Annotated in this window: 53 protein-coding genes and 3 pseudogenes (2 of these 56 only partly in view); 36 read left to right on the top strand and 20 right to left on the bottom strand. The window is 51.9% G+C overall.

Features of this window, described 5'->3' with window-relative positions; translation table 11 throughout:
* Both gapA and HVZ37_RS09525 read left to right on the top strand, forming a co-directional pair.
* Nucleotides 1-837: the 3' portion of a glyceraldehyde-3-phosphate dehydrogenase gene (gene gapA / locus HVZ37_RS09530; RefSeq protein WP_043000921.1), read on the top strand. Its footprint begins 159 nt before the window's first position; only the last 837 of its 996 coding nucleotides appear in the window; its start codon lies off the left edge, out of view; it ends in the stop codon at nt 835-837.
* Nucleotides 838-922: 85 nt separating this feature from the next.
* On the top strand, nt 923-1,807 hold the full coding sequence (locus HVZ37_RS09525) for a D-hexose-6-phosphate mutarotase (protein ID WP_043000922.1): 885 nt from the start codon (nt 923-925) through the stop codon (nt 1,805-1,807).
* 106 nt (nt 1,808-1,913) lie between these two features.
* Here the strand turns inward: HVZ37_RS09525 and HVZ37_RS09520 are convergent, their stop codons facing one another.
* Entirely contained in the window at nt 1,914-2,768 is an 855-nt protein-coding gene (locus HVZ37_RS09520; protein ID WP_090049962.1) for an aldo/keto reductase, read from the bottom strand.
* A gap of 250 nt (nt 2,769-3,018) precedes the next feature.
* Here HVZ37_RS09520 and HVZ37_RS23105 point away from each other — a divergent pair.
* Both HVZ37_RS23105 and HVZ37_RS09515 read left to right on the top strand, forming a co-directional pair.
* Nucleotides 3,019-3,372 (top strand): annotated as a pseudogene (locus tag HVZ37_RS23105) (hypothetical protein).
* A complete protein-coding gene (locus HVZ37_RS09515; RefSeq protein ID WP_090049961.1) occupies nt 3,372-3,875 on the top strand; it encodes a YbjP/YqhG family protein in 504 nt (167 codons plus the stop codon). The pseudogene HVZ37_RS23105 and the gene HVZ37_RS09515 overlap by 1 nt, the downstream one beginning before the upstream one ends.
* A gap of 68 nt (nt 3,876-3,943) precedes the next feature.
* Here the strand turns inward: HVZ37_RS09515 and HVZ37_RS09510 are convergent, their stop codons facing one another.
* Nucleotides 3,944-4,690 carry a MipA/OmpV family protein gene (locus HVZ37_RS09510; protein ID WP_181628376.1) on the bottom strand — a complete coding sequence of 249 codons (747 nt, stop codon included), beginning with the start codon at nt 4,688-4,690 and terminating at the stop codon, nt 3,944-3,946.
* Nucleotides 4,691-5,134: 444 nt separating this feature from the next.
* Between HVZ37_RS09510 and yeaG the strand changes: the two genes are divergently transcribed.
* The 4 genes from yeaG to HVZ37_RS09490 all read left to right on the top strand — a co-directional run bounded on the left by yeaG (nt 5,135) and on the right by HVZ37_RS09490 (nt 10,729).
* On the top strand, nt 5,135-7,069 hold the full coding sequence (yeaG, locus tag HVZ37_RS09505; protein WP_043000926.1) for a protein kinase YeaG: 1,935 nt from the start codon (nt 5,135-5,137) through the stop codon (nt 7,067-7,069).
* Between the two features lie 204 nt (nt 7,070-7,273).
* Nucleotides 7,274-8,557, top strand: a complete 1,284-nt coding sequence (locus HVZ37_RS09500) for a YeaH/YhbH family protein (protein ID WP_043000927.1) — start codon at nt 7,274-7,276, stop codon at nt 8,555-8,557.
* Between the two features lie 137 nt (nt 8,558-8,694).
* On the top strand, nt 8,695-10,185 hold the full coding sequence (dgcJ, locus tag HVZ37_RS09495) for a diguanylate cyclase DgcJ (RefSeq protein ID WP_181628375.1): 1,491 nt from the start codon (nt 8,695-8,697) through the stop codon (nt 10,183-10,185).
* A 40-nt stretch (nt 10,186-10,225) separates the two neighbouring features.
* Entirely contained in the window at nt 10,226-10,729 is a 504-nt protein-coding gene (locus HVZ37_RS09490; protein WP_181628374.1) for a YbaK/prolyl-tRNA synthetase associated domain-containing protein, read from the top strand.
* A 4-nt stretch (nt 10,730-10,733) separates the two neighbouring features.
* On the opposite strand, the gene yoaI is transcribed toward HVZ37_RS09490, so the two are convergent.
* Entirely contained in the window at nt 10,734-10,838 is a 105-nt protein-coding gene (yoaI, locus tag HVZ37_RS09485; RefSeq protein ID WP_086512617.1) for a small membrane protein YoaI, read from the bottom strand.
* A gap of 204 nt (nt 10,839-11,042) precedes the next feature.
* Between yoaI and HVZ37_RS09480 the strand changes: the two genes are divergently transcribed.
* Nucleotides 11,043-11,489 carry a DUF441 domain-containing protein gene (locus HVZ37_RS09480; RefSeq protein ID WP_043000929.1) on the top strand — a complete coding sequence of 149 codons (447 nt, stop codon included), beginning with the start codon at nt 11,043-11,045 and terminating at the stop codon, nt 11,487-11,489.
* Here HVZ37_RS09480 and HVZ37_RS09475 read toward each other — a convergent pair.
* A complete protein-coding gene (locus HVZ37_RS09475) occupies nt 11,470-12,264 on the bottom strand; it encodes a helix-turn-helix transcriptional regulator (RefSeq protein WP_044254885.1) in 795 nt (264 codons plus the stop codon). The genes HVZ37_RS09480 and HVZ37_RS09475 overlap by 20 nt on opposite strands.
* Before the next feature lie 99 nt (nt 12,265-12,363).
* On the opposite strand from HVZ37_RS09475, the gene HVZ37_RS09470 reads away from it, so the two are divergent.
* Nucleotides 12,364-13,545, top strand: a complete 1,182-nt coding sequence (locus HVZ37_RS09470) for a CynX/NimT family MFS transporter (protein WP_054176617.1) — start codon at nt 12,364-12,366, stop codon at nt 13,543-13,545.
* 35 nt (nt 13,546-13,580) lie between these two features.
* Here HVZ37_RS09470 and HVZ37_RS09465 read toward each other — a convergent pair whose 3' ends face one another.
* Nucleotides 13,581-14,288, bottom strand: a complete 708-nt coding sequence (locus HVZ37_RS09465) for a CTP synthase (RefSeq protein WP_044254889.1) — start codon at nt 14,286-14,288, stop codon at nt 13,581-13,583.
* A gap of 154 nt (nt 14,289-14,442) precedes the next feature.
* Here HVZ37_RS09465 and HVZ37_RS09460 point away from each other — a divergent pair, with 154 nt between their 5' ends.
* On the top strand, nt 14,443-14,952 hold the full coding sequence (locus HVZ37_RS09460) for a DUF523 domain-containing protein (RefSeq protein WP_044254892.1): 510 nt from the start codon (nt 14,443-14,445) through the stop codon (nt 14,950-14,952).
* Nucleotides 14,936-15,283, top strand: a complete 348-nt coding sequence (locus HVZ37_RS09455) for a DUF488 domain-containing protein (protein ID WP_181628373.1) — start codon at nt 14,936-14,938, stop codon at nt 15,281-15,283. The genes HVZ37_RS09460 and HVZ37_RS09455 overlap by 17 nt, the downstream gene beginning before the upstream one ends.
* Here HVZ37_RS09455 and HVZ37_RS09450 read toward each other — a convergent pair.
* Nucleotides 15,269-15,580 carry a hypothetical protein gene (locus HVZ37_RS09450; RefSeq protein WP_044254899.1) on the bottom strand — a complete coding sequence of 104 codons (312 nt, stop codon included), beginning with the start codon at nt 15,578-15,580 and terminating at the stop codon, nt 15,269-15,271. The two genes, HVZ37_RS09455 and HVZ37_RS09450, sit on opposite strands and share 15 nt — an antisense overlap.
* A 188-nt stretch (nt 15,581-15,768) precedes the next feature.
* Between HVZ37_RS09450 and HVZ37_RS09445 the strand changes: the two genes are divergently transcribed.
* A complete protein-coding gene (locus HVZ37_RS09445; RefSeq protein ID WP_181628372.1) occupies nt 15,769-15,867 on the top strand; it encodes a YoaK family small membrane protein in 99 nt (32 codons plus the stop codon).
* 140 nt (nt 15,868-16,007) lie between these two features.
* On the opposite strand, the gene HVZ37_RS09435 is transcribed toward HVZ37_RS09445, so the two are convergent.
* Entirely contained in the window at nt 16,008-16,256 is a 249-nt protein-coding gene (locus HVZ37_RS09435) for a GlsB/YeaQ/YmgE family stress response membrane protein (RefSeq protein WP_043000937.1), read from the bottom strand.
* Nucleotides 16,257-16,718: 462 nt separating this feature from the next.
* Here HVZ37_RS09435 and fdhF point away from each other — a divergent pair, with 462 nt between their 5' ends.
* Nucleotides 16,719-18,866, top strand: a complete 2,148-nt coding sequence (gene fdhF, locus HVZ37_RS09430; RefSeq protein ID WP_181628371.1) for a formate dehydrogenase subunit alpha — start codon at nt 16,719-16,721, stop codon at nt 18,864-18,866.
* 113 nt (nt 18,867-18,979) lie between these two features.
* Nucleotides 18,980-19,186 (top strand): annotated as a pseudogene (locus tag HVZ37_RS09425) (integrase); the annotation flags it as partial.
* 458 nt (nt 19,187-19,644) lie between these two features.
* Here the strand turns inward: HVZ37_RS09425 and HVZ37_RS09420 are convergent.
* The 3 genes from HVZ37_RS09420 to ycgZ all read right to left on the bottom strand — a co-directional run bounded on the left by HVZ37_RS09420 (nt 19,645) and on the right by ycgZ (nt 20,568).
* A complete protein-coding gene (locus HVZ37_RS09420) occupies nt 19,645-19,911 on the bottom strand; it encodes a biofilm development regulator YmgB/AriR family protein (protein ID WP_043001947.1) in 267 nt (88 codons plus the stop codon).
* 41 nt (nt 19,912-19,952) lie between these two features.
* Nucleotides 19,953-20,258 (bottom strand): hypothetical protein, encoded by a 306-nt coding sequence (locus tag HVZ37_RS09415; protein WP_051642342.1) that lies wholly within the window; start codon nt 20,256-20,258, stop codon nt 19,953-19,955.
* A 70-nt stretch (nt 20,259-20,328) separates the two neighbouring features.
* Nucleotides 20,329-20,568, bottom strand: a complete 240-nt coding sequence (gene ycgZ, locus HVZ37_RS09410) for a regulatory protein YcgZ (protein WP_043000940.1) — start codon at nt 20,566-20,568, stop codon at nt 20,329-20,331.
* Between the two features lie 324 nt (nt 20,569-20,892).
* Between ycgZ and HVZ37_RS09405 the strand changes: the two genes are divergently transcribed.
* Both HVZ37_RS09405 and HVZ37_RS09400 read left to right on the top strand, forming a co-directional pair.
* Nucleotides 20,893-22,113, top strand: coding sequence for a diguanylate phosphodiesterase (locus HVZ37_RS09405; protein ID WP_043000941.1), 1,221 nt, complete (start codon nt 20,893-20,895; stop codon nt 22,111-22,113).
* A 221-nt stretch (nt 22,114-22,334) separates the two neighbouring features.
* Nucleotides 22,335-23,066, top strand: coding sequence for a MerR family transcriptional regulator (locus tag HVZ37_RS09400; RefSeq protein ID WP_043000942.1), 732 nt, complete (start codon nt 22,335-22,337; stop codon nt 23,064-23,066).
* A gap of 223 nt (nt 23,067-23,289) precedes the next feature.
* Here HVZ37_RS09400 and HVZ37_RS23270 read toward each other — a convergent pair.
* Nucleotides 23,290-23,591 (bottom strand): annotated as a pseudogene (locus HVZ37_RS23270) (dihydrodipicolinate synthase family protein); the annotation flags it as partial.
* A 356-nt stretch (nt 23,592-23,947) separates the two neighbouring features.
* Nucleotides 23,948-25,198 carry an NADP-dependent isocitrate dehydrogenase gene (gene icd, locus HVZ37_RS09390; RefSeq protein WP_043000943.1) on the bottom strand — a complete coding sequence of 417 codons (1,251 nt, stop codon included), beginning with the start codon at nt 25,196-25,198 and terminating at the stop codon, nt 23,948-23,950.
* 171 nt (nt 25,199-25,369) lie between these two features.
* Between icd and rluE the strand changes: the two genes are divergently transcribed.
* The 5 genes from rluE to purB are packed head-to-tail and all read left to right on the top strand — an operon-like array spanning nt 25,370 to nt 29,713.
* Nucleotides 25,370-26,035 (top strand): 23S rRNA pseudouridine(2457) synthase RluE, encoded by a 666-nt coding sequence (gene rluE / locus HVZ37_RS09385; protein WP_072140761.1) that lies wholly within the window; start codon nt 25,370-25,372, stop codon nt 26,033-26,035.
* Between the two features lie 3 nt (nt 26,036-26,038).
* Nucleotides 26,039-26,500: an NUDIX hydrolase gene (locus HVZ37_RS09380; protein WP_044265517.1), complete on the top strand. Its 462-nt coding sequence runs from the start codon at nt 26,039-26,041 to the stop codon at nt 26,498-26,500.
* A gap of 54 nt (nt 26,501-26,554) precedes the next feature.
* Nucleotides 26,555-27,661, top strand: a complete 1,107-nt coding sequence (gene mnmA / locus HVZ37_RS09375; protein WP_044254911.1) for a tRNA 2-thiouridine(34) synthase MnmA — start codon at nt 26,555-26,557, stop codon at nt 27,659-27,661.
* 36 nt (nt 27,662-27,697) lie between these two features.
* Nucleotides 27,698-28,339, top strand: coding sequence for a high frequency lysogenization protein HflD (gene hflD, locus HVZ37_RS09370; RefSeq protein WP_042320078.1), 642 nt, complete (start codon nt 27,698-27,700; stop codon nt 28,337-28,339).
* A gap of 3 nt (nt 28,340-28,342) precedes the next feature.
* Nucleotides 28,343-29,713 (top strand): adenylosuccinate lyase, encoded by a 1,371-nt coding sequence (gene purB / locus HVZ37_RS09365; protein ID WP_043000947.1) that lies wholly within the window; start codon nt 28,343-28,345, stop codon nt 29,711-29,713.
* Nucleotides 29,714-30,013: 300 nt separating this feature from the next.
* Here the strand turns inward: purB and HVZ37_RS09360 are convergent, their stop codons facing one another.
* Complete coding sequence (locus tag HVZ37_RS09360) at nt 30,014-31,324, bottom strand: AppA family phytase/histidine-type acid phosphatase (RefSeq protein ID WP_181628370.1); 1,311 nt, start codon at nt 31,322-31,324, stop codon at nt 30,014-30,016.
* A gap of 538 nt (nt 31,325-31,862) precedes the next feature.
* On the opposite strand from HVZ37_RS09360, the gene iraM reads away from it, so the two are divergent.
* From iraM to roxA, 5 genes are all read left to right on the top strand, one after another.
* Entirely contained in the window at nt 31,863-32,264 is a 402-nt protein-coding gene (gene iraM / locus HVZ37_RS09355; RefSeq protein ID WP_313900211.1) for an anti-adapter protein IraM, read from the top strand.
* 620 nt (nt 32,265-32,884) lie between these two features.
* Nucleotides 32,885-33,808 (top strand): lipid A-modifier LpxR family protein, encoded by a 924-nt coding sequence (locus HVZ37_RS09350; RefSeq protein WP_230324179.1) that lies wholly within the window; start codon nt 32,885-32,887, stop codon nt 33,806-33,808.
* Nucleotides 33,809-34,868: 1,060 nt separating this feature from the next.
* A complete protein-coding gene (gene phoP / locus HVZ37_RS09345) occupies nt 34,869-35,540 on the top strand; it encodes a two-component system response regulator PhoP (protein WP_043000951.1) in 672 nt (223 codons plus the stop codon).
* Nucleotides 35,540-37,003, top strand: coding sequence for a two-component system sensor histidine kinase PhoQ (gene phoQ, locus HVZ37_RS09340; protein WP_044328723.1), 1,464 nt, complete (start codon nt 35,540-35,542; stop codon nt 37,001-37,003). The genes phoP and phoQ overlap by 1 nt, the downstream gene beginning before the upstream one ends.
* A 96-nt stretch (nt 37,004-37,099) precedes the next feature.
* Nucleotides 37,100-38,221, top strand: coding sequence for a [50S ribosomal protein L16]-arginine 3-hydroxylase (gene roxA / locus HVZ37_RS09335; protein WP_181628368.1), 1,122 nt, complete (start codon nt 37,100-37,102; stop codon nt 38,219-38,221).
* A 103-nt stretch (nt 38,222-38,324) separates the two neighbouring features.
* Here roxA and pepT read toward each other — a convergent pair whose 3' ends face one another.
* Nucleotides 38,325-39,551 (bottom strand): peptidase T, encoded by a 1,227-nt coding sequence (pepT, locus tag HVZ37_RS09330; protein WP_181628367.1) that lies wholly within the window; start codon nt 39,549-39,551, stop codon nt 38,325-38,327.
* 372 nt (nt 39,552-39,923) lie between these two features.
* On the opposite strand from pepT, the gene potA reads away from it, so the two are divergent.
* From potA to potD, 4 genes are read left to right on the top strand one after another with little or no spacing between them, the layout of a single operon-like run.
* Nucleotides 39,924-41,060 (top strand): spermidine/putrescine ABC transporter ATP-binding protein PotA, encoded by a 1,137-nt coding sequence (gene potA, locus HVZ37_RS09325; RefSeq protein WP_043000955.1) that lies wholly within the window; start codon nt 39,924-39,926, stop codon nt 41,058-41,060.
* Nucleotides 41,044-41,901 carry a spermidine/putrescine ABC transporter permease PotB gene (potB, locus tag HVZ37_RS09320; protein WP_043000956.1) on the top strand — a complete coding sequence of 286 codons (858 nt, stop codon included), beginning with the start codon at nt 41,044-41,046 and terminating at the stop codon, nt 41,899-41,901. The genes potA and potB overlap by 17 nt, the downstream gene beginning before the upstream one ends.
* Nucleotides 41,898-42,689, top strand: a complete 792-nt coding sequence (gene potC / locus HVZ37_RS09315; protein WP_043000957.1) for a spermidine/putrescine ABC transporter permease PotC — start codon at nt 41,898-41,900, stop codon at nt 42,687-42,689. Before potB ends, potC begins: the two co-directional genes overlap by 4 nt.
* Nucleotides 42,686-43,732, top strand: coding sequence for a spermidine/putrescine ABC transporter substrate-binding protein PotD (potD, locus tag HVZ37_RS09310; RefSeq protein ID WP_181628366.1), 1,047 nt, complete (start codon nt 42,686-42,688; stop codon nt 43,730-43,732). The genes potC and potD overlap by 4 nt, the downstream gene beginning before the upstream one ends.
* Before the next feature lie 36 nt (nt 43,733-43,768).
* Here the strand turns inward: potD and cobB are convergent, their stop codons facing one another.
* The 5 genes from cobB to lolC form a co-directional block, all read right to left on the bottom strand.
* A complete protein-coding gene (gene cobB, locus HVZ37_RS09305; protein WP_043000959.1) occupies nt 43,769-44,590 on the bottom strand; it encodes a Sir2 family NAD+-dependent deacetylase in 822 nt (273 codons plus the stop codon).
* Between the two features lie 15 nt (nt 44,591-44,605).
* Nucleotides 44,606-45,517 (bottom strand): N-acetylglucosamine kinase, encoded by a 912-nt coding sequence (gene nagK, locus HVZ37_RS09300; protein ID WP_043000960.1) that lies wholly within the window; start codon nt 45,515-45,517, stop codon nt 44,606-44,608.
* 89 nt (nt 45,518-45,606) lie between these two features.
* Complete coding sequence (gene lolE / locus HVZ37_RS09295; RefSeq protein WP_043000961.1) at nt 45,607-46,851, bottom strand: lipoprotein-releasing ABC transporter permease subunit LolE; 1,245 nt, start codon at nt 46,849-46,851, stop codon at nt 45,607-45,609.
* Entirely contained in the window at nt 46,851-47,552 is a 702-nt protein-coding gene (gene lolD / locus HVZ37_RS09290; RefSeq protein WP_043000962.1) for a lipoprotein-releasing ABC transporter ATP-binding protein LolD, read from the bottom strand. The genes lolE and lolD overlap by 1 nt, the downstream gene beginning before the upstream one ends.
* Nucleotides 47,545-48,744 (bottom strand): lipoprotein-releasing ABC transporter permease subunit LolC, encoded by a 1,200-nt coding sequence (gene lolC / locus HVZ37_RS09285; RefSeq protein ID WP_044254927.1) that lies wholly within the window; start codon nt 48,742-48,744, stop codon nt 47,545-47,547. The genes lolD and lolC overlap by 8 nt, the downstream gene beginning before the upstream one ends.
* 252 nt (nt 48,745-48,996) lie before the next feature.
* On the opposite strand from lolC, the gene HVZ37_RS09280 reads away from it, so the two are divergent.
* The 4 genes from HVZ37_RS09280 (at nt 48,997) to HVZ37_RS09265 (ending at nt 56,240) form a co-directional block, all read left to right on the top strand.
* The gene (locus tag HVZ37_RS09280; protein ID WP_043000964.1) at nt 48,997-50,070 is read left to right on the top strand and encodes an acyltransferase family protein; all 1,074 of its coding nucleotides are present in this window, start codon (nt 48,997-48,999) and stop codon (nt 50,068-50,070) included.
* A 109-nt stretch (nt 50,071-50,179) separates the two neighbouring features.
* Entirely contained in the window at nt 50,180-53,626 is a 3,447-nt protein-coding gene (gene mfd / locus HVZ37_RS09275) for a transcription-repair coupling factor (RefSeq protein ID WP_181628365.1), read from the top strand.
* Between the two features lie 199 nt (nt 53,627-53,825).
* Nucleotides 53,826-54,791 carry a L,D-transpeptidase family protein gene (locus tag HVZ37_RS09270; RefSeq protein WP_044254958.1) on the top strand — a complete coding sequence of 322 codons (966 nt, stop codon included), beginning with the start codon at nt 53,826-53,828 and terminating at the stop codon, nt 54,789-54,791.
* A gap of 85 nt (nt 54,792-54,876) precedes the next feature.
* Nucleotides 54,877-56,240 (top strand): IS3 family transposase gene (locus tag HVZ37_RS09265; RefSeq protein ID WP_249033498.1). Its coding sequence is split into 2 segments (ribosomal slippage): nt 54,877-55,381 and nt 55,381-56,240, totalling 1,365 coding nucleotides; the frame shifts between segments, so codons are not numbered across the junction.
* A gap of 97 nt (nt 56,241-56,337) precedes the next feature.
* On the opposite strand, the gene bhsA is transcribed toward HVZ37_RS09265, so the two are convergent.
* Nucleotides 56,338-56,595, bottom strand: coding sequence for a multiple stress resistance protein BhsA (gene bhsA / locus HVZ37_RS09260; RefSeq protein WP_043001950.1), 258 nt, complete (start codon nt 56,593-56,595; stop codon nt 56,338-56,340).
* A 243-nt stretch (nt 56,596-56,838) separates the two neighbouring features.
* On the opposite strand from bhsA, the gene comR reads away from it, so the two are divergent.
* Nucleotides 56,839-57,412: the 5' portion of a TetR family copper-responsive transcriptional repressor ComR gene (gene comR / locus HVZ37_RS09255; RefSeq protein ID WP_090049936.1), read on the top strand. It continues 62 nt past the right edge of the window; only the first 574 of its 636 coding nucleotides appear in the window; the start codon lies at nt 56,839-56,841; the stop codon falls past the right edge of the window.

Here is a 57,412-nt window from a genome sequence, read left to right as displayed (position 1 = left end):
TTCGACGGTACCGTTGAAGTGAAAGACGGTCATCTGATCGTTAACGGTAAAAAAATCCGTGTTACCGCTGAACGCGATCCGGCTAACCTGAAATGGGACGAAGTTGGTGTTGACGTAGTAGCTGAAGCGACCGGTATCTTCCTGACCGACGAGACTGCTCGTAAGCACATCACTGCTGGCGCGAAAAAAGTCGTACTGACTGGTCCGTCCAAAGATAACACCCCGATGTTTGTTAAAGGCGCTAACTTTGACAAATATGCTGGCCAGGACATCGTTTCCAACGCATCCTGCACCACCAACTGCCTGGCTCCGCTGGCTAAAGTCATCAACGACAACTTCGGCATCATCGAAGGTCTGATGACCACTGTTCACGCAACCACCGCTACTCAGAAAACTGTTGATGGCCCGTCTCACAAAGACTGGCGTGGCGGCCGTGGCGCGGCTCAGAACATCATCCCGTCCTCTACCGGTGCAGCTAAAGCTGTAGGTAAAGTACTGCCAGAACTGAATGGCAAACTGACTGGTATGGCGTTCCGTGTTCCGACTCCGAACGTATCCGTTGTTGACCTGACCGTTCGTCTGGAAAAAGCGGCTTCTTACGAAGACATTAAGAAAGCCATCAAAGCAGCTTCCGAAGGCCCGATGAAAGGCGTTCTGGGTTACACCGAAGACGACGTTGTATCTACCGATTTCAACGGCGAAGTTTGCACTTCCGTGTTCGATGCTAAAGCAGGTATCGCTCTGAACGACAACTTCGTGAAACTGGTTTCCTGGTACGACAACGAAACTGGTTACTCAAACAAAGTTCTGGACCTGATCGCTCACATCTCCAAATAAGTTGAGATGAGAATCTGATCTAAAAAGGCGACTTCGGTCGCCTTTTTTTATGGCTTTTCGCTACGGTTGAATCAAGGATTGCATCATGATTAATAAAATTTTTGCACTTCCAGTCATTGAACATATTACCCCTGTCCTCTCCCGCCGTCAGCTTGACGAGCTGGACCTGATCGTCGTCGACCACCCGCAGGTAAAAGCGTCTTTTGCGTTACAGGGCGCGCACCTACTCTCCTGGAAACCAGCCGGAGAAGAAGAGGTTCTGTGGCTGAGCAACAACACTCCGTTTAAAAATGGCATCGCGCTGCGCGGCGGCGTGCCGATTTGCTGGCCGTGGTTTGGTCCGGCGGCACAGCAAGGACTGCCTTCTCACGGCTTTGCCCGTAACCTGCCGTGGACGCTGAAAGCACATAATGAAGACGACAACGGCGCAGTGCTGACGTTTGAACTGCAAAGCACTGAAGAGACACTGAAACTGTGGCCACATGATTTCACCCTGCTGGCGCGCTTTAAAGTAGGCAAAACCTGTGAGATTGAGCTTGAAGCGCACGGTGAATTTGAAACGACCTCTGCACTGCATACCTATTTCAACGTTGGCGATATCGCGACGGTGAAAGTCAGCGGCCTGGGCGATCGTTTCATCGATAAAGTGAATGATGCGAAAGAAGACGTCCTGACTGATGGCGTACAGGCGTTTCCGGATCGTACTGACCGTGTCTATCTGAACCCGGAAGCCTGCAGCGTGATTCACGATGCCGCACTGAACCGTAACATCGACGTTGTACATCATCACCACCTCAACGTGGTCGGCTGGAACCCTGGCCCGGCGCTGTCTGTGAGCATGGGCGATATGCCGGATGATGGCTATAAAACCTTTGTGTGCGTAGAAACGGCGTATGCCACCGCCGCACAGAAGGCCACCGAAGAAAAACCTTCTCGCCTGGCGCAAACCATTCGCGTTGCGAAGCGCTAAGCATGATTGTGGTTGAGATGTCACAGGCCTGACAGGTCGTCATCTGGCATTGTTTGCCGGATGGCGATGCCAGCGCATCTTATCCGGCCAACGAGTCAAAACCTCATCAGACCATATCCAGCGCCGTTTTGCCTCTCGGCGCGGGATACGCCTTATCCAGTGCGGCGAGTTCCTGAGCGGAAAGCGTGATGCTCAGCGCCGCCGCATTTTGCTGTACATGCTCCACACTTGCCGCTTTTGGAATCGCCATCACTCCGTGATGACTGATGACCCACGCCAGCAGGATCTGCGCAACTGATGCATTGTGCGCATGCGCAATCTCATTGACCACCGGATGATTCAATAAACCGCTGCGTAAACGTCCGGCCTGCGCCAACGGGCTGTAAGCCATTACGGGAAGCTGATGTTGCTGACACCACGGTAATAAATCGTATTCAATGCCGCGTGAAGCCAGATGATACAGCACCTGATTGGTCGCACACTGCCTGCCGCCCGGAATCTGCCACAGCGCCTGCATATCGTCGACGTCAAGATTGGACACTCCCCAGCGACGAATTTTACCCTGAGCCATCAGGGTTTCCATCGACTTGACCGTCTCGGCGAAGGAGAAGTTGCCTGACCAGTGCAATAAATAGAGATCCAGATAGTCGGTTTTCAGACGACGCAGACTGGCCTCACAGGCGGCAATCGCTTTTTGCCCACCCGCGTTCCATGGGTAAACCTTCGACACCAGGAACACGTGTTCACGCAGTCCGTTGAGCGCCTCACCGACCACCTCTTCCGCTCCGCCATCGGCATACATTTCAGCGGTATCGATGAGCGTTAGCCCCAGATCCACGCCCGCGCGAAGTGCAGACACTTCCGCCCGGCGGTGACCGGCATTTTCACCCATGTACCATGTCCCCTGCCCGATCGCAGGTAGAACAACTCCACCAGCGAAGACAACCTGTTTATCTGTCATCACGTTCTCCTTAGTTGTGCACCACCGTAATGCAAAACAGGGCGCAAGTGCCCTGTTTTGATGCACAGATTGCACTCTCAGGGCTCAGTTAAAACTTAGGCATATTCACACTTCCAGGGAAGCGCAATTTATGTTGGACAATATTTTTCAGGAGCATCCCCATAATACCACCCGGCACAAAATGACTAACCCTGCTAATTAATAAAGGTGTCTATTGGTTATTCCACATGTTTACTATGGATAATACTTTATGGGATGGAATACCAGGAATGCTGGAAACTAGGCAAAAAACCACGCCGAACCGGGTCCAACCAATAACTGCGCAACATACGTGCGTAGAGCAATTCAGGCGGGCGGAGTTATTGTGACCAATACACATAATGCTAAAGATGACGGCTCGATACTGGAGGCGGCTGGCTTTAGAAAAATTGCACCGACACACGACGCTGGCGTTATCCAGCCATAAAAAGGCGGACATGCCGCTGGCCACATGGCGATATTCGATGGTCAGGACTGGTACTCTGACTTCAAACAAAGGGACTTCTGGGGAGGACCTGGCTATCGCTCATCGAAACCGCCTTATCAAATGTACAGGAAAAAGTAATGCGCCTCTTTTTTGTCGTATCCATGGTGTATTTACTCGCGTCCTGCGTTTCAGGAGGCGATGATGCCGAAAAACGCGTAGCTAATTTTTATCGCTACTATTTACCTGTTTTTGCCAATAGCCCCGGCAAAATAAAGCCAGATCCTGAGAAAATGCATGATTACGTCTCCCGCGAAACGTTAATTCAACTTGATGTTATTTCACATATTTATGAACAAGAAATCATCGACACTGACTATTATACGTACGCGCAGGACTATTCGGTCGACTGGATCCCTTTATTGAAGGTGGGCAAAGCACAAGACGTTGACGGTAGTAAATACGTTACGGTTTGGCTTGGATGCGAAAACGACAGAACCTATCAGATAGGCGTCTATCTGAAGAAAGAAGACAGGAGATGGAAAATCTACAGAGTCAAAAACATCACCGATGGCTATGAGCACTTTATATTTGACAGGCAGGCTATTGAAAAAGCAAAGCGACATGCCAAAGAGGTCGAATGACTCAGTGACAAAAAAGCCCGCACTGCGGGCTTTGTGGCTTTTATCGATCGCACTATGATAATGCACAATCAGAACTTATAGGTGATCCCGGTTGAAATCAGGCCAGTCCAGGATTTATCCACCATCGGGCTGTCGGTAATTTCATCAGACAGACGGGTGTAGCGTGCGGTACCGTAAACGCTCCAGTCACCGAGGAAGTTGTAGTTCGCGCTCAGTTCCAGGTACGGATTCCAGCTATCGTCCGGGTTGTAACCCCGCATACCACTGCGTGAGGATTCTTTACGTGACACGCCGTAGTAGTAGTCGTTCTGATTTTCACTGTTCCACTCCACACCGATACCCGGCGTCAGGGTCAGGCCGCCGTTGGTATAGCGATACAGCCAGGCCAGATCCCAGGCGATGCCGTTACTGTTGTCCAGCGTATCCCCGGCGAGCGTGGTGCGCAGGAAACCATATTCGGTATGGTGAGAGTATGATAAGCCCGCCATCATGGTGCTTTTACGCTTATCAAGACGACGCATCTGACGATCGTCGCTGTCACCCGGTTTGAAATACATCGGGGACCAGTAAGCGGTGATCGACAATTTGTCGGCGGCGTCGTTCCACAGGTAGTACCCACCACCCAGACCACGGAACCAGAAGTTATCGCCTTCGTAATTAATCACCGGAACCGGATAAACATCCGCGTCGTAATCTTTATATGGGTGTTCAACCACACCAACGCCAGCGCCAAGCGTCAGGTTGCTTTCAGCATGCACCACGGTAGCAGACGATGCGATTAACACGCCAAGTGCCAGAAGTTTGAGTTTGGTCACAATCCATCTTTCCTTTTTCAAATGTTCAGCGGCAAAAGTGTAACCGCCAATACGTTACAACCCAACCATTTTACAAATTAATGAAAGAATGTAACCGTCTAATTTTGCAGGCTGAGATGACACTTGGCTTACAGTGCGGTGAAAACGGTGTGATCTTCCACTGCATTATTTACATTTGCTATGCACTTTTTGCGGATGAGTTATTGATATGCCATTGAAAATCATTTGCGGGTGCATGCAAGTTTTGCAAATGCCATCTACGCTTTAGTTTAGAAGTTGTATCGCCGGGCACGTTGGTCTCACGCGGTGAAAGCTGGCATGAGAGTTGCTGTTTTTTTGATACGAGACAGTAAATGACGTCGTTCAGTCTACCTCTTCCGGGAGCCTCTACTATTCATATGAACGGCTCTTAACCTGTGCTAAAAAACGAAAGGACGGCATATCATGAATATATTCGATCACTATCGCCAGCGTTATGAAGCTGCCAAGGACGAAGAGTTCACACTGCAGGAGTTTCTTACCACTTGTCGGCAAGATCGCAGTGCTTATGCCAACGCGGCAGAACGGCTATTGATGGCTATTGGTGAACCCGTCATGGTCGACACTGCCCAGGAACCCCGGCTTTCTCGCCTCTTCTCGAACCGGGTCATTGCACGTTACCCGGCATTTGAAGAGTTTTACGGCATGGAAGACGCGATCGAACAGATTGTCTCTTATCTGAAACACGCGGCTCAGGGGCTGGAAGAGAAGAAACAGATCCTGTATCTGTTGGGGCCTGTAGGGGGCGGGAAGTCATCGCTTGCCGAACGACTGAAATCGTTGATGCAGCGTGTCCCGATTTATGTGCTGAGCGCCAACGGTGAACGCAGCCCGGTGAACGATCATCCGTTGTGCCTGTTTAATCCGCAGGAAGATACCCAGATTCTGGAAAAAGAATACGGTATTCCGCGCCGTTATCTCGGCACCATTATGTCACCGTGGGCGGCCAAACGCCTGCATGAGTTTGGTGGGGATATCACCAAATTCCGCGTGGTGAAAGTGTGGCCGTCGATTCTTGCGCAAATCGCGATTGCCAAAACGGAACCGGGCGATGAGAACAACCAGGACATTTCCGCGCTGGTCGGGAAAGTGGATATTCGTAAACTCGAACACCACGCTCAGAACGATCCGGACGCGTATGGCTATTCCGGCGCATTGTGCCGGGCCAACCAGGGGATCATGGAATTCGTCGAGATGTTCAAAGCACCGATTAAAGTGCTGCATCCACTGCTGACCGCCACTCAGGAAGGTAACTACAACGGCACTGAGGGGATCTCCGCCCTGCCGTTTAACGGCATCATTCTCGCCCACTCGAACGAATCGGAATGGGTGACGTTCCGTAACAACAAAAACAACGAAGCCTTCCTCGACCGTGTTTACATCGTGAAGGTACCGTACTGCTTACGCATTTCCGAAGAGATCAAAATCTACGAGAAATTGCTAAACCACAGCGAATTGACGCATGCGCCGTGCGCGCCGGGAACGCTGGAAACGCTGGCACGTTTCTCGATTCTCTCCCGCCTGAAAGATCCGGAAAACTCGAGTATCTATTCGAAAATGCGCGTCTATGATGGTGAGAGTCTGAAAGATACCGATCCGAAAGCGAAGTCGTATCAGGAATACCGCGACTACTCCGGCGTCGATGAAGGGATGAACGGTCTGTCGACCCGTTTCGCGTTTAAAATTCTCTCGCGCGTCTTTAACTTTGACCATGTCGAAGTCGCTGCGAACCCGGTTCATCTGTTCTATGTACTGGAACAGCAGATCGAGCGCGAACAGTTCCCGCAGGAGCAAGCTGAGCGTTATCTCGAGTTCCTGAAAGGCTATCTGATCCCGAAATACGCCGAGTTTATTGGTAAAGAGATCCAGACCGCCTATCTCGAGTCCTACTCGGAATACGGACAGAATATTTTCGACCGTTATGTCACGTATGCCGACTTCTGGATTCAGGATCAGGAATACCGCGATCCGGATACCGGTCAGCTGTTTGACCGTGAATCGCTGAACGCGGAGCTGGAGAAAATTGAGAAACCGGCGGGGATCAGCAACCCGAAAGATTTCCGTAATGAAATCGTCAACTTTGTGCTGCGTGCGAGAGCGAACAACAGCGGACGAAATCCGAACTGGACCAGCTATGAAAAACTGCGCACGGTCATTGAGAAAAAAATGTTCTCCAATACCGAAGAGCTGCTGCCGGTCATTTCGTTCAATGCCAAAACCTCGACCGATGAGCAGAAGAAACACGACGACTTTGTCGACCGGATGATGGAGAAAGGCTACACCCGTAAACAGGTGCGTTTACTGTGCGAATGGTATCTGCGCGTACGTAAATCGTCTTAACAGCATAAATGACCCGGAAGATTTTCTCCGTTTACCGGGCAAATAGTTCGTTTGTACGCGAAATCATTCAAGGTGTATCAAGGCGGCAAATGAGTGAATCCCCAGTCACGTACATAAGTACGTGACTGGGGTGAGCGAATGCAGCCACGCCGAGATAACGTGAAGGATGAAGCGTAAAGTTGGCAAATGCAGTACGGGGGGCATATGACCTGGTTCATTGACCGACGACTTAACGGCAAAAATAAGAGCACGGTTAACCGCCAGCGCTTTTTACGCCGTTATAAAGCACAAATTAAACAGTCGATCTCCGAGGCCATTAACAAGCGTTCGGTGACCGATGTAGACAGCGGTGAATCTGTCTCCATTCCGACGGAAGATATCAGCGAACCGATGTTTCATCAGGGGCGCGGCGGCCTGCGCCATCGCGTTCACCCAGGTAACGACCATTTCGTACAAAATGACCGTATCGAGCGTCCGCAGGGCGGAGGCGGCGGTTCAGGTAGCGGACAGGGCCAGGCCAGTCAGGACGGTGAAGGCCAGGATGAATTCGTCTTTCAGATCTCTAAAGACGAATACCTGGATCTGCTTTTCGAAGATTTAGCGCTGCCTAACCTGAAACAAAACCAGCAGCGCCAGCTTACGGAGTATAAAACGCACCGGGCGGGTTATACCGCCAACGGCGTTCCGGCCAATATCAGCGTCGTGCGTTCGCTGCAAAATTCTCTCGCCCGGCGCACGGCCATGACGGCCGGCAAACGACGCGAGTTACACGCGCTGGAACAGGATCTCGACACCATCAGCAAAAGCGAACCGGCGCAACTGCTGGAGGAGGAACGATTACGTAAAGAGATTGCTGAGCTGCGGGCCAAAATAGAACGCGTGCCGTTTATCGACACCTTCGACTTGCGCTACAAAAATTACGAGAAGCGTCCCGATCCGTCCAGCCAGGCGGTGATGTTCTGCCTGATGGACGTCTCCGGCTCCATGGATCAGTCGACAAAAGACATGGCCAAACGCTTTTATATTCTGCTCTACCTGTTTTTGAGCCGAACCTATAAGAATGTGGAAGTGGTCTATATTCGTCACCACACCCAGGCAAAAGAGGTCGATGAGCATGAGTTCTTCTACTCTCAGGAAACCGGGGGAACCATTGTTTCCAGCGCCCTGAAGTTGATGGATGACGTTGTGAAAGAACGTTACGATCCTGCGCAGTGGAACATCTACGCCGCACAGGCATCGGATGGGGATAACTGGGCAGATGACTCTCCGCTGTGCCATGAGATTCTGGCGAAGAAACTGCTGCCGGTGGTTCGTTACTACAGTTATATCGAAATTACCCGCCGCGCGCATCAAACCCTGTGGCGCGAATATGAACATCTGCAAGCCACGTTTGATAATTTTGCAATGCAACATATTCGCGATCAGGATGATATTTACCCGGTGTTCCGCGAACTTTTTCATAAACAAGGTGCCACCAGCACCAATTAAACGACAGCCAGCCAGGAAAATAATCTCCTGGCTGGTTCATTTCATGCCTTTTGCACTCCATATCCCCGCTGGCCGGTAGGTTGCACCTGTGACGTATGATAAAATAGATTATCTGACCTGGAGAGTTGTTGTTTATCATGAAATTGCCCCATAAAGCGCTCAGGCTCTTTATTTCCGCAAGCGTTGTCGTTTTGACATCTTCCTTTTTGATCTATGAACTTATTGCCAGCTATAAGTCAATGAATGGCTATATGCGCTATATCATCGAAAAAGCAGACTCCTCATTTCTGTATGATAAATACCAGAATCAGAGCATTGCCGCCCATCTGATGCGCACACTAGCAACACCCGAGAAAACGCTCCCGGCGGATACCCGCCATACCCTTTGCCAGTCGTTTGAAAGTGTTAACTCGGTGTATGGTTTGAATCTGACGCAGCATAATTATCCCGCGCTCCACGGTACGTTACAAACCTCCATTGATGACTGTGCGCGTATCGCGGACGATGTGCTGTTGCTTCCTGCTTTTGATCAGGCCGTGAAGGTTAACCGGGAACAGGTTGATTATGGAAAAGGCCTCGCCACGTCAGAAGAGAAATTTCATTATTATCTGGATTTACAAAATCAATATATTTATTTCTATGATCCGATCAATACGCGGCAGTTTGCCATGCATCACTGGACTTTTTTACAGAAAGGCTCATTAGGTATTCATCAGGCCGATATTGATGAATTGTTTTCTGGACGTACTGTGCTGTCGAGTATCTATCAGGATGATCGTACCGAACTTAACGTGATGAGTTTTTTAACACCGGTCTATCTGCACGGTAAGTTAAAAGGCATCGTGATGGTGGATATTAATAAACACAACTTGCAAAATATTGTTTTTACTCACGACCGCCCACTGGTCTGGCGTTATCTCAATGCCAGCGTCACCGATACCGACTCGGATAAGACGATTATTATTCATCAAAGCGAGAATAATCTTTTCCCGTACGTCAATTACATCAGCGATCTTCCTGGTGGTCTGCACGTCGAACTGTCACTCGATATCTTGTATTTCATTGTCTCGTCCTGGAAGCTGTTTCTGTTTTACCTTCTGGCAACTGCCCTGCTCCTCAATATGGTCCGGCTGCATTTTCGCCTTTACCATAATGTTACCCGTGAAAATATCAGCGATGCGATGACAGGCCTGTATAACCGTAAAATTTTAACCCCGACGCTTGAGCAGCGATTACAGCGTTTTGTCAGCACCGGAACGCCAGTGACCTTTATCGCTATCGATCTCGATAAGCTGAAGATGATTAACGATACGCAGGGACACCACGAGGGGGATCGGGCGATCACCTTACTGGCAAATGCGATTGAGGCGTCGGTGCGCAAAAGCGATTACGCCATCCGTCTGGGCGGCGATGAATTTTGCATCATTCTGGTGGACGCAGAGCCAGATATGGCGGCTCGTCTGCCGGAACGGATAGCCAACCACCTGCGGACCGTGGCACCTGAGAAGGATATTCGTTTTTCATCAGGCAGCTACAGCATGCAGCCGAACGATTCGCTGCATGATGCCTACACCGCTTCTGACGAGCAACTCTACCTCAACAAGCACCAAAATCGTCAGCGTTCATGATAATCTTTACCGTGTTTTTTCGCGCAAACAGGAGTAAAAAATGAGCGAAATGGAGAAAGGCAGCGAAACTCATCAGCGTTTACTCGATTTATTGTCTCTGGAGGGCGCCCGTTATCGCGTCGTCAGCCATGAGGCTGTTGGGAAATGCGAGGCCGTATCAGAAATTCGGGGCACCGCACTGGGTCAGGGAGCAAAGGCGCTGGTCTGCAAAGTTAAAGGGAATGGGGTAAATAAGCATGTACTGGCTATTTTACCTGCCGACCAACAGGCCGATCTTGGTCAACTGGCGACGTATCTTGGCGGTCTGCGTGCGTCCCTTGCCAGCCCGGCAGAAGTGGACGAGCTCACCGGTTGCGTATTTGGCGCGATCCCGCCTTTCAGTTTTCATTCACAGTTAATGCTGGTCGCCGATCCGCTGCTGTTCGAACGTTATCGTGAAATCGCCTTTAACGCCGGCGTGCTCACGAAATCGATTATTCTCAATACTGACGATTATCTGCGTATTGCCCGGCCAGAGTTGGTGGCTTTTCACCGCATATCGTAAGCGTTCAGCTACCACGTTCGAGAATTAAAACAGAAATCACGATAACGGCGGCGATGGCGAAAAAGGATGAACTAATAATGAGCGTTTCAATAAACATCTGATCGTTCATGGCTACACCTCAAAATGAGCGAGACCGGTTCATCTGCTATTGATAGTCCGCAATAATGGCAATTTGATGACAAAATAAAAAATTGCCTGTTTTTCGCCGTCAGGCATTTGCCCGAAATAGCCAGCAGATTCTAAAAAAGTCTGTTCTGCGTGGCGTTTGGGCGTAAAGTAAACAGGCTTAACTTTTTTTGGCAAGGAAACCACGATGTTTGATGTCACTCTGCTGATCCTGCTCGGACTGGCAGCTCTGGGCTTTGTCAGCCATAACACCACTGTCGCCGTTTCAATTCTGGTGCTGATTATTGTCCGCGTTACCCCGCTCAATACCTTTTTCCCGTGGATTGAAAAACAGGGGCTGACCATCGGGATTATTATCCTGACAATCGGCGTCATGGCGCCTATCGCCAGCGGGACACTGCCACCTTCCACCTTGATCCACTCTTTCCTTAACTGGAAATCGCTGGTGGCGATTGTGGTTGGCGTGGTGGTCTCCTGGCTCGGCGGCCGCGGCGTGACGCTGATGGGCAGCCAGCCACAGCTGGTCGCCGGTTTGCTGGTCGGCACCGTGCTTGGCGTGGCCCTGTTTCGCGGTGTACCTGTTGGTCCGCTTATCGCGGCCGGTCTGGTCTCGCTTATTGTGGGAAGGCAGTAGTCAATCCCGCCAGATAACGGCCTGGCGTCTGTCCCAGGCCTTTTTTGAACATGGTGATAAACGCCGTGGTCGAATCATACCCCAACAGTTGCGCCACCTGCTGCACGTTCTGCCCGCCGACCAGGGCCTGTAGGGCCAGAATGAGCTGTAGCTGATGTCGCCAGCAACGAAAGCTGAGCCCTGTCTCTTTCACCACCAGTCGGGCAAGGTTACGCTCGCTCATCGCAAATACGCTGGCCCACTGCCCCAGCGTTTGCCATTGCGCCGGTTCGCGCGCCATGGTGTCAACCATCCGGCGGATCTTCGGGTGCGCAGAAACCGGCAGCTGCATCTGCTCCTGCGGTTGTTGCGGAAGTTCATCAAATAAGACCTGCGTCAGGCGCTGCGTTTGCGGCTCTGCCCGCTGAGCGTCACTACGCCTCGCCAGCGAGAGGATCAGCTCCCGACAAAGCGGAGAAATTTTTAACGTACAGCAACGTCCCGGTAGTGTGACGGCCTCCGGTTCGATAAAGAGAAAGCAGAGCTCCGCGCCTGCCGTTACGTGATTACTGTGGGGAACGCCGCCGGGGATCCAGACCGCGTACTGCGGCGGCACCATCCACATAGCGCACTCAACATCACAGGTGATAGCCCCATGCAGTGCCATAATCAGTTGCCCTTTACGATGCTGGTGCTGCGCGCTAAACAGCTCATCAGGGCGAGCGCGGATACGAAACGCCACGGCGGCATCGTGGTGCAGATCGGGGTCATATCCGTCGAGTCGCAGGCTGTACATCATTTTGTCCGAATTTAGCGATAAACTGTCATTTTAGCTTGATTCACAACACAAATAAACGCGGTAAGGTACGGCCTCACCTGTTGATATGAGAGAACAATGACTTCTTCACCACCACGCGGCAACCACGGTGCCCTGCTGATTGCCGGTATCCTGATGATTGCCACCACGCTGCGCGTGACGTTTACCGGCGCCGCCCCTTTGCTGGAAGCGATTCGCACGGACTATGGTCTTACGACTGCCCAGACGGGATTATTAACCACCCTGCCGCTGTTGGCGTTTGCGCTGGTTTCTCCGCTTGCCGCTGGCATTGCCCGCCGTATTGGCATGGAACGCAGTCTCTTCGCGGCAATGCTGCTGATTTGCGCCGGGGTTGCCGTGCGCTCACTGCCGGACGCCTCTTTACTGTTTCTTGGCACTGCCATCATCGGCTGCGGTATCGCCCTCGGCAACGTGCTGCTGCCAGGGCTTATCAAACGCGATTTCTCGCAGCACGTCGCCAGACTGACCGGTGCTTATTCCCTGACGATGGGTGCTGCCGCCGCGTTGGGCTCCGCGCTGGTGGTTCCGCTGGCGCTAAGTGGGTTTGGCTGGCGCGGGGCGTTGCTGCTGTTGATGGTGTTTCCGCTACTGGCGTTGCTGATCTGGCTGCCGCAGTGGCGTCATGCCGCCCACGCGAACGTAACCACCTCGCGCACCCTGCACGCACGCGGCATCTGGCGTTCACCGCTGGCCTGGCAGGTGACGTTATTTCTTGGAATTAACTCGCTTATCTATTACGTGATTATCGGCTGGCTGCCAGCAATCTTAATCAGCCACGGCTACAGCGAGGCGCAGGCCGGTTCGCTGCATGGTTTGCTCCAGTTAGCAACCGCCTCTCCCGGTTTACTCATTCCGCTGGTGCTGCACCGTTTTCACGATCAGCGCTGCATCGCCGCACTGGTGTCGTTGATGTGCGCTGTGGGTGCCGCTGGCTTCTGGTTTATGCCGGATCAGGCGGTGCTATGGACGCTGCTGTTTGGATTCGGCTCCGGTGCAACGATGATTCTGGGGCTGACCTTTATCGGCCTGCGCGCCAGTTCTGCGCATCAGGCAGCAGCGCTTTCCGGCATGGCGCAATCCGTCGGTTATCTGTTAGCCGCTTGCGGGCCGCCGCTGATGGGCAGGATCCATGACGCCCAGGGAGACTGGCAGATCCCGCTGCTGACCGTTGCGGCGCTGGCGATAGCGATGGCGATATTCGGTTTCTATGCGGGACGAAATAAAGAGATTACCGCCTGATAAGCTCAGGGCAGACGTGATGTCTGCCCTACTGATTAGCCTCGCGCAGCGCGCAGCATCGCTTGCGCCAGGGGAACCGGTTTCCCCGCAAGAGCGCCACGTTCAGGCTGGAAAAGCGTGGCGACAAAGAACGGATGCGTCACCAATTCCACCGCCCGAATATCCCCGTTATCATCCCAGCCGGTCACCCGCAGATCACCGCTATCCAGTTCAGCCGCAAACGCCTCAGCAATGCCGTAGTTACACTGATAGCCCTCCGAAATCACCGGCTGACCATAGGCTTTAGCAATCAGCGTATTGGGCCGCAGTTCAACATCGTCGGTTTTTTCCACCAGCGAACAGGCAAGTGGCGCAATAACCATCCGGCCCGTTGTGTCAGTTTCCGCATGGGCAGCATCTGACCAGCCCAGCACATTACGCGCATATTCAAGGATGGCGTGTTGAAAACCGCCACAGGTTCCCAGGAAAGGAATGCTGTTTTCGCGGGCATAACGGATGGCCGTCAACGCGCCTTCGGTATTTTTATAGGGGCTGCCAGGCACCACCCAGATGGCGTCATAGCCCACCAGATCTTCTGCACTGGTGATTTCAGTGCTGGACAGCCAGTCGTAATCCGCCAGCAGTTCCAGAACCGCAGCAGCGTCGTCGATGGCCAGAGGAATCGCCTGATGCGCCGTGATGCCAGCGTTGTAATCACCCACCAGCGCAATACGCAGCGTATCTTTTACAGGGGATATTTCCATGGAGAATTCCTTACGTCAGAACAATTGGGGACAACATAAGGAACCTCAGCCTACCGATCTTTTACTGCCATCACAATCCCTTAATTTAGGGATGAACGCGTGCGAAGTGATATAGTGATCGAGAGCAGTTTTTCTGCCGGACGAGGCAAATGCGATGAAAAGTAAGGTTTTAGTGAGCGCTTGCCTGATGGGGCTGAAGGTGCGTTATAACGGCAGCGAGAAAGCGCATCCCGCTGCGATACTGGCGCGTTTGCAGGCAGAACAGCGTCTGGTCATCCATTGCCCTGAACTGGCCGCAGGCTTGCCGACACCACGCCCACCGGCGGAAATTGTTCGGGCCGATGGCAACGATGTGATGCACGAGCGCGCATCCATTGTGGAAAAGAACGGTCAAGATGTCACCGGGCACTATCAGCTTGCCGCCTGGCTGGCGCTGCGCACGGCACAGGAGACCGGCTGTGACGTTGCGCTACTCACCGACGGCAGCCCGACATGCGGCAGTCAGTTTATCTACGACGGCAGCTTCAGCGGACAACGTCATCCCGGTATGGGAGTGGCCACCGCGCTGCTACGCCAGCACGGAATCACGGTTTTTTCCGACCAACAGCTCGATGAGTTTTGCGCCTGGATTGAGGAGAATGACAAACATGAATATTCAGTGTAAACGCGTCTACGACCCGGCAGAAGACAGCGACGGCTACCGGGTGCTGGTTGACCGACTGTGGCCACGCGGGATCAAAAAAGCGGATCTCGTGCTCAATGAGTGGGTCAAAGCGCTCACTCCCTCGACAGAGCTGCGCAAAGCTTTTCACGCAGAAACGAGCGATTTTCAGCATTTTACTGAGCAGTACCGCGCTGAACTTGTCACGCAGAAGAAGGAAGGCGAGCGGCTGGCGCAGATTGCCCGCCAGCAGACACTGACGCTGCTGTACGCCGCCAAAAACAGCGAACAAAATCACGCCCTTGTGCTGGCAGACTGGCTACGCGAGTTGTGATTCGCGGGTAACCGTCGATTCAGGCTGAATATCCGGCAACAGAGGCATCAAGTGTTCCGCTCTGACCCAGGCAAAACCCTGCTGCCCGTTTGCCGACACCACCTCCCCCGTCACCAGCCAGAGCGCACGTGGCGTCTCTTTCGGCAGCATGGTGGTAAATCCATTTATGGGATTAATAAATACCTCACCCGGCTGGCAGAGATGGAACAATTCCACCGTCTTGCCGATATTGCCGCGTCCGGCCGATGTTTTCGCACCAATAATCAGCGCCAGGGTGCCCGGCTTTAGCTGGAACATACTTCTCTCGTTGCGCGCTTGCGACTGTATTTAAGATAATTCTGAGAAATAATAGCCTGCCGAAAGCGTACTTGTCACGTCCTGGCGACTCGCAGAATAAGCGAAAAGCGTGAGGACAAAACCCCTTTTGTCACCCATTAACCCCTGTTATCCTTGCAGCTCTTTGCATAATTCAGACAGGTGATCGCATGAGACTGGGCATACTGTTTCCCGTCGTCATTTTTATTACGGCCGTGGTTTTTTTGGCCTGGTTTTTTATCGGTGGCTATGCCGCACCGGTGGCGTAAATCATGAAAAAAACGACGCTGATTATGATTGTCGTCGCGATAGTCGTGGTGCAGGGTACCGAACTGGGTTGGTGGTAACGCCAGGCCTGAAATGACAAAGGCCACCCTCAGGTCGCCTTTTGTCAGTCAGTTATTGCGCCTTAGCTTTTGATTTTTCTGTAAATAAGCAGGACGACGATAGCACCAATAACCGCCACCACAAAGCTGCCGAAATTAAAACCATCGACTTTCCCAAAACCAAGCAGCGTACTGATCCAGCCGCCCACTACGGCACCGACGATCCCCAGAATGATCGTCATAAAGAATCCACCACCATCCTTACCAGGCATAATCCACTTCGCCAGAATACCTGCAATCAAACCAAAAATAATCCATGAAATAATGCCCATTTTTTCCTCACTTATCGATTTTACAGTAGCGGTTTATTCGCCGTTAAAAAGGATAGCACATCGTCAGGAAATTGAAGTTTGTGATGAACATCACTTAATTGAACGTGCTGATTTCTCCCATGAAAGATGGGGTTGCAAACTTAGATGATAAAGATTATCTTTCTCATCACTGAATAGTTGAGTAAATAACTCGGGTATTCAGTACGACATTGCTCACATTGCTTCCAGTATGTCTTGCCCGCCTCTGTGCGGGCTTTTTTTTGACGTCCGTTCGTCATTTATGTCGAATCCGCTGTCATTTTTCCTGCAGCTTGTGCCTCGTTCCGCGTCAGCCCAGGCTTTGCCACTCTGGCACGTATTGTGCTTATCCCCTGCGTCATGACGACAACCCGAAGCTTCAGCGGCTCCGCTCAGGCTTCGTCACAATTCGCGCTATTTCAGCTTTTAACAGGTCTGTTATTGATGAAAAAAATCACCAGTGTCTGTCCCTACTGTGGGGCCGGGTGCAAGCTCAAGCTTGTTGTTGAAAATAACAAAATCATCCGTGCTGAAGCGGCTGAGGGGGTGACTAACCAGAACCAACTTTGTCTGAAAGGGTACTATGGTTGGGATTTCCTTAACGATACCCGCCTTTTGACTCCCCGCCTCACCCGCCCATTGATCCGCTACCAGAAAGGCGACAAATTTACCCCGGTCACCTGGGATGAAGCGATTCGCTATACCGCCCGACGTTTACTGGAAATCCGCGACAACGCGGGCCCTCGTGCCATTATGACAACCGGTTCTTCTCGCGGTACCGGCAATGAAACCAACTATGTGATGCAGAAATTCGCCCGCGCGGTTCTCAACACCAACAACGTGGACTGCTGCGCCCGCGTGTGTCACGGGCCTTCGGTCGCTGGCCTCCAGGAAACGCTGGGCAATGGTGCAATGAGTAATTCCATCAGCGACATCGAAAACTCAAAATGTCTGCTGATCTTCGGTTATAACTGCGCAGACTCTCACCCAATTGTGGCGCGCCGGGTGATCAAAGCGCGGCAGAATGGCGCGAAGATCATCGTCTGCGATCCCCGCCGTATTGAAACCGCTCGCATTGCTGACCAGCATCTGCAACTGAATAACGGTTGCAACATGGCGCTGGTGAATGCGTTTGGTTACGTCCTCATTGACGAACTGCTTTACGACAAGGAGTACGTGAATAAGCACACGCAGGGGCTGGATGCTTACTGGCAAACGGTTAAAGACTATGCGCCGGAAGCAGTCGAGCATTTAACCGGCGTTCCGGCGTCGCAGGTTCGTCAGGCGATGCGGACCTTTGCCGCCGCCCCTTCCGCGACAGTGATGTGGGGAATGGGCGTGACGCAGTTCGGTCAGGCCGTGGACGTGGTGCGTGGATTATCGAGCCTTGCCCTGCTGACCGGTAACCTGGGTCGTCCACACGTCGGCGTCGGCCCGGTTCGCGGGCAGAACAACGTCCAGGGTGCCTGCGACATGGGCGTATTACCGAATCTTTTTCCGGGATATCAGGATGTCACCGATGCGGCCGTCAGAGAGAAGTTCGCCAGAGCCTGGGGCATTGACGCCAGCCGGATGGATGACAAGGTCGGCACACGCATTACCGAAGTCCCGCATCTGGCGCTGGAAGGGAAAATTAAAGCCTACTACATCATGGGGGAAGATCCGCTGCAAACGGAAGCCGATCTGGGGCTGGTGCGTGACGGTTTCGCGGCGCTGGATTTTGTCGTGGTGCAGGATATCTTTATGACCAAAACCGCCGAGATGGCGGACGTCATTTTACCCGCCACCTCCTGGGGCGAGCACGGCGGCGTATTCACCTGCGCCGATCGCGGCTTCCAGCGTTTCGAAAAGGCCGTTGACCCCACTGGCGACGTGAAGCGAGACTGGGAAATTATCAGCCTGCTCGCCAGTGAAATGGGCTATCCCATGCACTATCAAAACAATCAACAGATCTGGGATGAGATGCGTGAACTGTGTCCGCTGTTCTACGGCGTCACCTGGGAAAAGATGGGCGACATGGGGCATATCCAGTGGCCCTGCCCCGACCTCGACCATCCCGGCACACCCTATCTGTATGAAAACAGCCGCTTCGACACGCCAGACGGTAAAGGCAAGCTGTTTGCTGCACCCTGGCGCGCACCCGCGGAAGTGCCTGACGAGGCCTATCCGCTGGTTCTGTGTACGGTGCGCGAAGTCGGTCACTACTCCTGTCGTTCCATGACCGGCAACTGTGCCGCCCTGCAGGCGCTTGCCGATGAGCCAGGCTATGTGCAGATCAGCACGCAGGATGCGCAAAAGGCAGGAATTCGCCATCGCGACCTGGTGTGGGTCAGTTCACGTCGGGGAAAAGTGATCAGTCGGGCGGATGTCTCCGGGCGCATCAATCAGGGAGCGGTATACATGACCTATCAATGGTGGATTGGCGCGTGTAATGAACTCACGCAGGATAATCTCGACCCTATCTCAAAGACGCCGGAAACCAAGTATTGTGCGGTTAATGTCGAGAAGATCGACGATCAGTCGTGGGCTGAACGCTATGCCGCGCAGGCCTATAGTGACATGAAGACGCGCCTTTGCGAGGCGATAGGATAGCGGAACGGACGTAATAACGGGAGCCTGATGGCTCCCGTTCACATACAGCCCAGAATCTGGATTACATGTTTTTGATGATCGCATCTGCGGCTTCGAACTACTGCATGTGACGCATCAATTTTAGCAAAGCAAGAGACCTTGCAGGCATTGAATGGGGAGAAGGAACGCCGGCAATTTTCCATGAACAGAGATTATTATCTGAACGGCTGCACAAAGAACAGGGCTTAGATATACAAAAACTACCTGGCCATAAAACGCATCAACAAACCGAACGTTATCACGATGACTGCGGCAAAGGATGGAGCAAAGTAGCGTTGTGAAAATTTAAGCATCCCAACGCCACCTTGATTAAGGATAGCGTTGCATCGACCCATTGAACTCACAGCGAAAAACAGACATAGACTTATCCAGACTCCAAAGGGATTCAAATGTAGCCGATGTAGCTTTCTGGGATAATTACACATTAGCGACTGAATCGCCTCGAGTTTTAATCTTCGCACCACCTGAACATTCTGCACGTTTGTTCCAAACGTCACTTCCGTCATGAGAATAATTTTGCTGCCACCTCGATCGCAGTTATATTTCAGGACGTCAATGTATTGGTTCTCGGTTAAAAACACGTATCGTATTGCAGTATTCCCAAAGGAGATGTGTTCTAAAATGCTTTCCATTCCCCACCTGAGATAATTATTGGACAACCAGAGGTCGGCAATAATCGACTGACCCAACGCTGAGCATTTAAATAGAGCAGAAAATTGACTCCCCCCCGTTAAATACATCAAATATCGTCTATAGTATGTCCGACAACTATTTCCAGGGTTTTTCTTATCACATCTGCATGTACGATGTCATCCGTGACTTCCAGCGTTTGTATCAGAGATAAAATGATATTTTTGTTATTAATATGCTCACCCTTTATAAGAATATGGCGTATAGCTGCGCCCAAAACCATTGCTTCTTCAGCAAGGGCGTCGCCGGCATGACGAAAATAATCTGAAAGGACGTGATCAGGCAAAGCACTATAAATATCAGGTTGTTGTGTGATTGCTGTGTTCATCATTTCCACCATCATTAAAAGTTAAGCGTTTAGTGAATTTTTCCTTTTCCTGGCTTCAGGGTTGTCCCTGAAAGTGAGCGGACGGTGTCCATTTGACCGCTATGTCTGGATGTCGGTGTTGACGTTGCTTTATCAGCTATCACCGCTTCAATGTAAGAAATAATTAGCGGAAATACCTCTCGACGACGGGCGTCCATTTCAGTTTCCTGCATAACGCGGAGTTGAGTGACCAGGGCCATTGAATTCACCGCCGCTTTACGTTTCAGCAGCGTCAACACTGCCTGGCCGATAAGTTCGTCTGTGAGTTGTTCAATGTCACTTCTGTTCATCATCATTCTCTCTTCTGCCATGTTGCCAAGGACAGGAACACAGCATCATGTTGATTCACGATTTTAATACAAGGGCTCAGCGCTCAAAAAGCAAACCAATCAGCGCGTTATAATGACCCTCCTCTTCTACACAGGTCGCTTTTTCCAGACGACCAAGTAATTTTGTACACAGTGTCTTGCGATTCAGATTGCGCCCGTCCATTAGAATTTCCACCACAATCTGCCCCAATGTTTCCTGCTGAGTCGGCAAATTGGCCTTACTGAAATACTGCGCAATGGCGTTAGCTGTATCTGAAATGTAACCATTTTGCTGCATGAGTCTCTCCTGTGCGAATCAGTAAAAGGTTAATGCTGCGTTATTCAAAGTTAGAAAAATTGTACACAAAACCTGTACAAATGCATGATTTCATTTTTGGCAAAAAGTGCTAATGATTTATTTTCAATTAGTTATAACTTATACACATGTATTGTTCTGATAGTTATCTGTACACTTCTTTGAGGCTCATTTTTTGGTGATGCCATCGTTATCCTCCACTTCCAACCCCACCCGCCACTCTTAAGTAAAACTTTCGTTAATTTAATGTGTTATATCTCCTCCGTTCTGTTAGGGTTAAACATCATTCCTCAATGCCGGAAAATCATGCTCACTACCATTATCTACCGCAGTCATCTCTGTGATGACGTCCCGGTGAAGGCGCTCGAAAGTATGGTCGCCGCCGCTAACCTTACAAATGGGCGTGCTGACGTGACAGGCATTTTGCTGTTTAACGGCACACATTTTTTTCAGCTGCTTGAAGGCCCTGATGAAAACGTAAGGGCTATTTATCAGGCGATTTGTGAAGACAAGCGCCACTATAATGTTGTCGAACTGCTGTGCGATCACGGTCCCTCCCGCCGCTTTGGGAAAGTGGGAATGGAGCTATTTGATTTACGGGAACATGATCGGGAGGAGGTATTACAGACCATTCTCGATAAGGGCACATCCCGATACCAACTTACCTACAACGACCGTGCGCTGCAGTTCTTCCGCACCTTCGTGGAAGCCACTGAAAAAGAGAACTATTTTGAGATCCCTCCCTCTGACACGTGGGATTTTATTGCGACCGAATCCGCTCGCACGATTCCCCTGACGTCAGTCAGTGAGGAGGCCAATTGCAGCTTTGCTTTTCAGCCCATCATCGATCCTTTTGCTCAGGAAATTGTCTCTCTGGAAGCGCTGCTGCGAACCCGTTCGGGTGATTCGCCACAGCGCTATTTTGACAATATTAAGGGCGACGATATTTATCTGGCCGACCTGGAAAGTAAGAAAGTCGCTTTTACACTGGCGACCTCACTGGGTCTGCGCGATCAGGTTTTGTCCGTGAATCTGTTGCCCATGACGTTGGTGAAGGTGCCGGATGCAGCCAGCTATTTGCTCAATGCCATTGCTGACAGTGGTCTTGTTCCGGAACAGATCATCGTTGAGTTCACTGAACGCGAGGTTATCTCCGAGTTTGAAGCCTTTACGGAGACGGTGAGAACCCTGAAATCCTCTGGGATCAGTATCGCCCTCGATCACTTTGGTGCCGGTTTTGGCGGTCTGCGGCTGCTGGCGCAGTTCCAACCCGATCGCATCAAAATTAATCGCGACCTCATTTGCGATGTTCATAAAAGCGGCCCACGACAGGCCATCATCCAGGCCATGATTAAGTGCTGTGCGTCTCTGGAAATTGCGATATCAGCCGTCGGGGTTGAAAAGCCCGAAGAATGGATGTGGCTGGAATCGGCGGGTATTTCTCAGTTCCAGGGGCATCTTTTTGCCGCGCCTTGCTTCTGTGGAATTCCACCGGTTGCATGGCCTGAGAAAAAAACACCGCTGTAATCCTCTTATTTCGCCTGCTGTATTCATGGCGGCAGGTGAACCTCGCTACACCATCAGGGGATGCTGTACACGTTTCCTGTCTCATCAGTCTTGTTTACCTGACGTTCATTATTTTTAGCTAGGCTTACTACGAGGCTGTTGTACAATAAATAATAAATTGTACAAACACGGCTGATTCGTTAGTTTGTAAGGAACGATTCGGTCCACGTATGAGGGACACTATGGGATTTTACAGCATAGGCGATGTCGCTGAACGATGCGGTATCAACCCCGTTACCCTGCGCGCCTGGCAACGGCGCTATGGATTGTTAAAGCCCCGGCGCAGCGAAGGCGGCCATCGTCAGTTTGATGAAGACGATATCCAGCGCATTGAAGAGATCAAGCGATGGATTAAAAGCGGTGTGCCGGTAAGCAAGGTCAAAGTGTTGCTGGAACAAAGCACTGTGGCAACCCATAATGACTGGACCACTTTGCAGGAAGAAATGATGGGCGTGCTGCGTTTTGCTCATCCGGACAGGTTACGGGCCAAAATCGGTGCTCTTGCCCGTGAGCATACTTCAGACGATCTTATCGATCACATTTTCGTTCCCGTACGCCAACGCCTTAGCCTCGACCATAATACAGCCCGCATCATGTGCAGCTTGCTTGATGGCGTGCTGATTGAATTTGTGACCGCCTGTATGTCCGAAGCCCGCAAAAAAGCAGGCAAAGATGCGTTGTTGATTGGCTGGGATACCGAAGACCGCGCACGTCTGTGGCTGGAAGCCTGGCGTTTGTCTCAGCAAGGCTGGCACATCGCCGTACTGGCTGAACCGCTGGATTCTCCACGTCCGGAACTCTTTCCTGGACAACAGTTGTTTGTCTGGACCGGCATCGAACCGACCCGCCGCCAGCAGGAATTGCTTCAGCATTGGCACGAGCAGGGTTATTCGCTGGTCTTTCACCATCCCTGATGCCATCACCGTTCGTCCATGATCTCACCCTGAGTGGCGCTGTTCATACTCCAATCTCCTTAATGTGGGAGAGATGAGCAGGATTGTTCCTTATGAGCGAAAAACGGCCTAAAGTTGTTGTTTCAAACATGCGAAGATGACCGATCTCCTGCCTGGTTTCAAAAGGACGACAGACTGCCAGTCCTGCGGGGAAATGACTTCAGCTCCAGCGTCCTTGTATATGGGCAATAACGCGTTGATGAGCGTTTGCCGCCGTAGCTTCAGTGATTTGTTTCGCCATTTCAGGAACAGCCCCACCACATACGGAGTACCAGACCTCACAACCGGCATTTAATCCCAGCCCCGCATACGTATCGCCACTGATAGCGATGGTTACGCCAGCGCGCAGATGTTGACGTAACGCATTCACCCGCTCAGTCGCTGCAGCAGGGCTATCCGGGACGCCAGGGATCTTGACCGCGCGAACACCTCAAATGATGAGAGACGACCGTGTAGTTCGCCCGTAAAGGTAAAATGTGTAGTGCCATCTCTTTTTACCGTAAGGTTGGGTTTACCGAGGTGGGTGAACATATCTTCCAGGTTGGGGCTAATCCGCAAAGAGATATCATTATGAAACGCTCAACTTGTGTTAGCTGAACAAACATTAAGACGCCCGCTCCTGGCCCAGAACGGACCTAACTATTAACGAGCATCCACCACCAAAACTGAGAAATGCCTAATGGGAACCGGGCAGTGGAGCTGCCATCTGATCGACCAACCTGCCCCAAACTACCTGGGGGTTTTGATAACTAGTTTTGATAAAATTTTGATAACCGTTAGCAGCCTAACAAAAAACAACGGGAGCGTTACGCTCCCGTTAATAGATTTAACAATTATCGCTATTACATATTCGCGATGATCGCGTCACCAAACTCTGAACATTTCAGCAGCTTAGCGCCTTCCATCAGACGTTCGAAGTCATAGGTCACGGTCTTCGCGGCAATCGCGCCTTCCATCCCTTTAACAATCAGGTCTGCGGCTTCGAACCACTGCATGTGGCGTAACATCATCTCAGCGGACAGGATGATAGAGCCCGGGTTCACTTTGTCCTGGCCGGCGTATTTCGGCGCCGTACCGTGCGTTGCTTCAAACAGCGCACACTCGTCACCGATGTTAGCGCCAGGGGCGATACCAATACCACCTACCTGTGCTGCCAGGGCGTCAGAAATGTAGTCACCGTTCAGGTTCATACAGGCAATCACATCGTATTCCGCCGGGCGCAGCAGGATCTGTTGCAGGAACGCATCAGCGATCACATCTTTGACCACGATCTCTTTGCCGGTATTTGGATTCTTGATTTTCATCCACGGGCCGCCATCGATCAGTTCAGCGCCGAATTCGTCACGCGCTAACTGGTAACCCCAGTCTTTGAACGCGCCTTCGGTGAACTTCATGATGTTGCCTTTATGCACCAGGGTCAGAGAGTCACGGTCGTTAGTGATTGCATATTCGATCGCCGCGCGAACCAGACGCTTGGTCCCTTCTTCGGAGCATGGTTTGATACCGATACCGCAGTGTTCAGGGAAGCGAATTTTCTTCACGCCCATCTCTTCACGCAGGAATTTGATCACTTTTTCCGCATCTGCAGAATCCGCTTTCCACTCAATACCGGCGTAAATGTCTTCTGAGTTTTCACGGAAGATAACCATGTCGGTCAGTTCCGGATGTTTAACCGGGCTTGGAGTGCCCTGATAGTAACGAACAGGACGCAGGCAGACGTACAGGTCAAGTTCCTGACGCAGCGCAACGTTCAGAGAGCGAATACCGCCACCGACTGGGGTAGTCAGCGGGCCTTTAATCGCCACGCGGTAGTCACGAATCAGATCCAGGGTTTCAGCTGGCAGCCAGACGTCCTGGCCGTATACCTGGGTAGATTTCTCACCGGTGTAAATTTCCATCCAGGAGATTTTACGCTCGCCTTTATAGGCTTTCTCGACAGCGGCATCGACCACTTTCAGCATGGCAGGGGTTACGTCAACACCGATACCGTCGCCTTCGATAAACGGGATAATCGGATTCTCAGGAACGTTGAGTTTGCCGTTTTGCAGGGTGATCTTCTTACCTTCCGCCGGAACAACTACTTTGCTTTCCATTCACCTCTCCTTCGAGCGCTTCTGGTTTGCTCGTCTGTCATCGCGCTGCATGTGCCTTTGCGTCCTGCTGCACGACTGCGTTAGAGCAATTTTTTGTTAATGTTTTGTAATGAGCATGTCAATACTACCCTAATGTTCGCTGCCATGAAAGACACTCGTTATTAGGCTATAATGCGGCAATTGATAAGATCTGAAAATACCATGCAAAAAACTTCTTTTAGAAATCACCGGGTTGAGCGATTCAGCCAACGACAAGTCACTAAGCCCCGGAAAGAAAACCAGCCAAAACGCGTGGTTTTGTTCAATAAACCTTACGATGTTTTGCCACAATTTACCGACGAGGCCGGACGCCGCACGTTAAAAGATTTTATTCCTGTGCAGGGCGTATATGCCGCAGGTCGTCTCGACAGAGACAGCGAAGGGTTGCTGGTGCTCACCAATGACGGCGCATTGCAGGCGCGTCTGACACAACCCGGCAAGCGCACCGGGAAAATTTACTATGTACAGGTGGAAGGCGAACCGACAGCGGAAGCGCTGGAAGCGTTGCGCAATGGCGTGACGCTGAACGATGGTCCTACCCTGCCCGCAGGAGTTGAGATCGTCGAGGAACCTGAGTGGCTGTGGCCGCGCAATCCGCCGATTCGCGAACGTAAAAGCATCCCCACCGCCTGGCTGAAAGTGACCTTATATGAAGGGCGTAACCGCCAGGTGCGGAGAATGACCGCGCATGTTGGCTTCCCCACGCTGCGCCTGATCCGCTATGCGATGGGTGATTACACCCTGGGAAACCTGAGCAACGGTGAATGGCGGGATGTCACGGATCAAAAGAAAGGATAAATCATGTTCAAACCGCACGTCACGGTCGCCTGCATCGTCCATGCAGAGGATAAGTTTTTAATCGTTGAAGAGACCATCAACGGTAAAGCGCTGTGGAACCAGCCCGCCGGACATCTGGAAGCCGACGAAACGTTAGTCCAGGCCGCCACGCGTGAACTGTGGGAAGAGACCGGCATCCAGGCGCAGCCTCAGCACTTCATTCGCATGCATCAGTGGATTGCGCCGGACAATACGCCGTTTTTGCGTTTCCTGTTTTCGATTGAACTTGCCAATATGTGCGACACCGAACCCCATGACAGCGATATCGACTGCTGCCGGTGGGTGAGCGCCGACACCATCCTTACCGCCCCAAACCTGCGTTCTCCGCTGGTTGCCGAAAGTGTTCGTTGCTATCAAAACGGCGTGCGTTACCCACTGGAGACGATCGGCGCATTTAACTGGCCGTTTACAGAGGGTGTCAACTAAAAGGGGTGCGTGATAGAATACGCCGCCTTGAAGTTCAATGTCGTGAGTATTCCAATGTCAGAAAGCCCAAAAAAAGTGATCGTCGGCATGTCCGGCGGTGTCGATTCCTCCGTTTCCGCCTGGCTGTTGCAACAACAGGGTTATCAGGTAGAAGGCCTGTTCATGAAGAACTGGGAAGAGGACGACGGTGAGGAATATTGCACTGCGGCCGCCGATCTGGCTGACGCTCAGGCCGTTTGCGACAAGCTCGGCATTGAACTGCATACCGTAAACTTTGCCGCAGAATACTGGGATAACGTCTTTGAGCTCTTCCTTGAAGAGTACAAAGCTGGCCGTACGCCGAATCCGGATATTCTGTGCAATAAAGAGATCAAATTTAAAGCCTTCCTGGAGTTCGCTGCAGAAGATCTGGGCGCTGATTATATCGCTACCGGGCATTATGTCCGCCGGGCAGATGTCGACGGCAAAAGTCGCCTGCTTCGCGGCTTAGATAGCAATAAAGATCAGAGCTACTTCCTCTACACGCTGGGCCATGAGCAGATCGCACAAAGTCTGTTCCCGGTCGGCGAACTGGAAAAACCGCAGGTGCGCAAAATTGCCGAAGACCTGGGACTGGTTACCGCGAAGAAAAAAGATTCTACCGGCATTTGCTTTATCGGCGAACGTAAGTTCCGCGAATTTCTGGGCCGTTATCTGCCAGCGCAGCCGGGTAAAATCATTACCGTGGACGGCGAAGAGATTGGTCAGCATCAGGGGCTGATGTACCACACGCTAGGTCAGCGTAAAGGTCTGGGCATCGGTGGCACCAAAGAAGGCACGGAAGATCCGTGGTATGTGGTGGATAAAGACGTTGAGAACAACATTCTGGTGGTCGCTCAGGGTCATGAGCATCCGCGTCTGATGTCCGTCGGCCTGATTGCGCAGCAACTACACTGGGTTGATCGCCTGCCGTTCACCGGCACAATGCGTTGCACAGTGAAAACCCGCTACCGCCAGACTGATATTCCGTGCACCGTCAAAGCGCTGGACGCCGAACGCGTAGAAGTGATGTTTGACGAGCCGGTTGCCGCCGTCACGCCGGGCCAGTCAGCGGTCTTCTATAACGGCGAAGTGTGCCTCGGCGGCGGTATTATCGAGCAGCGACTGCCCCTGCCGGTATAATTATTCTTAACAGACTGATACAAGGAAGCAGTGACCGTGGCAAAGAATTATTATGACATCACCCTCGCACTGGCTGGGATCTGCCAGTCTGCACGCCTGGTGCAACAACTGGCGCACCAGGGACATTGTGATGCCGATGCGCTCCACGTCTCACTGAACAGCGTTATCGATATGAACCCCAGCTCAACGCTGGGCGTGTTCGGCGGCAGCGAGGCGAATCTGCGTCTCGGCCTGGAAACCCTGCTCGGCGTACTGAATGCCAGCAGCCGTCAGGGGCTGAACGCGGAACTGACCCGCTACACGCTGAGTCTGATGGTACTCGAGCGTAAACTCACTGCCGCCAAAGGTGCTCTGGATACACTGGGCGAGCGGATCAACGGCCTGCAACGCCAGCTCGATCACTTTGATCTGCAATCCGAAACGCTGATGAGCGCGATGGCCGGAATTTATGTCGATGTCATCAGCCCGCTCGGTCCGCGCATTCAGGTGACCGGTTCCCCTGCTGTATTGCAGAGCCCGCAGGTACAGGCCAAGGTTCGCGCCTCGCTTCTGGCCGGCATTCGCGCTGCCGTGCTCTGGCACCAGGTTGGCGGTGGACGTCTGCAGCTCATGTTTTCTCGTAATCGCCTGACCACTCAGGCAAAACAAATTCTTGCTCATTTAACCCCGGAGTTGTGATCTATGGAATTATCCTCACTGACCGCCGTTTCCCCTGTCGATGGACGCTACGGCGATAAAGTCAGCGCGCTGCGCGGGATTTTCAGCGAATACGGTTTGCTGAAATACCGCGTACAGGTAGAAGTACGCTGGCTGCAAAAACTGGCCGCGCACGCAGCGATCAAGGAAGTTCCTGCTTTTGCTGCCGACGCAATCGGTTTCCTCGACGCTATCGTCGCGAACTTCAATGAAGAAGATGCCGCGCGTATTAAAACTATCGAGCGCACCACCAACCACGACGTCAAGGCGGTTGAGTATTTCCTGAAAGAAAAAGTGGCGAATGTGCCGGAACTGCATGCAGTATCCGAATTCATTCACTTTGCATGCACCTCGGAAGACATCAATAACCTGTCTCATGCGCTGATGCTGAAAACCGCCCGCGATGAAGTGGTGCTGCCTTACTGGCGTCAACTGATCGACGCGGTCAAAGATCTGTCCGTACAATATCGCGACATTCCCCTGCTCTCCCGTACCCACGGCCAACCGGCTACGCCGTCAACGCTGGGTAAAGAGATGGCCAACGTCGCTTATCGTATGGAGCGTCAGTTCCGCCAGCTTAATCAGGTGGAAATTCTCGGTAAAATCAACGGTGCCGTCGGCAACTATAACGCCCACATCGCCGCTTACCCGGAAGTAGACTGGCATCAGTTCAGCGAAGAGTTCGTCACCTCGCTGGGTATCCAGTGGAACCCGTACACCACACAGATCGAGCCGCACGACTACATTGCCGAACTGTTTGACTGCATCGCCCGCTTTAACACCATTTTGATCGATTTCGATCGTGACGTCTGGGGCTACATCGCGCTGAACCACTTCAAACAGAAAACCATTGCCGGTGAGATTGGTTCTTCCACCATGCCGCACAAAGTGAACCCAATCGACTTCGAAAACTCCGAGGGCAACCTGGGTCTGTCTAATGCGGTATTGCAACATCTGGCGAGCAAACTGCCGGTTTCCCGCTGGCAGCGCGATCTGACGGACTCCACCGTTCTACGTAACCTGGGTGTGGGTATCGGCTATGCGCTGATCGCCTACCAGTCCACGTTGAAAGGGGTGAGCAAGCTGGAAGTGAACCGCGACCATCTGCTGGACGAACTGGATCATAACTGGGAAGTACTGGCAGAACCGATCCAGACTGTGATGCGTCGTTACGGTATTGAAAAGCCGTACGAAAAGCTGAAAGAGTTAACCCGTGGAAAACGTGTCGACGCGGAAGGCATGAAGCAATTCATCGACAGCCTGCCGCTGCCGGATGACGAGAAAACCCGCCTGAAAGCCATGACTCCGGCCAATTATATTGGTCGAGCCATCACCATGGTGGATGAGCTGAAATAATCACTTGCCCGGTGACACGACGTCACCGGGCCGACTTTCGCGCATGGCTCGCGCCGCCCCCGGCACGTCCCTTCCCCGGTTTACGAAATATTGATCCCCACAACACCATCATCAGCACAAACTACGCAGACATAAAACAGTATCAAAACAAAACATTATATTAATACCGAGACATTAGAGAAGGATTTGCTCCCAAATCCTGCCCCAAAATGCGCACCTGAAATTCCCAAAACTTCGCTTTTAAACGTTCACCTGTTTGCCACTACCGTTCTTAATCTCCCTATTCTCTACGAATTATATTTAACGGGTTACATCAGCCATCACTGCACATTGTGGAATACGTGCTGTCTGCACAATGTCAATAAAATGCTTTAATGGACACATACCCTCAGGATTTTTATCCTGACAAGAGGGCAACGTAAGCACAATCTTGTTTGGGAGAGACGAAGATGAAAAAGGTTTAAACTTACGCATTTGTTGAAGAGTCTGATAAACAAACGAAATTTGAATCCAGTCAGTGTTATCACTCACTCGCGTCCATCTTTCGAAAACCAGCTCCCCGCCAGGAGGTGTATTATCTGGCTGCCCAGGTAGAGACCAGTTAAGATCAAATACCCCACTGAGATTTGCAAGATTGGTATCATGACCAGCAATAAACAATAATGAGACGGGTAATTTAATTCCGTAATGATTTTCTGTTGACCCATTACTCACTAATGCTTCGCTGATCAAATCGAGTAATGGTGTTGCTCTGCTGCGGGCAACTTCGGGAGTTCTTTGCAAAAGGTCAAACTGAGCATTATGCAGACTTAATAACGCTGTCCATTCTTTCTCCCCATGAATTCGCCCCCACGCAACCTCTGGCATTCCCTGCGCCTCTTGCAATAGAAATATTTCCGTCAGCATGGAAGAAAGACTCCACGCGCCAGATAAGGAAACGGTATCCGCAGAAACCCTGAGTTCTGAAGGTAAGGTTCCTGGTAGCGTACAACCAGACTGGCTGGTTGATCGGCATGCTGCTGACCGAGAGAAATTGAGAACCTGTTCCAGAGTACGGAATGCAGAGTCATAACGCTGAGTGTACCGTTCAATGTTTCCTTCGGCACGTGTCAGAATCGCTTCCTGAGTTTTTTGTACATTAAAAGCGCACACCCCCATTTTTACTGGATTAAAAAGAGGATCTTTTTTATCGTGATCTTTTTGATAATGAACCTTATTTTTACATCCCGGCGCAAATCCAGCCAGAAATGCCTCACCGGTTTTACGAGTGCGCTGATCGGTATCGGCAATAACTGCCACCTGTTCTGGTGACGGACATACGTTACTTTCCAGAACGCCGTTATCGATTAATACTTTTTGTTGATATCGTCCCATTTCGGTGACGAGCTCACCACCCCGAGCCGTCAACCAGCCCAGGGGAACATCCCATTGCGGCCAATGGTAAGGTGTGATTTCCTGCATCAATGGGGTGAACTTTGTTGGTGCTCTTACACCGTGGCGACTTACTATCACAACTCGTTCAAGCTTCATGTCACCTGGCACTTCCGCCTGTAATGGGAAAGAACCAAACATGAATATAAACATTATTAATCGAAAAAGTAGCGTATTCATTGCCAGCCAACCTTATAGTTAATGAACCATAAATAGTTAACATAGGGATTACTGTATAATCATCTTATCACATAAACATTCATCCCACGCCACTATTCCAATGAACCTCATCGCATAAGAAAGAGAGACCACTACCAGGCCGACGCCGTTATTTTTCACTACGCGAAAGCCTTCTTCCATTAGCGCCCACGAGAGACATAACCACGACTTAACGTGATAACTGGCCTCCCAGGTGCAACATGATTTGTACTAGTCATAAGAATCGACCTTCAACATACAGGCTGTATCACCATCGCTAAAGAAAAGGATAAGGCTGTCACTATGCACAATGACAAATAGGGGTATCACAGATTAAATAATTCCCTCTCACCCTGAAAAAATCTATGTTTATAATTTGACCACTAATTTTATAAAGACTTATATAAAAGAAATACAAATATTAAAAAAGTGAAACAAAAAGATTCAACAAAAGATCGTTATAATAATAAAATCAATAACTCACGAACAAAAACACAATCAAAAAAATGATCATTTTTCAATGAGTTATCAAAAAACAACTACACTTTTCATCTATGAAAAAATTGTCATTAGTAATGTTAAGGTCTCTAATATGGAATGGTTAGTTGTTGACACTATTGTCTGTTCTTCGAGTGGAATTTCATTTTCAATCCTCTGGTGTAAAATAAAGCTTATTATTTGGTATGAATCTGATGTTTTCCTTCCTCCAGGTTCCAGTGTCTCGCAGACTGACTCAGGGATTTACATTGACGGGAAATTTTTTCCATTAACAATTTATAACGTCACTCCCTTTAACAAGACCTTCTGGAAAATAATCGAGTGCAGCAATGAATGTCCTGGAAGGAAAAGCATTAAAGGAGCCCAATGTACAAGTGCTCTACACTGCAGAATAGCCATTTGTCCGTACGGATTGATAAAATAGTGTGTTCTCATATCCATGTTACACTCTATCATCACGCAAAAAAGAAACAAAATGATAATAATATGAAAAGATCAGCATAATTAGCCTATGACACATTGAATAAACCTTCGTTATTTATTACAGTGTTCTTGCGAAATTCAGATGTGTTTAATATTCTTCCCAATGGTTTACCGCATAGCAATATGCGGTTTTTTTTGCATAAAAAAGCATAACCAAAATGAACATATTCATTGCAGTAGAGTCGATGACATGCATCATATCCCGCGCTTCAGGACAGGAATAACACTCATTTATCTTTCTGCTTTACAGAAAAAAGAAAGCAATACACTACCCGTAAAAACGCACAACTCCATCAAGAACATCCCATATATGCAATAAATACGGAAGAGTTTTTCAAAAGTGCATGACTGTTCATATCCATCCCTCCTGAAAAAACTTTTACCACACATAAGCCATATAAAGCGATAAAAAAATAACACATTAACCACATTTTATTGCAGAAAGGAAGGTGTTTATTTTATGTTAATTTATGAAAGAAGTAATACCTGGCCGATTAAAAAAGGGAAATTCTCAGGAGGCTGCTTATGAATAAGTCATTAACCCGCATTGCGTTATTCACAATGTTTTTCATGACACCTGTTGTTCAGGCTGATAGCATCGTATTATCATTGTCAAATGATGACGCAGGTATCTTTCAGCCTGCGCTTAACAAAATTTATAGTCATAAAGATGAAGCTCGCGATGATTATACACAAGGTCTCTTCCTGGGTTATAGCCATGATGTTACAGACTCAAGCCAGTTATCGTTTCATATCGCACAAGATATTTACTCACCATCAGGAGACAACAAGCGGTTACCAACAGCAATAACCGGAGACAGAGCTTTTAGTGCCTTTCTGTACACGGGTGTTGAATGGAATTCTGTAGCAAATAGCTGGTTTCGCTATCGCCTGGGGACAGACGTCGGCGTGATTGGACCAGATGCTGGCGGTCAACAAGTCCAGAATAAAGCTCATCAAATGATTAATGCTGAAAAATATCAAGCATGGGATGATCAAATCGAAAATCGCTATGGGTATACGGTTAAAGGAATGCTATCGCTGACTCCTGATGTGGATATCCTGGGAACGAATGTTGGTATTTATCCAGAAATATCCGCGGTAAGCGGAAATCTTTTTGAATATGTAGGATACGGTGCAACGCTTGCCATAGGCAATGACAAAACCCTGAACTCAGATAACGGGTATGGTCTGCTTGCGACTCGTGGGTTAATGCATACATCAAAAAATGATGGTTTAATATACAAGATATTTGCCGGGATGGAACGTCGGGAAGTTGACCGTAACTATACATTACAAGGAAAAACGCTTCAGACCCGAAATGAAACCGTCTCCCTTAATCATACCGTTGATGAATATCGCATCGGAGCCACTTTAGGTTATTCTCCGGTCGCTTTTACCTTATCTTTTAATCGTGTATCACCGGAGTTTAAAACTGGAAAAGATTATTCATTTGTCAACGGTTCTGTGACCTTCCTCTTTTAATCATCCGCCAAAACATAACGATAAGTATCTGCGGGGCTGTCGCTGATAAGTGGCAGTCCGCACACTTTTATATGCTTTTCACCCTCACCGCGACCTATAATCCCTGGAGATACAGACGAGGTTTCCCGATAAGTTTCACTCCCTCAGTTATCTGTGAGAAAGATTAAGTGACCGCGAATACTATAACCTGACCGTACATTTCCCCGGACAGTCCTGCCCATCATGCCTGTCCGTCTGCATGGCAATATAGGGTAACCCTGCAATGCCAGAATTCATCAAAAAAGGTCGCTCCCCTTCAACAGTAAATAAACAAATGGCAGTTTTATCGTAAATGCTGAAGCTTGCGAACAGAAGTCAGTTTATATTACATGCACCTTATGAGGGGGTATCGAGGCTCCAGCTCGTTAAAGCAGATCCCGATCCACTTTTACTTCATGAGTATCAGGCGCTGATCTTGGCACTTCCCCACAAACTTGCCTTCATCATTATAGTGGCAACACACACGGGGATAAGACCAGGGGAAATATGTGCGCTGGCCTGGGAGGATGTAGACCTGAAAAAGGTGAGATCCATGTATCCAGAGACCAGACGAATAAACATTTGTGTGTTCCGCCCATAACGGTTGCTGGCATAAGAACGTCGCGTTGTCTTTATCCCCGGGGCGGGTTCATATACTAAAGAAGGTTTCTTTCCCAAATACTCGATTTCCTGTGGCGGGAAACGTGGTACTAAACTTTCAGGTATCAGGCAGAGAAATGCCTGTCAGTCACGGCTTACTTATGCTGGCTGGATGCAGATAGCCGTAGCGAATCCTTCATTCATTGCCCGCTCGATGGGGCATGAAGATGCTCGTATGGTGTGTGAGGTTTATTCTACGTGGATTGGTGACATGACCCAGGACCAGGTCAGCCTGCGGAATAATCAAATGCCAACAGCATTGCTCCAGGGATTATCCCAAGGGCGGGGCCTGATAAAAAAGTCATTTAATTTCATTGTGCTGGTTTCAACTTACATAATCAGCGTTAAACTATTCATACCGTAAATAGAGTGAGAAAAGATGATGCGTGTACTGGTTGTTGAGGATAATGCGTTATTACGTCATCACCTGAAAGTTCAGCTTCAGGATGCCGGACATCAGGTTGACGACGCCGAAGATGCCAAAGAGGCCGATTATTACCTTAACGAACACCTGCCTGACATCGCTATCGTCGATTTGGGTCTTCCGGATGAAGATGGACTTTCACTGATCCGCCGCTGGCGGAGCAATGACGTTTCTCTCCCGGTTCTCGTCCTGACCGCCCGTGAAAGCTGGCAGGACAAAGTGGAAGTGCTGAGCGCAGGTGCAGATGATTACGTCACCAAGCCGTTTCATATTGAGGAAGTCGCCGCGCGGATGCAGGCGCTGATGCGCCGTAACAGCGGCCACGCTTCGCAGATTATCTCTATTCCGCCTTTTCAGGTTGATCTCTCGCGCCGCGAACTCTCGGTCAATGATGAAGTGATCAAACTGACCGCGTTTGAGTACACCATCATGGAAACGCTGATCCGCAATAATGGCAAAGTGGTCAGCAAAGACTCGCTGATGTTGCAGCTGTATCCGGACGCCGAACTACGTGAAAGCCACACTATCGACGTGCTGATGGGCCGTCTGCGTAAAAAAATACAGGCGCAGTATCCGGATGAAGTCATTACCACTGTGCGGGGTCAAGGATATCTTTTTGAATTGCGCTGATGAATAAACTGTTGCGTCATCTTTTTCCGTTGTCACTGCGCCTGCGTTTTCTGCTGGCCACCGCAGGCGTAGTGCTGGTGCTTTCTCTGGCCTATGGCATGGTTGCGCTGATCGGCTACAGCGTGAGTTTCGATAAGACCACGTTTCGTCTGCTGCGCGGCGAAAGTAATCTCTTTTATACGCTTGCAAAATGGGAAGGTAATAAGATCCACGTCGAACTTCCCGAGCACCTCGACATGCAGAGTCCCACGATGTCGTTGATCTATGATGAGAACGGCAAGCTGCTGTGGGCCCAGCGTAACGTCCCCTGGCTGGTCAGACTGATTCAGCCCGACTGGCTGAAAAGCAATGGTTTTCATGAAATAGAAGCCGACATCAGCGCCAGCAGCTCGCTGCTCAATGACGATCACTCCGTTCAGGAACGATTGAAAGAGGTTCGGGAAGATGACGACGACGCCGAAATGACCCACTCGGTGGCGGTTAACGTCTACCCGGCTACCGCGCGCATGCCGCAACTGACGATTGTGGTGGTAGACACCATTCCGATTGAGCTTAAACGCTCGTATATGGTCTGGAGCTGGTTTATTTATGTGCTGGCTGCCAACCTGTTGCTGGTCATTCCCCTGCTCTGGGTGGCGGCCTGGTGGAGTTTGCGCCCCATTGAAGCACTGGCTCGTGAGGTGCGCGAACTGGAAGAACACCACCGCGAACAGCTTAACCCTGCAACGACGCGGGAATTGACCAGCCTAGTGCGTAACCTGAACCGCCTGTTGAAAAGCGAGCGCGAACGTTATGACAAATACCGCACCACGCTGACCGATCTCACCCACAGCCTGAAGACGCCGCTCGCCGTGCTGCAAAGTACGTTGCGTTCGATGCGTAGCGATAAGATGAGCGTCAGCGAGGCAGAACCGGTAATGCTCGAACAGATCAGCCGGATTTCACAGCAAATCGGCTACTATCTGCATCGCGCCAGTATGCGCGGCGGGGGCGTCCTGCTGAGCCGCGAACTGCATCCGGTCGCACCGCTACTGGATAATCTCACCTCGGCGCTGAACAAAGTGTATCAGCGTAAAGGCGTGAACATTAGCCTCGATATCTCACCGGAAATCAGCTTTGTCGGCGAGCAGAACGATTTTGTCGAGGTGATGGGCAACGTGCTGGATAACGCCTGCAAGTACTGTCTCGAGTTTGTTGAGATTTCTGCCCGCCAGACCGACGATCATCTGTACATCGTGGTGGAAGATGACGGTCCAGGGATCCCACTCAGCAAGCGCGATCTGGTCTTTGACCGCGGTCAACGCGTGGATACGATGCGTCCGGGGCAAGGGGTCGGGTTGGCCGTGGCGCGAGAAATTACCGAGCAATACGATGGCAAAATCGTTGCCAGCGACAGCCTGCTCGGCGGTGCACGTATGGAAGTCATTTTTGGACATCAACAACCGGGGCCGAAAGACGACTAAACCAAAATGTAATAAATATGAGCCAACTGCACGCATCTGGTTAAGCATCCGTTATAATCGGTGACAGATACCCGCCCCAGCCTGTGGAAGCTCAATATGGAATACCAATTAACACTCAACTGGCCCGAATTTCTTGAACGTCACTGGCAAAAGCGCCCAGTGGTGTTAAAACGCGGCTTTAATAACTTCATCGATCCCCTCTCCCCTGACGAACTGGCAGGGCTGGCGATGGAAAGTGAAGTCGATAGCCGCCTGGTAAGCCATCAGGATGGCAAATGGCAGGTAAGCCATGGTCCGTTCGAAAGCTATGACCATCTCGGCGAGAATAACTGGTCGTTACTGGTGCAGGCGGTGAACCACTGGCATGAGCCAACCGCCGCGCTGATGCGCCCCTTCCGCGCCCTGCCTGACTGGCGTATCGACGATCTGATGATCTCATTCTCGGTCCCTGGCGGCGGCGTAGGTCCCCATCTCGATCAGTATGATGTGTTTATCATTCAGGGAACCGGTCGTCGTCGCTGGCGCGTGGGTGAGAAGTTGCAGATGAAGCAGCACTGCCCGCATCCGGACCTGCTGCAGGTCGATCCTTTTGAAGCCATCATCGATGAAGAACTGGAGCCGGGCGATATTCTCTACATTCCGCCAGGATTCCCGCATGAAGGCTATGCGCTGGAAAACGCGATGAACTATTCCGTCGGTTTCCGCGCGCCAAACACCCGTGAACTGATCAGCGGGTTTGCCGACTACGTCCTGCAACGTGAGCTGGGCAGTACTTATTACAGCGACCCGGACATGCCGTCGCGTGAGCATCCTGCTGACGTCCTGCCGCAGGAGATGGACAAACTGCGCACTATGATGCTGGATCTGATTAATCAGCAGGAGCATTTTAAACAGTGGTTTGGCGAGTTTATCTCCCAGTCGCGTCATGAACTGGATATTGCGCCGCCGGAGCCGCCGTATCAACCTGATGAAATCTACGATGCCCTGAAACAAGGCGATGTGCTGGTGCGTCTGGGGGGGTTACGGGTACTGCGTGTGGGTGATGACGTTTATGCCAACGGCGAGAGAATTGATTCTCCGCACCGTCCGGCGCTGGAAGCCCTTGCCAGCCATATCGTGCTGACTGCAGAGAACTTTGGTGACGCGCTGGAAGATCCATCGTTCCTCGCGATGCTGGCAGCCCTGGTCAACAGCGGGTACTGGTTCTTCGAAGGGTAACATTGAAACGATGCCGGATGGCGGCGCTAACGCGTCTTATCCGGCCTACGGTTCACATGTCCTGTAGGCCAGATAAGCGTCGCGTCAACTGGCATCAACCACGCTACGACCGCTTCGCCGTTAATTCGGCAATCCGCACAATCACCTGCACCGCTTTTTCCATCCCTTCCAGCGTCACAAACTCATGCTTGCCATGATAGTTGTAGCCGCCGGTGAACAGATTCGGGCACGGTAATCCCATGAAAGAGAGCTGTGCGCCGTCGGTACCGCCGCGAATCGGCTTCATATCTGGTTGAATATCGCAGTCACGCATCGCCTGCTGTGCGATATCCAGAACATGCGGATGCTCAACCACTTTTTTGCGCATATTGTAATAACTGTCTTCAATCACCAGTTCAATATAGCAGTCCGGATGCAGCCCCTTCCCGACCTTCCTGGCAATCTCCATCATCTTACGTTTGCGCGCTTCGAACTGTTTGCGGTCGAAGTCGCGAATGATGTAGTGCATATCGGCGCGATCCACGGTGCCTTTCATGCTCGCCAGATGGTAGAAGCCCTCATATCCTTCGGTCATTTCCGGGCTTTCATCCGCAGGAACCTCGGCGTGAATACGCGCCGCCAGCGATAATGCGTTGACCATCACGCCTTTTGCCGTCCCCGGATGCACGTTATTGCCGACGATTTTGATATTCACCGAAGCGGCATTGAAGTTCTCAAACTCAAGTTCACCCACGCCGCCGCCGTCGACGGTATAGGCCCATTTGGCGTCAAAGGCTGCTACATCAAAGTGTTTCGCCCCTTTGCCCACCTCTTCGTCCGGTGTAAAAGCGACGCGAATATCGCCATGCGGAATATTTTTATGCTTCAGTACCGCCAGCGCGGTCATGATTTCCGCCACACCCGCTTTGTCGTCCGCCCCCAGCAGCGTTTTGCCGTCGGTGGTGATCAGCGTTTGACCAAGCAACTGATGCAGCACCGGGAACATCACCGGCGACAACACTTCATCACCAATGCCCAGCGCGATATCACCGCCGCGATAGTTCTCCACGATCTGCGGATTTACGTGCTTACCGCTGAAATCCGGTGAGGTATCCACATGGGAAATGAAGCCAATAGCAGGGATATCGCCAGGGACATTCGCCGGCAACGTTGCCATCAGCGTCCCTTTGTCACTTAACGTCACATTGACCAGCTCCATCTCTTCGAGCTGCTGTTTGAGCAAATTTAATAACTTCCACTGTCCCTCGGTACTGGGAACCTGTCTCACACCCGCTTTCGATTGGGTATCCAATGAAACGTAGTGTAAAAAACGCTCAAGTAGTTTATCCATGCAGTCACCCTCACTATTTGTGACAACATTATCAGTAAGCCACAAAAGACAAATATTGCGTCAGGTCACTTTTATCCCCGCAAACGAGAATATTTCGCTTCCGGGCCCCTTTATTCAGGAAATATATACACAAAAGCGTACAGGATGCATCGCGGCGGCAAGCGATTGAATCCCCCAGGCGCGAACAAACCGTACGTGACTGGGGTATGTGAGTGCAGCCTACAAACAGGCAGTCTGAAGGATGAAGTGTAGAGTAATTAGCAACAAACATTGGCGATGACAACGGTTTGCCGTAGAATTACGGCCCTTATTAAGAGTCACCAAGGTGGTCAACCACAAACCCCGCATCGGTCAGCCATCCGTTGCGTCTACATGGGACAGAGTAAAAAATTGAATAAACAACCGCGTTCGCTTTCACCGCTGGTTCTTTTGTCAGGTATCAGCAAAAGCTTCGATGGAAAAGAGGTCATTTCTGAACTGGATTTGACAATCAATAATGGCGAGTTCCTCACGCTGCTTGGCCCTTCTGGCTGCGGTAAAACAACCGTTTTGCGCCTGATTGCCGGTCTGGAAACCGTAGATTCCGGGCACATCATGCTCGATAACGAGGATATCACTCACGTACCGGCAGAAAACCGTTATGTGAATACCGTCTTTCAAAGCTATGCGCTATTCCCCCACATGACTGTTTTTGAAAATGTGGCCTTCGGTTTGCGCATGCAGAAAACCCCTGCAGCCGACATCACGCCACGCGTACTGGAAGCCCTGCGGATGGTGCAACTGGAAGAGTTTGCACAGCGTAAACCACATCAACTTTCCGGCGGCCAACAGCAGCGCGTAGCGATTGCCCGTGCTGTGGTCAATAAACCCCGCCTGTTGCTGCTGGATGAATCCCTCTCCGCGCTGGACTATAAGCTGCGAAAGCAGATGCAGAACGAACTGAAAGCCTTGCAGCGTAAGCTCGGCATCACGTTCGTGTTCGTGACGCACGATCAGGAAGAAGCCCTGACCATGTCCGATCGCATCGTCGTGATGCGCGATGGGCGCATCGAACAGGACGGCACGCCGCGTGAAATTTACGAAGAGCCGAAAAACCTGTTCGTCGCCGGATTCATTGGCGAAATCAATATGTTTAACGCCACGGTGATCGAGCGTCTGGACGAACAGCGCGTTCGTGCTAACGTCGAAGGCCGTGAATGCAATATCTACGTCAACTTCGCCGTTGAGCCAGGACAGAAACTGCACGTTCTGTTACGCCCGGAAGATTTGCGCGTGGATGAAATCAACGATGACAACCACATTGACGGCCTGATCGGCTATGTCCGTGAACGTAACTATAAAGGTATGACGCTGGAGTCGGTGGTTGAACTGGAAAATGGCAAGATGGTGATGGTCAGCGAATTCTTCAACGAAGATGACCCGGACTTTGACCACTCTCTCGACCAGAAAATGGCCATTAACTGGGTAGAAAGCTGGGAGGTCGTACTGGCTGATGAAGAACACAAGTAAATTCCAGAATGTGGTGATTGTCACTATCGTCGGTTGGCTTGTGTTGTTTGTCTTTCTGCCCAACCTGATGATCATTGGCACCAGCTTTTTGACCCGTGACGATGCCAGCTTCGTCAAAATGGTCTTTACGCTGGACAACTACGCGCGCCTGCTCGATCCGCTCTATTTTGAAGTGCTGTTGCACTCGTTGAATATGGCGCTGATCGCCACCCTCGCCTGCCTCGTGCTCGGCTATCCATTTGCCTGGTTTCTGGCGCGACTGCCAGAGAAAGTCCGCCCACTGCTGCTATTTCTGCTGATTGTTCCCTTCTGGACCAACTCGCTGATCCGCATCTACGGGCTGAAAATTTTCCTTAGCACCAAGGGCTATCTGAACGAGTTTCTGCTTTGGCTCGGGGTGATCGATACGCCGATGCGCATTATGTTTACCCCGAGCGCAGTCATTATTGGTCTTGTGTATATCCTGCTGCCGTTTATGGTGATGCCACTGTATTCCAGTATTGAGAAACTCGACAGACCGTTGCTGGAAGCGGCAAAAGATCTGGGTGCCAGTAAATTGCAGACCTTTATTCGGATCATCATTCCGCTGACCATGCCAGGGATTATTGCGGGCTGCCTGCTGGTAATGCTGCCCGCGATGGGACTGTTCTACGTCTCCGATCTGATGGGCGGCGCGAAAAACCTGCTGATCGGTAACGTGATTAAAGTTCAGTTCCTCAATATCCGCGACTGGCCGTTTGGTGCCGCAACCAGCATTACCCTGACGATTGTGATGGGCCTGATGCTGCTGGTTTACTGGCGCGCCTCCCGATTGCTGAACAAAAAGGGAGAACTCGAATGATCGGTCGTCTGCTTCGCGGCGGTTTTATGACCGCTATCTACGCGTACCTGTATATTCCGATCATTATTTTGATTGTGAACTCCTTTAACAGCTCGCGCTTTGGCATTAACTGGCAGGGCTTTACCACCAAATGGTATAGCCTGCTGATGAACAACGATAGCCTGCTGCAGGCGGCGCAACATTCGCTGACGATGGCGATTTTTTCCGCAACGTTCGCCACCGCTATCGGGTCGTTAACGGCCGTGGCGCTGTATCGCTACCGTTTTCGCGGCAAGCCGTTCGTCAGCGGGATGCTGTTTGTGGTCATGATGTCGCCGGATATCGTGATGGCGATTTCACTGCTGGTGCTGTTTATGCTGCTGGGCATTCAGTTGGGCTTCTGGTCACTACTGTTCTCACATATCACCTTCTGCCTGCCTTTCGTGGTTGTGACGGTCTATTCGCGGCTGAAGGGGTTTGACGTGCGGATGCTGGAAGCAGCAAAAGATCTGGGTGCCAGCGAAATGACTATCCTGCGTAAAATCATTCTGCCATTAGCGATGCCAGCAGTCGCCGCTGGCTGGTTGTTGAGCTTTACCCTGTCGATGGACGATGTGGTGGTTTCGTCGTTCGTCACCGGGCCGGGTTATGAAATTCTACCGTTGAAGATCTACTCAATGGTGAAAGTCGGCGTTTCACCGGAGGTGAATGCGCTGGCGACCATTCTGTTGGTGTTATCGCTGGTTCTGGTGATCGCCAGCCAACTTATTGCTCGTGATAAAACTAAAGTTCAGGGGACGTTAAAATGAAAAAATGGTCACGCCACCTGCTCGCGGCAAGCGCTCTCGTCATGGGAATCAGCGCTGCGCACGCGGACGACAGTAAAACACTCTATTTCTACAACTGGACCGAGTATGTTCCGCCAGGATTGCTGGAACAGTTCACTAAAGAGACCGGCATCAAGGTTATTTACTCGACCTACGAGTCGAATGAAACCATGTACGCCAAGCTCAAAACGTACAAAGACGGCGCATATGACCTGGTCGTGCCATCGACTTACTATGTCGATAAAATGCGTAAAGAAGGCATGATTCAGAAGATTGATAAGTCGAAGTTATCCAACTTCAACAATCTCGATCCGGAGATGCTGAACAAGCCGTTCGATCCCAACAACGACTACTCCATTCCGTACATCTGGGGCGCGACGGCCATTGGCGTGAACAGCGACAGCATCGACCCGAAAACCGTCACCCGTTGGGCTGACCTGTGGAAACCGGAATACAAAGGCAGTCTGCTGCTGACCGACGATGCGCGCGAAGTGTTCCAGATGGCGCTGCGTAAACTGGGCTATTCCGGCAACACCACCGATCCTAAAGAGATTGAAGCAGCCTATAACGAGCTGAAAAAGCTGATGCCTAACGTTGCCGCGTTTAACTCCGACAACCCGGCGAATCCGTATATGGAAGGCGAAGTGAATCTGGGGATGGTGTGGAACGGCTCTGCCTTCGTCGCCCGTCAGGCCGGTACGCCGCTGGAAGTAGTCTGGCCGAAAGACGGCGGGATCTTCTGGATGGACAGCCTTTCAATTCCGGCAAACGCCAAAAACAAAGAAGGCGCGCTGAAGTTGATCAACTTCCTGTTGCGCCCGGATGTGGCGAAAGAAGTGGCGGAAACCATCGGCTATCCGACGCCAAACCTGGCGGCACGTAAGCTGTTAAGCCCGGAAATCGCCAACGATAAATCACTCTATCCGGATGCAGAAACCATCAGCAAAGGCGAATGGCAGAACGATGTAGGCTCCGCCAGCACGATCTACGAAGAGTATTATCAGAAGCTAAAAGCAGGACGCTAATCCAGCAAAAAGGCCCGGAAAATCCGGGCCTTTTTATTACAAACCTTTCAATAACTTCTCTACAAACTCAGGTACAACCTGGCTTGCCGGACCGTAATATTTCTCTTCAAACTCACTGCCGACCTGGCTTGGTTCCAGATTCAGCTCAACCGTATGCGCGCCATGCAGCTTCGCTTCGTGGACAAAACCAGCCGCCGGATAAACGTGTCCGGAGGTGCCGATGGCGATAAAAACATCCGCCATGGCCAGCGCCATATAGATTTCATCCATCCCGAGCGGCATCTCACCAAACCACACCACGTGCGGACGCAGCGGCGCAGGAAACTGGCAACAGTGACATTTATCTTCCGGCGTCACATCGCCCGTCCACTCCAGAATTTGTCCGCTCTGCGAGCAGTGCACTTTCAACAGCTCGCCATGCATATGGATGATGTTCTGGTTACCCGCCCGCTCATGCAAGTTATCGATATTCTGTGTCACCAGCAAAAAGCGGTCGCCCAATGCCTCTTCCAGCTTTGCCAGCGCGATGTGCGCCGGATTAGGCTGGATTTCAGGCTGCTGCAATTGCCGACGGCGGGCATTATAGAATGACTGCACCAGCGCGGGATTACGGGCAAAGCCTTCCGGCGTCGCCACATCTTCAACCCGGTGTTCTTCCCACAGTCCATCAGCGGCGCGGAAGGTACGAATACCAGACTCCGCGGAGATCCCTGCCCCTGTAAGCACCAAAACTCTTGGTTTTTCCATCACTTCCGGTACCACTCTGTCTCTGAAAAAGATCCGTTGACGAAGGCGTTCGCGCAGATGGCGTTTGTTTTTCCGAAATCGACTTAACCGATGACCCCGACGCGACAGCATAGCAACCTCTTTTGATTAATCGGTAAGATGTAAGAAGGCAGCACCACGCATCCCACCGGCATCACCATGTCGTGCTCGCTCAATGCGGGGCACTCGTGCCACGGGAAGCAGATGACGCGGTAGTCTGTCCGCCAGATCGGTGGTAATGGCGGTAAAATTCGACAATCCGCCGCCGATGACGACCAAATCCGGATCGACAATAGTCAGGATATTTCCCAGACACACCGCCAGCAAATCCAGATAACGCTCAACATGCGCCCGCGCCTGTTCATCGCCTTGCTCCCACAGTGAAATGATTTCAGGCGCCTGTAACGGTTGATGATAATAATGCTGATACAACCAGGCAAATCCTCGCCCGGACAGATAATTTTCAATACAGCCGAGTTGACCGCAGCCACAGCGGCGCAACGGGAAATCGAGACCCATCAGGGTGAGCGCATCGACCGGCAGACGCATATGACCAAACTCGCCGGTAATGTAACTGCGCCCGGTAATCGGTTTTCCGTTGAGGATTAAACCGCCGCCCACCCCGGTGCCCAGAATCAAGCCCATCACCAGCGGATAGCGGGTGAATTCATCATCCCAGGCTTCAGACAGGGCAAAACAGTTTGCATCGTTGTCGAGACGAACGTCGCGATCAAGGCGCGCGCTAAGATCAGCGCGCAGGGGTTTGCCACTGGCAGCAGGGACATTCGCGGCGTACAGCGTGCCATCTTCGGTTTCCGGCATTCCGGGGATGCCAATGCCCACCGAACCTTTCACGCCAAAACGCTGATCGGCTTCCGCCACCAGCCCGCAAACAGCCTCTAAAAAAGCGTCATAGCTGTCGCGCGGCGTGGGAACACGCTTTTCCCACCGTAATTTCCGCTCGTTGTCAAAGACGCCTAGCGCAATTTTTGTCCCACCAATATCAAACCCGTAATACATTGCCGCTCCTTGTTTTATACACTTCATCCTTCAGGCGGCCGCTGTTCTGGTCACAGGGAGGTTGTTGTGTATCTCTCACGCAATTATGGTTACTGGCCGCTAAGTACTCTTGCAGGATCGATGTTACTGGCGCGCCGCGCCGGATACCAACTCGCCAACAAACTCAGCAACAGTGCGGTGACCAGCACATAAATCACATCCAGCCAGTGCAATTCGGATGGCAGGAAGTCGATAAAATAGATATCCCCGGAAAGGAACTGATGGCCGATCAGCGTTTCGATGCCGTTAATGATTGGCGTCAGCTGTAGCGAAACCACCACACCAATGACCACGCCGATCAGGCTGCCGAACAGTCCTGCCAGCAAACCGTACCAGACAAAAATGGCGCGGATCAGGCCATCTTTCGCCCCCAGCGTTCTTAATACCGCAATATCGCCACTCTTGTCTTTTACCGCCATCACTAATGTTGAGACAATGTTAAAACAGGCGACACCGATCACCAGCACCATCGCCAGATACATAATGGCGCGAATCATCTGGATATCGCGGTACATATAGCCATAGGTGCCAATCCAGCTCTTGATGTAAACATAGCTGTTGGTCACTTCACCAGCATCACGCACCAGTTTGTTGGCGTTGAAAACGTCGTTGACCTTCAGCGCGATGCCGGAAACCGTGTTGTTCATCTCCAGATACTGCTGGGCATCGGCCATCGGGATCATCGCGAAGCTGTGATCCAGTTGACCGCTTAACTGCAAAATGCCAGCAACGTGCAGCCGCACGCGTTTCGGCTGCATCAGCTTATGATCGGCATTTGAATTGGGGATCATGATGGAGACCCAATCTCCCTGCTTCACCTTCAGCGCGTCTGCGACGCCCTTACCGATAATGATTTGTTGTTCACCAGCTTTAAAATCAGCCCAGGCGTTATTCTGCACAAACGAGGGCAACGCGCTCAAACGCTGTTCCTGCTGCGGATCCACGCCTTTTACCTGAATAGCGCGCAAATTCGCCCCGCTCTCCACCAGTCCGGTAAAGTTGATGTACGGCGCTGCGGCGGTAATACCCGGCACTTTTTGAACCTTCTCCAGCGCGTCGCGCCAGTTGGTCCACGGTTGATTAACCGCTTCAATCTCGCCGTGCGGCACCACGGCCAGAATGCGGTTGTTCAGCTCACGCTCAAAGCCGTTCATCGCGCTCAGGCCGACGATCAGAACCGCCACCCCCAGCGCGATACCGATAGTCGAGATCACCGAAATCAGCGATACCATACCGCTGCGCCGCCGTCCCCGGCTAAAGCGCAGACCGATTAATAACGATAAAGGCGAGGCCATTACTCCGCCCCCATCAGGCTCAGTTCTGCCGTCAGGCGTCCGTCACGCATTTCCAGTTGGCGACTCATGCGCTTCGCCAGCTGCAGATCGTGAGTGACGACCAGAAACGCGGTGCCCTGCGAGCGGTTCAATTCGCCCAGAAGCTGGAAGATGCTGTCGGCGTTGCGCGCATCCAGATTACCGGTTGGTTCATCCGCCAGCACCAGTCGCGGGTTGTTGACCAGCGCGCGGGCAATCGCCACGCGCTGACGCTCACCGCCGGAGAGTTCAGACGGACGATGGCTGGCACGATGATCCAGCCCTACCGCTTTCAGCATTTCACGCGCCCGTGCGTTTATTTCAGCCGGTTTGTGTTTGCCAATCAGCAGCGGCATCGCCACGTTTTCCAGCGCGGTGAAATCCGGCAGCAGGTGGTGGAACTGATAAATAAAGCCGAGCTTCTGATTACGCAGCTCCGCTTTCGCCGCCGACGACAGTTTACTCATCGGCTGACCGCTAAAAATGACATCGCCGGAGGTCGGGGTATCCAGCCCGCCCAGCAGGTGCAACAACGTACTTTTGCCGGAGCCGGAGCTGCCGACAATCGCCATCATTTCGCCTTCGCCCACGCTGAAGCTGACATCGTGCAACACGTCGGTTTGCACGGAACCTTCCTGATAGCGTTTGCACAATTTGTCGCATTGCAACAGGATCTTATTCATAACGTAAAGCCTCAGCGGGTTGAGTAGCGGCAGCGCGCCAGGAAGGATAAAGCGTGGAAAGCAACGCGATGGCCATTGCCACCAACGCAATGATGATGACCTGCAGCGGCTCGATCGCCACCGGCAGCGCCGCACCATCCAGCAGGATACCGATCACCGGCATCAGGGTATTGAGCTGACTGGCCAACAGCGCACCCAGCGCGGCACCCAGCAGCGCGCCAATAATCCCGGCGCTGGCCCCCTGTACCATAAAGACCATCATGATCTGTCGCGGCGTCAGCCCCTGCGTTTGCAAAATAGCCACTTCTCCCTGCTTCTCCATCACCATCAGACCCAACGAGGTAATAATATTGAACGCGGCAACCGCTACGATCAGGCTCAACAGCAGCCCCATCATGTTCTTTTCCATCCGCACGGCCTGGAACAGCTCGCCTTTACGCTCGCGCCAGTCCTGCCATTTCGTCCCTTCCGGCAACGTCTGCTGACTGAGCGAGTCCACCTTCAGCGGCTCATTCAGCCACAAACGCCAACCGGTGATATTCCCGGCCGGGTAGCGCATGATGCGCGAGGCGTCCTGAATATTGGTCAACATCTGGTAACCATCGACTTCACTGTTCGCTGCAAAGGTGCCGATCACGGTAAACAGACGCTGGCTTGGCAGACGGCCCATCGGCGTGAACTGACTGGCAGACGGCACCATCACGCGGATCTGATCGCCACGATTAACCCCCAACTGGCCTGCGAGCTGCTCACCGAGGATGACATTATACTTACCTGGCTGCAGATCGGTTTGCTTCACATTGACCAGATACGGCGTAAGCGGATCTTTTTGTGCCGGGTCGATACCCAACATCACCCCGACCGCCACGCTGCGCGCGCTTTGCAGCACGACATCGCCGGTTGTCAGCGGCGCAATACGATTGACACCGTTCAGTTTTACAGCGCTTTCCGGCAGTTGCTGTGGATTCAGAGAGCCTTGTTCCGCAGAAAGGATGGCCTGGGGCATCAACCCCAGGATGTTATTTTGCAGTTCACGTTCAAAACCGTTCATCACTGACAAAACCGTGACCAGCGCCATCACCCCAAGGGTAATGCCGATGGTGGAAAGCCAGGAGACAAAGCGACCGAAGCGATCTGCTGCACGCCCGCGCATGTAACGCAGGCCGATGAATAGAGCGACAGGTTGGTACATGAAATCCGTCTGGTTGCTGTTAGCAAAGTCACGAGTATATAAGCGAAAGCCGCATGGGTAAACGCCTGAACCGTAAGTGTTCGTCAGTACACAGTTGAAAGGGATCCACCGCGCGACAGGCGCAGGATACCGTCCTCGCTGACCCTGATCCTTTTCTTAAAAAAAACAAAAAACAGAATGTTACGCATTACAGCACCAGAGTCACCCCGCAGGATCACAGGCTATGTTGAATAACGCGAGCGTGCTGTCCTGATGAAAAAGAAAGAACTATGGATTAATCAAATCAAAGGGTTATGTATCTGTCTGGTCGTCATCTATCACTCAGTCATCACCTTTTACCCGCATCTGACCCACTTCCAGTTGCCCCTTTCACAGCTGCTGTCGAAATGCTGGGTTTACTTTAATCTCTATCTCGCCCCGTTTCGCATGCCGGTATTTTTCTTTATCTCGGGCTTTTTGATTCGCCGCTATATCGACAGCGTGAGCTGGAAAGAAAGCGTTAATAAGCGAATCTGGAGTATTTTCTGGGTGCTGGCGCTGTGGGGTGTGGTCCAGTGGCTGGCGCTCAACGCCCTGAACAACTGGCTGGCGCCGTCACGCGATCTGCTTCATGCGTCCAACGCCGCTTACGCCAGTTCCGTTAGCCAGTTCCTTCACGGCATGCTGACTGCCAGCACCAGCCTGTGGTATCTGTATGCGCTCATTGTCTATTTCATAGTCTGTAAAGTGTTCAGCCGCTGGGCCGTGCCGCTGTTCGCCCTGTTTGTTGTACTGAGCGTGACGGTCAACTTTGCTGCCACCCCGTGGTGGGGAATGAACAGTGTGATCCGCAACCTGCCGTATTACAGCCTCGGTGCCTGGTTTGGCGTCCCGCTGATGGCAGGGATTAAAGAAGTGCCGTTGCGCCGATATGCGCTGCCCTGCGCAGCTGCCTTCGTGCTGGCTATCGCCGCATGGCTGTTTAACGTCTCATTGCTGCTGTCGTTGGTCTCTATTGTGCTGATCATGAAGCTGTTTTATCAGTATGAGCAGCGCTTCGGTATGCGTGAATCCAGTCTGCTTAATGTGATCGGTTCGAATACTATCGCGATTTATACCACGCATCGCATTCTGGTCGAGGCGTTCAGCCTGCTGCTGATCCCGCAAATCAATGCCGCCGTCTGGTCCCCCGAACTGGAACTGGCCCTGTTGTTGGTCTATCCGTTTGCCAGTCTGTTGGTGTGCACGCTGTTGGGTCTTGCCATGCGTAAAGTGTCGCAGGACCTGTTCGGCGATATCCTCTTCTCTCCCCCTTCTCGCCCGCAAACCGTTAGCTATTCCCGCTAAACTTTTCGCCCTCCGGTGAGGGCGATTCAATTTGCTAATGAGGAGCGATCACGGATAATAAAGGGCATTGCTTATCAGACGACTACCTAAAAGAGATTCTGACAACCGAATGCCTGAACAACAACGTTACACGCTGCCCGTGAAAGCGGGCGATCAGCGCCTGTTAGGTGAACTGACCGGGGCTGCCTGCGCCACACTGGTGGCGGAAATTGCCGAACGTCATGATGGTCCCGTCGTGCTCGTGGCGCCCGATATGCAAAACGCGCTGCGCCTGCATGATGAAATCCGTCAGTTTACCGATCAGATGGTCATGAGCCTCGCGGACTGGGAAACCCTGCCCTACGACAGTTTCTCCCCGCATCAGGAAATTATCTCCTCACGTCTCTCCACGCTGTATCAGTTGCCGTCGATGCAGCGCGGCGTGCTGATCGTCCCGGTCAATACCCTGATGCAGCGCGTCTGCCCGCACAGCTATCTGCACGGTCATGCGCTGGTGATGAAAAAAGGCCAGCGTTTATCGCGCGATGCCCTGCGTTTACAGCTCGACAGCGCTGGTTACCGGCACGTTGATCAGGTCATGGAACATGGCGAATACGCTACCCGCGGCGCGCTGCTGGATTTGTACCCTATGGGCAGCGAACAGCCCTATCGTCTGGATTTCTTCGACGATGAAATTGACAGTCTGCGCCTGTTTGACGCGGACACCCAGCGCACGCTGGAAGAAGTCGACGCCATCAATCTGCTGCCCGCCCACGAGTTCCCAACCGACAAAACGGCGATCGAACTGTTTCGCAGCCAGTGGCGCGATACCTTCGAGGTGAAGCGCGACGCAGAGCATATTTATCAACAGGTCAGCAAAGGCACTTTGCCGGCGGGGATCGAATACTGGCAGCCGCTGTTTTTCAGCGAGCCGCTGCCGCCGCTGTTTAGCTATTTCCCGGCCAATACGCTGGTGGTCAATACTGGCGATTTAGAAAACAGCGCCGAGCGTTTCCAGGCCGATACGCTGGCGCGTTTCGAAAACCGTGGCGTGGATCCGATGCGTCCGCTGCTGCCACCGGAGTCCCTCTGGTTGCGTGTCGATGAGCTCTTTTCTGAACTCAAACGCTGGCCGCGCGTGCAGCTCAAAACCGACCACCTTCCCGCCAAGGCGGCTAATACCAACTTAGGCTTCCAGTCGCTGCCGGATCTCGCGGTTCAGGCGCAGCAAAAATCACCACTGGATGCGCTGCGCAAATTCCTCGAGACCTTCAACGGGCCGGTGATTTTCTCGGTTGAGAGTGAAGGCCGCCGTGAATCTCTGGGTGAACTGCTCGCCAGAATCAAAGTCGCGCCGAAGCGCATTATGCGTCTGGATGAAGCGACGGAGGCTGGACGCTACCTGATGATTGGCGCCGCCGAGCACGGGTTTATCGATACGACGCGCCATCTGGCACTCATTTGTGAAAGCGACCTGCTGGGCGAGCGCGTGGCGCGCCGTCGTCAGGATTCGCGCCGCACGATTAACCCGGATACGCTGATCCGCAACCTGGCAGAGTTGCATCCGGGTCAACCCGTGGTGCATCTGGAGCACGGCGTTGGACGCTATGCCGGGATGACCACGCTGGAAGCGGGCGGGATCAAAGGTGAATATCTGATGCTCACCTACGCTAATGACGCCAAACTGTACGTCCCGGTCTCCTCTTTGCATCTGATCAGCCGTTACGCCGGAGGCGCAGAAGAGAACGCACCGCTGCATAAACTCGGCGGCGACGCCTGGTCACGCGCGCGACAAAAAGCGGCAGAGAAAGTGCGCGACGTGGCAGCCGAGTTGTTGGACATCTACGCCCAGCGCGCGGCAAAAGAGGGCTTCGCCTTCAAACACGATCGCGAGCAGTATCAACTGTTCTGCGACGGTTTCCCCTTTGAAACCACCCCCGACCAGGCACAGGCGATTAACGCTGTACTTAGCGACATGTGTCAGCCGCTGGCGATGGACCGCCTGGTGTGTGGTGACGTTGGATTTGGTAAAACCGAAGTGGCGATGCGCGCCGCGTTTCTCGCGGTCGAAAACCACAAGCAGGTGGCGGTGCTGGTGCCAACCACTCTGCTCGCCCAGCAACACTTTGATAATTTCCGCGACCGTTTTGCCAACTGGCCGGTGCGCATCGAAATGCTTTCCCGCTTCCGTAGCGCCAAAGAACAGGCGCAGATCCTGGAACAGGTTGCCGAAGGGAAAATTGATATTCTGATCGGTACGCATAAACTGCTGCAAAGCGATGTGAAACTGAAAGATCTGGGGCTACTGATCGTCGATGAAGAGCACCGCTTCGGCGTGCGGCATAAAGAGCGGATCAAAGCGATGCGCGCCGATGTGGACATTCTGACGCTGACCGCCACGCCAATCCCGCGTACGCTGAACATGGCCATGAGCGGCATGCGCGATCTGTCGATTATCGCCACGCCGCCAGCGCGGCGTCTGGCGGTGAAAACGTTTGTTCGCGAGTACGATGCACTGGTGGTCCGTGAGGCAATTCTGCGTGAAGTGCTGCGCGGCGGGCAGGTCTACTATCTTTATAATGATGTCGAGAACATCCAGAAAGCCGCCGACAGGCTGGCGGAGCTGGTGCCGGAGGCGCGAATTGCCATTGGTCATGGGCAGATGCGCGAACGCGAACTGGAACGCGTGATGAACGACTTCCACCATCAGCGTTTTAACGTGCTGGTCTGTACCACCATTATCGAAACCGGGATTGATATCCCGACCGCCAACACGATTATTATCGAGCGTGCGGATCACTTCGGTCTGGCACAGTTACACCAGTTGCGCGGCCGCGTAGGACGTTCACACCATCAGGCGTATGCCTGGCTGCTGACGCCGCATCCCAAAGCGATGACCACCGACGCGCAAAAACGCCTGGAAGCGATTGCCTCGCTGGAAGACCTGGGGGCGGGCTTTGCGCTGGCGACTCACGATCTGGAGATCCGCGGCGCAGGTGAACTGCTCGGGGAAGAACAGAGCGGTTCGATGGAAACCATCGGCTTTTCGCTGTATATGGAGCTGCTGGAAAACGCCGTCGATGCCCTGAAGGCCGGACGCGAGCCATCGCTGGAAGATCTCACCAGCCAGCAAACTGAGGTCGAACTGCGTATGCCGTCGCTGCTGCCGGACGATTACATCCCGGACGTGAATACCCGCCTGTCGTTCTACAAGCGTATCGCCAGCGCGAAGAGCGAGAATGAACTGGAAGAGATCAAAGTGGAGCTGATCGACCGCTTCGGTCTGCTGCCCAATCCGGCGCGTACCCTGCTGGATATCGCCCGCTTGCGTCAACAGGCGCAGAAGCTGGGTATCCGCAAACTGGAAGGCAATGAGAAAGGCGGCACTATCGAATTCGCCGAGAAGAACCATGTTAACCCAGGCTGGCTGATTGGACTGCTGCAAAAACAGCCGCAGCACTTCCGTCTTGACGGGCCGACCCGACTGAAGTTCATCCAGGATCTGACCGAGCGGAAAACGCGGATGGACTGGGTGCGTCAGTTTATGCAGCAACTGGAAGAAAACGCCGTAGCGTGATTGAGTGGTGCCGGATGGCGGTTGCGCCTTATCCGGCCTACACATCGATTCCTGGCCGTAGGCCTGATAAGCGCCGCGCTATCAGGCAAGGTTCCGCGATCTTTACAACTCTTTGCACTTCCCTTGCATTTTAAGACACGCCGCCCCGCCATAATTATTATTGGATTCTTCTGGCATAATAACCCTTTGATTTGTGATGATAATGAACAAGATGCGACTTTCCCGCTGGCTGGCCTTTTTTGCGCTCGCCGCCAGCATTACGCTTGCGCTTCCCGCACAGGCGAATACCTGGCCTCTTCCTCCGCCTGGCAGCAAACTGGTTGGGGAAAATAAGTACCACGTTGTTGAAAATAACGGAGGTTCGCTGGAAGCCATCGCGAAAAAATATAACGTCGGTTTTCTCGCGCTGTTGCAGGCGAATCCCGGCGTGGATCCCTACGTTCCCCGCGCGGGCAGCGTGCTGACCATCCCCTTGCAGACGCTGCTACCGGATGCTCCGCGTGAAGGCATTGTTATCAACCTGGCTGAACTGCGTCTCTACTACTACCATCCGGGGAAAAATTCGGTCACCGTCTACCCTATCGGCATTGGCCAGTTGGGCGGTGATACCCTGACTCCAACGATGGTCACGACCGTCTCCGACAAGCGCGCCAACCCAACCTGGACGCCGACGGCGAATATCCGTGCCCGCTATAAAGCGCAAGGAATTATCCTTCCGGCGGTGGTGCCTGCCGGACCGGATAACCCGATGGGACACCATGCCATTCGCTTAGCGGCGTATGGTGGCGTCTATCTGCTGCATGGCACCAACGCCGATTTCGGTATCGGCATGCGCGTCAGTTCTGGCTGTATCCGCCTGCGTGATGGCGATATTGAGACCCTGTTCAGACAGGTTACACCGGGCACCAAAGTGAATATCATCAATACCCCGATCAAAGCCTCGGTTGAGCCGGACGGGACGCGGCTGGTCGAAGTCCACCAGCCGCTGTCGAAAAATATTGATGATGACCCGCAGGTTCTGCCTATCGTATTGAACAGCACTCTGCAATCGTTTAAAGATTCCGCACAGACGGACGCGGCGGTGATGCAGCATGTGATGGACGTTCGCTCCGGGATGCCGGTCGATGTCCGACGCCATCGCGAGGTGGATCAGCAGTCGATGTAACGATTCCGGACATGAAAAAGCCCCGCTGAAATACTGGACTGCCCCCCAAAAGTTGGACACTCAACTGAGTAAGGTGCAGTTTTTTATGGCAAAGCCAAAATATTCCCCTGAAACAAAACTGGCTGTGGTTAATCATTATTTGTCCGGAAAAGACGGAGAAGAGCGTACAGCCGACCGTTTTGGTGTTGAAAGAACTTCCGTCCGTCGCTGGGTCAGGGCGTGGCAACTCCACGGTATGGAAGGGCTGTCAGGGAAAAATAAACATCATTCAGCTGAATTTAAACTCGTCGTCGTCCGGGCGGTTATCCGTGACCACCTGACGATGCGTGAAGCAGCTGCCCGGTTTAATCTCTCTGCAGAAACGCTTGTCCGACACTGGGTCTGCGTGTACAACGATGCCGGAGCGGAAGGACTGCTAAACATTCAACGCGGACGGCCTGGAAAAATGACAAAACAAAAAATCCCCCCATCCCCTACAGATAAAGAACTGGAAAAACTCTCCCCCGAAGAACTCCGGGCTGAACTCCGTTACCTGCGGGCAGAGAATGCCTATCTAAAAAAGTTGAAGGCCTTGGTTCAGAGCGAAAAAAACGGCAGCAAGCCCTGATAATCAGTGAACTGAGGCATAAGCACGCTCTGCGAGACCTCCTGCGCGCGGCAGGCATGTCCCGCAGTACATGGTATTACAATATGAATGCCCTGAAGCAGGTGGACAGGCATGCCGGGCTGAAAGATAAAATCCGTGAGATATACGCCTGGCACAAAGGCCGTTATGGCTACCGCAGGATCACGCTTTCGCTGAGAAAGCAGGGTCTGCTGGTGAACCATAAAACCGTGCAGCGGCTGATGACAGAGCTGTCGCTCCGGTCTCTGATAAGGGCGAAGAAATACCGCTCATGGAAGGGGGAAACAGGCAAGGCAGCCCCCAATATCCTGAGCAGGAACTTCAGTGCATCAAAAGCCAATGAAAAATGGGTTACGGATGTTACAGAGTTCTCGCTGCAGGGTAAAAAGCTGTACCTGTCGCCGGTACTCGATCTTTTTAACCGGGAAATAATCTCCTACAGCCTGTCGGAAAGGCCGGTGATGGAGATGGTTAATACCATGCTGCGGGATGCGTTCTTAAAGCTCGGACCAGACGACGCCCCCTTGCTGCACACAGATCAGGGCTGGCAATATCGGATGGCAGGCTATCAGGCAAAGTTAAAGGCGCAGGGCATGACGCAAAGTATGTCCCGAAAAGGAAACTGTCTGGATAATGCCGTGATGGAAAACTTCTTCGGGACGCTGAAATCGGAGTGTTTTTACCTGAGTCAGTTCAGCAATATCAGCGAACTGAGGAAGGCGATAGAGGATTATATCCGTTACTACAACAACGAGCGGATAAGCCTGAAACTAAAAGGCCTGAGTCCGGTAGAGTACCGGGCCCAGGCTCTGAAGGCCGCTTAATATAAACTGTCCAGATTTATGGGGTCAGTCCATACAATCAGCGGGGCTTTTTTTATCACGTTATTTTGCAGCAGCAGGCATCAATGAGGGTTAATGCTTATTTATAAATTACCGCGGTACCGTGCAGGTTGTTTGGACCCGTTACAGAAGTAATGCGGAATGATTTCGCCCCCATGGCATCCGCTTTCTGCGCCAGTTCGTCCTGCAATGAACTCAGGTTAGTTCCTGCATTTGCAGAGATGGTGCCGACTTTTTGCTGACCGGCAGGCGTGGACTGAACTTCTACAGCCGCGAAGCTTGCGAATGACAGTGAACTCAGAACAGCAGCAGCGATGAGGGTTTTTACGTTTTTCATAATAGTGACCTTTTGCAGATGATTGGGCGTCGTAAGCATTTACTTAACGATCGATAGATAAATGATAGATGTGATCCAGGTCACACGTCAACCCATTTTTTATAACGATCGTTATATAAAAACAAAAGCACTTATCTTTCATACAACTAAGCTGAAAAACTTTTTCTCACGAATGCGCTGGAGCCTGTGCGGGTTTATTTTTATAATGGTTGCTCACTAAGCCCATTAAGGTACAACGGCATCATGACAACTGAATCGACAGGTTGTGTTAAAAAAAGCCGTGGCCGACCAAAAGTGTTCGACAGGGAAGCCGCGCTTGATAAGGCCATGACACTCTTCTGGCAGCACGGTTATGAAGCAACATCGCTTTCTGACCTTGTTGAAGCGACGGGTGCGAAAGCGCCAACGCTGTATGCGGAATTCACCAATAAAGAGGGTCTGTTCCGCGCGGTGCTGGACAGATACATCGCCCGCTTCGCGGCAAAACATGAAGCGCAGTTATTCTGCGAAGAGAAAAGCGTTGAAGCGGCACTGGAGGATTACTTCACCGCAGTGGCAACCTGTTTCACCAGCAAAGACACCCCCGCTGGCTGCTTTATGATTAATACCTCCGCGACGCTTGCCGCCGCGTCACGCGATATTGCGCATACGGTGAAATCACGTCACGCCATGCAGGAACAAACCCTGACGCAATTTCTTCGTCAACGGCAGGAACGCGGCGAGATCCCGGCGCACTGCAATGTGCAACATCTTGCCGAGTATCTGAGCTGCATTTTGCAGGGGATGTCCATCAGCGCCCGGGAAGGCGCCAGTTTCG

It is taken from the genome of Citrobacter sp. RHB35-C17 (assembly GCF_013816795.1).
GTDB lineage: Bacteria > Pseudomonadota > Gammaproteobacteria > Enterobacterales > Enterobacteriaceae > Citrobacter_A > Citrobacter_A amalonaticus.
The sequence above is the reverse complement of the archived record's forward strand: the minus strand, read 5'-3'. Positions and strand labels throughout refer to the sequence as shown.

Excerpts from the sequence above, each read along its gene's own strand:
- HVZ37_RS09525 (WP_043000922.1), top strand. The coding sequence starts at position 923 with ATGATTAATAAAATTTTTGCACTTCCAGTCATTGAACATATTACCCCT.
- HVZ37_RS09520 (WP_090049962.1), bottom strand. The coding sequence starts at position 2,768 with ATGACAGATAAACAGGTTGTCTTCGCTGGTGGAGTTGTTCTACCTGCG.
- HVZ37_RS09515 (WP_090049961.1), top strand. The coding sequence starts at position 3,372 with ATGCGCCTCTTTTTTGTCGTATCCATGGTGTATTTACTCGCGTCCTGC.
- yeaG (WP_043000926.1), top strand. The coding sequence starts at position 5,135 with ATGAATATATTCGATCACTATCGCCAGCGTTATGAAGCTGCCAAGGAC.
- HVZ37_RS09500 (WP_043000927.1), top strand. The coding sequence starts at position 7,274 with ATGACCTGGTTCATTGACCGACGACTTAACGGCAAAAATAAGAGCACG.
- dgcJ (WP_181628375.1), top strand. The coding sequence starts at position 8,695 with ATGAAATTGCCCCATAAAGCGCTCAGGCTCTTTATTTCCGCAAGCGTT.
- HVZ37_RS09490 (WP_181628374.1), top strand. The coding sequence starts at position 10,226 with ATGAGCGAAATGGAGAAAGGCAGCGAAACTCATCAGCGTTTACTCGAT.
- yoaI (WP_086512617.1), bottom strand. The coding sequence starts at position 10,838 with ATGAACGATCAGATGTTTATTGAAACGCTCATTATTAGTTCATCCTTT.
- HVZ37_RS09480 (WP_043000929.1), top strand. The coding sequence starts at position 11,043 with ATGTTTGATGTCACTCTGCTGATCCTGCTCGGACTGGCAGCTCTGGGC.
- HVZ37_RS09475 (WP_044254885.1), bottom strand. The coding sequence starts at position 12,264 with ATGTACAGCCTGCGACTCGACGGATATGACCCCGATCTGCACCACGAT.
- HVZ37_RS09470 (WP_054176617.1), top strand. The coding sequence starts at position 12,364 with ATGACTTCTTCACCACCACGCGGCAACCACGGTGCCCTGCTGATTGCC.
- HVZ37_RS09465 (WP_044254889.1), bottom strand. The coding sequence starts at position 14,288 with ATGGAAATATCCCCTGTAAAAGATACGCTGCGTATTGCGCTGGTGGGT.
- HVZ37_RS09460 (WP_044254892.1), top strand. The coding sequence starts at position 14,443 with ATGAAAAGTAAGGTTTTAGTGAGCGCTTGCCTGATGGGGCTGAAGGTG.
- HVZ37_RS09455 (WP_181628373.1), top strand. The coding sequence starts at position 14,936 with ATGAATATTCAGTGTAAACGCGTCTACGACCCGGCAGAAGACAGCGAC.
- HVZ37_RS09450 (WP_044254899.1), bottom strand. The coding sequence starts at position 15,580 with ATGTTCCAGCTAAAGCCGGGCACCCTGGCGCTGATTATTGGTGCGAAA.
- HVZ37_RS09445 (WP_181628372.1), top strand. The coding sequence starts at position 15,769 with ATGAGACTGGGCATACTGTTTCCCGTCGTCATTTTTATTACGGCCGTG.
- HVZ37_RS09435 (WP_043000937.1), bottom strand. The coding sequence starts at position 16,256 with ATGGGCATTATTTCATGGATTATTTTTGGTTTGATTGCAGGTATTCTG.
- fdhF (WP_181628371.1), top strand. The coding sequence starts at position 16,719 with ATGAAAAAAATCACCAGTGTCTGTCCCTACTGTGGGGCCGGGTGCAAG.
- HVZ37_RS09415 (WP_051642342.1), bottom strand. The coding sequence starts at position 20,258 with ATGATGATGAACAGAAGTGACATTGAACAACTCACAGACGAACTTATC.
- ycgZ (WP_043000940.1), bottom strand. The coding sequence starts at position 20,568 with ATGCAGCAAAATGGTTACATTTCAGATACAGCTAACGCCATTGCGCAG.
- HVZ37_RS09405 (WP_043000941.1), top strand. The coding sequence starts at position 20,893 with ATGCTCACTACCATTATCTACCGCAGTCATCTCTGTGATGACGTCCCG.
- HVZ37_RS09400 (WP_043000942.1), top strand. The coding sequence starts at position 22,335 with ATGGGATTTTACAGCATAGGCGATGTCGCTGAACGATGCGGTATCAAC.
- icd (WP_043000943.1), bottom strand. The coding sequence starts at position 25,198 with ATGGAAAGCAAAGTAGTTGTTCCGGCGGAAGGTAAGAAGATCACCCTG.
- rluE (WP_072140761.1), top strand. The coding sequence starts at position 25,370 with ATGCGGCAATTGATAAGATCTGAAAATACCATGCAAAAAACTTCTTTT.
- HVZ37_RS09380 (WP_044265517.1), top strand. The coding sequence starts at position 26,039 with ATGTTCAAACCGCACGTCACGGTCGCCTGCATCGTCCATGCAGAGGAT.
- mnmA (WP_044254911.1), top strand. The coding sequence starts at position 26,555 with ATGTCAGAAAGCCCAAAAAAAGTGATCGTCGGCATGTCCGGCGGTGTC.
- purB (WP_043000947.1), top strand. The coding sequence starts at position 28,343 with ATGGAATTATCCTCACTGACCGCCGTTTCCCCTGTCGATGGACGCTAC.
- HVZ37_RS09360 (WP_181628370.1), bottom strand. The coding sequence starts at position 31,324 with ATGAATACGCTACTTTTTCGATTAATAATGTTTATATTCATGTTTGGT.
- iraM (WP_313900211.1), top strand. The coding sequence starts at position 31,863 with ATGAGTTATCAAAAAACAACTACACTTTTCATCTATGAAAAAATTGTC.
- HVZ37_RS09350 (WP_230324179.1), top strand. The coding sequence starts at position 32,885 with ATGTTTTTCATGACACCTGTTGTTCAGGCTGATAGCATCGTATTATCA.
- phoP (WP_043000951.1), top strand. The coding sequence starts at position 34,869 with ATGCGTGTACTGGTTGTTGAGGATAATGCGTTATTACGTCATCACCTG.
- phoQ (WP_044328723.1), top strand. The coding sequence starts at position 35,540 with ATGAATAAACTGTTGCGTCATCTTTTTCCGTTGTCACTGCGCCTGCGT.
- roxA (WP_181628368.1), top strand. The coding sequence starts at position 37,100 with ATGGAATACCAATTAACACTCAACTGGCCCGAATTTCTTGAACGTCAC.
- pepT (WP_181628367.1), bottom strand. The coding sequence starts at position 39,551 with ATGGATAAACTACTTGAGCGTTTTTTACACTACGTTTCATTGGATACC.
- potA (WP_043000955.1), top strand. The coding sequence starts at position 39,924 with ATGGGACAGAGTAAAAAATTGAATAAACAACCGCGTTCGCTTTCACCG.
- potB (WP_043000956.1), top strand. The coding sequence starts at position 41,044 with ATGAAGAACACAAGTAAATTCCAGAATGTGGTGATTGTCACTATCGTC.
- potC (WP_043000957.1), top strand. The coding sequence starts at position 41,898 with ATGATCGGTCGTCTGCTTCGCGGCGGTTTTATGACCGCTATCTACGCG.
- potD (WP_181628366.1), top strand. The coding sequence starts at position 42,686 with ATGAAAAAATGGTCACGCCACCTGCTCGCGGCAAGCGCTCTCGTCATG.
- cobB (WP_043000959.1), bottom strand. The coding sequence starts at position 44,590 with ATGCTGTCGCGTCGGGGTCATCGGTTAAGTCGATTTCGGAAAAACAAA.
- nagK (WP_043000960.1), bottom strand. The coding sequence starts at position 45,517 with ATGTATTACGGGTTTGATATTGGTGGGACAAAAATTGCGCTAGGCGTC.
- lolE (WP_043000961.1), bottom strand. The coding sequence starts at position 46,851 with ATGGCCTCGCCTTTATCGTTATTAATCGGTCTGCGCTTTAGCCGGGGA.
- lolD (WP_043000962.1), bottom strand. The coding sequence starts at position 47,552 with ATGAATAAGATCCTGTTGCAATGCGACAAATTGTGCAAACGCTATCAG.
- lolC (WP_044254927.1), bottom strand. The coding sequence starts at position 48,744 with ATGTACCAACCTGTCGCTCTATTCATCGGCCTGCGTTACATGCGCGGG.
- HVZ37_RS09280 (WP_043000964.1), top strand. The coding sequence starts at position 48,997 with ATGAAAAAGAAAGAACTATGGATTAATCAAATCAAAGGGTTATGTATC.
- mfd (WP_181628365.1), top strand. The coding sequence starts at position 50,180 with ATGCCTGAACAACAACGTTACACGCTGCCCGTGAAAGCGGGCGATCAG.
- bhsA (WP_043001950.1), bottom strand. The coding sequence starts at position 56,595 with ATGAAAAACGTAAAAACCCTCATCGCTGCTGCTGTTCTGAGTTCACTG.